This window comes from Flavilitoribacter nigricans DSM 23189 = NBRC 102662 (assembly GCF_002646595.1).
Taxonomy (GTDB): domain Bacteria; phylum Bacteroidota; class Bacteroidia; order Chitinophagales; family Saprospiraceae; genus Flavilitoribacter; species Flavilitoribacter nigricans.
The window spans coordinates 57,672-115,342 of the sequence record NZ_PDUD01000038.1 but is presented as its reverse complement, the minus strand read 5'-3'; the positions used below and the strand labels follow the sequence as shown (position 1 = coordinate 115,342).

The 57,671-nt window shown below is 52.5% G+C and carries 45 protein-coding genes (2 of these 45 cut by a window edge); 29 read left to right on the top strand and 16 right to left on the bottom strand.

The annotated features are described in order from the left end of the window. Positions 1 to 1,623, bottom strand: partial view of a S41 family peptidase gene (locus CRP01_RS31210; protein ID WP_099153998.1) — the 5' portion only. Its footprint begins 1,590 nt before the window's first position; 1,623 of the gene's 3,213 nt are visible here — the first part of the coding sequence; it begins with the start codon at positions 1,621 to 1,623; its stop codon lies off the left edge, out of view. 229 nt (positions 1,624 to 1,852) lie between these two features. Between CRP01_RS31210 and CRP01_RS31205 the strand changes: the two genes are divergently transcribed. Continuing rightward, complete coding sequence (locus tag CRP01_RS31205; RefSeq protein WP_099153997.1) at positions 1,853 to 2,425, top strand: bifunctional nuclease domain-containing protein; 573 nt, start codon at positions 1,853 to 1,855, stop codon at positions 2,423 to 2,425. A gap of 69 nt (positions 2,426 to 2,494) precedes the next feature. After that, positions 2,495 to 3,889: an aminopeptidase P family protein gene (locus CRP01_RS31200; RefSeq protein ID WP_099153996.1), complete on the top strand. Its 1,395-nt coding sequence runs from the start codon at positions 2,495 to 2,497 to the stop codon at positions 3,887 to 3,889. A 141-nt stretch (positions 3,890 to 4,030) separates the two neighbouring features. Here CRP01_RS31200 and CRP01_RS31195 read toward each other — a convergent pair whose 3' ends face one another. The 3 genes from CRP01_RS31195 to CRP01_RS31185 are packed head-to-tail and all read right to left on the bottom strand — an operon-like array spanning position 4,031 to position 6,631. Then, positions 4,031 to 4,393 carry a DUF1622 domain-containing protein gene (locus CRP01_RS31195; protein ID WP_099153995.1) on the bottom strand — a complete coding sequence of 121 codons (363 nt, stop codon included), beginning with the start codon at positions 4,391 to 4,393 and terminating at the stop codon, positions 4,031 to 4,033. 13 nt (positions 4,394 to 4,406) lie between these two features. Continuing rightward, complete coding sequence (locus CRP01_RS31190) at positions 4,407 to 4,961, bottom strand: DUF421 domain-containing protein (RefSeq protein ID WP_099153994.1); 555 nt, start codon at positions 4,959 to 4,961, stop codon at positions 4,407 to 4,409. 59 nt (positions 4,962 to 5,020) lie between these two features. Then, positions 5,021 to 6,631 carry a hypothetical protein gene (locus tag CRP01_RS31185; protein WP_222845848.1) on the bottom strand — a complete coding sequence of 537 codons (1,611 nt, stop codon included), beginning with the start codon at positions 6,629 to 6,631 and terminating at the stop codon, positions 5,021 to 5,023. A gap of 33 nt (positions 6,632 to 6,664) precedes the next feature. On the opposite strand from CRP01_RS31185, the gene CRP01_RS31180 reads away from it, so the two are divergent. The 3 genes from CRP01_RS31180 to CRP01_RS31170 all read left to right on the top strand — a co-directional run bounded on the left by CRP01_RS31180 (position 6,665) and on the right by CRP01_RS31170 (position 10,299). Beyond that, a complete protein-coding gene (locus tag CRP01_RS31180) occupies positions 6,665 to 8,062 on the top strand; it encodes a hypothetical protein (RefSeq protein ID WP_099153993.1) in 1,398 nt (465 codons plus the stop codon). A 112-nt stretch (positions 8,063 to 8,174) separates the two neighbouring features. Beyond that, positions 8,175 to 9,218 (top strand): acetamidase/formamidase family protein, encoded by a 1,044-nt coding sequence (locus tag CRP01_RS31175; RefSeq protein WP_222845847.1) that lies wholly within the window; start codon positions 8,175 to 8,177, stop codon positions 9,216 to 9,218. Between the two features lie 22 nt (positions 9,219 to 9,240). Next, positions 9,241 to 10,299, top strand: coding sequence for a saccharopine dehydrogenase family protein (locus CRP01_RS31170; protein ID WP_099153991.1), 1,059 nt, complete (start codon positions 9,241 to 9,243; stop codon positions 10,297 to 10,299). A gap of 91 nt (positions 10,300 to 10,390) precedes the next feature. Here the strand turns inward: CRP01_RS31170 and CRP01_RS31165 are convergent, their stop codons facing one another. Both CRP01_RS31165 and CRP01_RS31160 read right to left on the bottom strand, forming a co-directional pair. Then, the gene (locus tag CRP01_RS31165; protein WP_099153990.1) at positions 10,391 to 11,983 is read right to left on the bottom strand and encodes a polysaccharide deacetylase family protein; all 1,593 of its coding nucleotides are present in this window, start codon (positions 11,981 to 11,983) and stop codon (positions 10,391 to 10,393) included. Positions 11,984 to 12,102: 119 nt separating this feature from the next. Next, positions 12,103 to 14,463, bottom strand: coding sequence for an outer membrane beta-barrel family protein (locus CRP01_RS31160; protein ID WP_099153989.1), 2,361 nt, complete (start codon positions 14,461 to 14,463; stop codon positions 12,103 to 12,105). Positions 14,464 to 14,758: 295 nt separating this feature from the next. On the opposite strand from CRP01_RS31160, the gene CRP01_RS31155 reads away from it, so the two are divergent. Further along, positions 14,759 to 15,310 (top strand): DUF2911 domain-containing protein, encoded by a 552-nt coding sequence (locus CRP01_RS31155; protein WP_099153988.1) that lies wholly within the window; start codon positions 14,759 to 14,761, stop codon positions 15,308 to 15,310. A 70-nt stretch (positions 15,311 to 15,380) separates the two neighbouring features. Here the strand turns inward: CRP01_RS31155 and CRP01_RS31150 are convergent, their stop codons facing one another. Together CRP01_RS31150 and CRP01_RS31140 are read right to left on the bottom strand one after the other, a co-directional pair. After that, positions 15,381 to 16,436, bottom strand: coding sequence for an outer membrane beta-barrel protein (locus CRP01_RS31150; protein WP_099153987.1), 1,056 nt, complete (start codon positions 16,434 to 16,436; stop codon positions 15,381 to 15,383). Between the two features lie 391 nt (positions 16,437 to 16,827). After that, on the bottom strand, positions 16,828 to 17,757 hold the full coding sequence (locus CRP01_RS31140; protein ID WP_099153985.1) for an NAD-dependent epimerase/dehydratase family protein: 930 nt from the start codon (positions 17,755 to 17,757) through the stop codon (positions 16,828 to 16,830). A gap of 273 nt (positions 17,758 to 18,030) precedes the next feature. Here CRP01_RS31140 and CRP01_RS31135 point away from each other — a divergent pair, with 273 nt between their 5' ends. Together CRP01_RS31135 and CRP01_RS31130 are read left to right on the top strand one after the other, a co-directional pair. Beyond that, a complete protein-coding gene (locus tag CRP01_RS31135) occupies positions 18,031 to 18,213 on the top strand; it encodes a DUF6435 family protein (protein ID WP_099153984.1) in 183 nt (60 codons plus the stop codon). A 3-nt stretch (positions 18,214 to 18,216) separates the two neighbouring features. Further along, entirely contained in the window at positions 18,217 to 18,864 is a 648-nt protein-coding gene (locus CRP01_RS31130; RefSeq protein ID WP_099153983.1) for a flavin reductase family protein, read from the top strand. A gap of 6 nt (positions 18,865 to 18,870) precedes the next feature. Here CRP01_RS31130 and CRP01_RS31125 read toward each other — a convergent pair whose 3' ends face one another. Next, complete coding sequence (locus CRP01_RS31125; RefSeq protein ID WP_099153982.1) at positions 18,871 to 19,896, bottom strand: DUF4249 family protein; 1,026 nt, start codon at positions 19,894 to 19,896, stop codon at positions 18,871 to 18,873. Positions 19,897 to 20,173: 277 nt separating this feature from the next. Continuing rightward, positions 20,174 to 22,693, bottom strand: coding sequence for an Ig-like domain-containing protein (locus CRP01_RS31120; protein WP_099153981.1), 2,520 nt, complete (start codon positions 22,691 to 22,693; stop codon positions 20,174 to 20,176). 410 nt (positions 22,694 to 23,103) lie between these two features. Here CRP01_RS31120 and CRP01_RS31115 point away from each other — a divergent pair, with 410 nt between their 5' ends. Further along, positions 23,104 to 24,396: a hypothetical protein gene (locus tag CRP01_RS31115; RefSeq protein ID WP_143473605.1), complete on the top strand. Its 1,293-nt coding sequence runs from the start codon at positions 23,104 to 23,106 to the stop codon at positions 24,394 to 24,396. A 67-nt stretch (positions 24,397 to 24,463) separates the two neighbouring features. On the opposite strand, the gene CRP01_RS42010 is transcribed toward CRP01_RS31115, so the two are convergent. The 3 genes from CRP01_RS42010 to CRP01_RS31100 all read right to left on the bottom strand — a co-directional run bounded on the left by CRP01_RS42010 (position 24,464) and on the right by CRP01_RS31100 (position 27,003). Next, positions 24,464 to 24,601: a TIGR04149 family rSAM-modified RiPP gene (locus CRP01_RS42010; protein WP_143473604.1), complete on the bottom strand. Its 138-nt coding sequence runs from the start codon at positions 24,599 to 24,601 to the stop codon at positions 24,464 to 24,466. A 446-nt stretch (positions 24,602 to 25,047) separates the two neighbouring features. Next, positions 25,048 to 26,289, bottom strand: coding sequence for a GNAT family N-acetyltransferase (locus CRP01_RS31105; protein ID WP_099153978.1), 1,242 nt, complete (start codon positions 26,287 to 26,289; stop codon positions 25,048 to 25,050). A gap of 105 nt (positions 26,290 to 26,394) precedes the next feature. Beyond that, positions 26,395 to 27,003 (bottom strand): inorganic diphosphatase, encoded by a 609-nt coding sequence (locus CRP01_RS31100; protein WP_099153977.1) that lies wholly within the window; start codon positions 27,001 to 27,003, stop codon positions 26,395 to 26,397. 496 nt (positions 27,004 to 27,499) lie between these two features. Between CRP01_RS31100 and CRP01_RS31095 the strand changes: the two genes are divergently transcribed. The 5 genes from CRP01_RS31095 (at position 27,500) to CRP01_RS31075 (ending at position 32,908) form a co-directional block, all read left to right on the top strand. Further along, complete coding sequence (locus CRP01_RS31095) at positions 27,500 to 28,222, top strand: head GIN domain-containing protein (RefSeq protein ID WP_099153976.1); 723 nt, start codon at positions 27,500 to 27,502, stop codon at positions 28,220 to 28,222. 147 nt (positions 28,223 to 28,369) lie between these two features. Continuing rightward, a complete protein-coding gene (locus CRP01_RS31090; RefSeq protein ID WP_099153975.1) occupies positions 28,370 to 28,894 on the top strand; it encodes a hypothetical protein in 525 nt (174 codons plus the stop codon). A 418-nt stretch (positions 28,895 to 29,312) separates the two neighbouring features. After that, the gene (locus tag CRP01_RS42005) at positions 29,313 to 29,654 is read left to right on the top strand and encodes a hypothetical protein (protein WP_143473603.1); all 342 of its coding nucleotides are present in this window, start codon (positions 29,313 to 29,315) and stop codon (positions 29,652 to 29,654) included. A 277-nt stretch (positions 29,655 to 29,931) separates the two neighbouring features. Next, positions 29,932 to 32,280 carry a TonB-dependent receptor gene (locus CRP01_RS31080; protein ID WP_099153973.1) on the top strand — a complete coding sequence of 783 codons (2,349 nt, stop codon included), beginning with the start codon at positions 29,932 to 29,934 and terminating at the stop codon, positions 32,278 to 32,280. Positions 32,281 to 32,350: 70 nt separating this feature from the next. After that, positions 32,351 to 32,908: a type 1 periplasmic binding fold superfamily protein gene (locus CRP01_RS31075; RefSeq protein ID WP_099153972.1), complete on the top strand. Its 558-nt coding sequence runs from the start codon at positions 32,351 to 32,353 to the stop codon at positions 32,906 to 32,908. A gap of 122 nt (positions 32,909 to 33,030) precedes the next feature. On the opposite strand, the gene CRP01_RS31070 is transcribed toward CRP01_RS31075, so the two are convergent. Then, positions 33,031 to 35,130, bottom strand: coding sequence for a M28 family peptidase (locus CRP01_RS31070; RefSeq protein WP_099153971.1), 2,100 nt, complete (start codon positions 35,128 to 35,130; stop codon positions 33,031 to 33,033). A gap of 295 nt (positions 35,131 to 35,425) precedes the next feature. On the opposite strand from CRP01_RS31070, the gene CRP01_RS31065 reads away from it, so the two are divergent. Further along, complete coding sequence (locus CRP01_RS31065; protein ID WP_099153970.1) at positions 35,426 to 36,196, top strand: class I SAM-dependent methyltransferase; 771 nt, start codon at positions 35,426 to 35,428, stop codon at positions 36,194 to 36,196. A gap of 41 nt (positions 36,197 to 36,237) precedes the next feature. Here CRP01_RS31065 and CRP01_RS31060 read toward each other — a convergent pair whose 3' ends face one another. Next, positions 36,238 to 36,699 carry a hypothetical protein gene (locus CRP01_RS31060; RefSeq protein ID WP_099153969.1) on the bottom strand — a complete coding sequence of 154 codons (462 nt, stop codon included), beginning with the start codon at positions 36,697 to 36,699 and terminating at the stop codon, positions 36,238 to 36,240. 367 nt (positions 36,700 to 37,066) lie between these two features. On the opposite strand from CRP01_RS31060, the gene CRP01_RS31055 reads away from it, so the two are divergent. The 5 genes from CRP01_RS31055 to CRP01_RS31035 all read left to right on the top strand — a co-directional run bounded on the left by CRP01_RS31055 (position 37,067) and on the right by CRP01_RS31035 (position 43,207). Then, positions 37,067 to 37,573 carry an RNA polymerase sigma-70 factor gene (locus CRP01_RS31055; RefSeq protein ID WP_170110617.1) on the top strand — a complete coding sequence of 169 codons (507 nt, stop codon included), beginning with the start codon at positions 37,067 to 37,069 and terminating at the stop codon, positions 37,571 to 37,573. A 135-nt stretch (positions 37,574 to 37,708) separates the two neighbouring features. Further along, the gene (locus tag CRP01_RS31050) at positions 37,709 to 38,686 is read left to right on the top strand and encodes a FecR family protein (protein WP_170110616.1); all 978 of its coding nucleotides are present in this window, start codon (positions 37,709 to 37,711) and stop codon (positions 38,684 to 38,686) included. A 74-nt stretch (positions 38,687 to 38,760) separates the two neighbouring features. Further along, positions 38,761 to 41,358: a TonB-dependent receptor gene (locus tag CRP01_RS31045; RefSeq protein ID WP_099153966.1), complete on the top strand. Its 2,598-nt coding sequence runs from the start codon at positions 38,761 to 38,763 to the stop codon at positions 41,356 to 41,358. Positions 41,359 to 41,362: 4 nt separating this feature from the next. Further along, the gene (locus tag CRP01_RS31040) at positions 41,363 to 42,172 is read left to right on the top strand and encodes a DUF4249 family protein (protein ID WP_099153965.1); all 810 of its coding nucleotides are present in this window, start codon (positions 41,363 to 41,365) and stop codon (positions 42,170 to 42,172) included. 192 nt (positions 42,173 to 42,364) lie between these two features. Then, positions 42,365 to 43,207 (top strand): hypothetical protein, encoded by an 843-nt coding sequence (locus CRP01_RS31035; RefSeq protein ID WP_099153964.1) that lies wholly within the window; start codon positions 42,365 to 42,367, stop codon positions 43,205 to 43,207. 57 nt (positions 43,208 to 43,264) lie between these two features. Here CRP01_RS31035 and CRP01_RS31030 read toward each other — a convergent pair whose 3' ends face one another. After that, positions 43,265 to 44,185 carry a DUF4350 domain-containing protein gene (locus CRP01_RS31030; protein WP_099153963.1) on the bottom strand — a complete coding sequence of 307 codons (921 nt, stop codon included), beginning with the start codon at positions 44,183 to 44,185 and terminating at the stop codon, positions 43,265 to 43,267. 85 nt (positions 44,186 to 44,270) lie between these two features. Here CRP01_RS31030 and CRP01_RS31025 point away from each other — a divergent pair, with 85 nt between their 5' ends. The 9 genes from CRP01_RS31025 to CRP01_RS30985 all read left to right on the top strand — a co-directional run. Beyond that, on the top strand, positions 44,271 to 44,681 hold the full coding sequence (locus CRP01_RS31025; RefSeq protein WP_099153962.1) for a GNAT family N-acetyltransferase: 411 nt from the start codon (positions 44,271 to 44,273) through the stop codon (positions 44,679 to 44,681). 5 nt (positions 44,682 to 44,686) lie between these two features. Beyond that, a complete protein-coding gene (locus tag CRP01_RS31020) occupies positions 44,687 to 45,550 on the top strand; it encodes a TolB family protein (RefSeq protein WP_099153961.1) in 864 nt (287 codons plus the stop codon). Positions 45,551 to 45,672: 122 nt separating this feature from the next. Next, positions 45,673 to 47,199 carry a sulfatase family protein gene (locus tag CRP01_RS31015; protein WP_222845846.1) on the top strand — a complete coding sequence of 509 codons (1,527 nt, stop codon included), beginning with the start codon at positions 45,673 to 45,675 and terminating at the stop codon, positions 47,197 to 47,199. A gap of 108 nt (positions 47,200 to 47,307) precedes the next feature. Continuing rightward, the gene (locus CRP01_RS31010) at positions 47,308 to 49,098 is read left to right on the top strand and encodes a HEAT repeat domain-containing protein (protein WP_099153959.1); all 1,791 of its coding nucleotides are present in this window, start codon (positions 47,308 to 47,310) and stop codon (positions 49,096 to 49,098) included. A 120-nt stretch (positions 49,099 to 49,218) separates the two neighbouring features. Then, positions 49,219 to 51,198, top strand: coding sequence for a hypothetical protein (locus CRP01_RS31005; RefSeq protein ID WP_143473601.1), 1,980 nt, complete (start codon positions 49,219 to 49,221; stop codon positions 51,196 to 51,198). Between the two features lie 30 nt (positions 51,199 to 51,228). Next, positions 51,229 to 53,169: a HEAT repeat domain-containing protein gene (locus tag CRP01_RS31000; RefSeq protein WP_099153957.1), complete on the top strand. Its 1,941-nt coding sequence runs from the start codon at positions 51,229 to 51,231 to the stop codon at positions 53,167 to 53,169. A 226-nt stretch (positions 53,170 to 53,395) separates the two neighbouring features. After that, complete coding sequence (locus CRP01_RS30995; protein ID WP_170110615.1) at positions 53,396 to 55,090, top strand: HEAT repeat domain-containing protein; 1,695 nt, start codon at positions 53,396 to 53,398, stop codon at positions 55,088 to 55,090. A 144-nt stretch (positions 55,091 to 55,234) separates the two neighbouring features. Next, entirely contained in the window at positions 55,235 to 56,806 is a 1,572-nt protein-coding gene (locus tag CRP01_RS30990) for a HEAT repeat domain-containing protein (protein ID WP_099153955.1), read from the top strand. 44 nt (positions 56,807 to 56,850) lie between these two features. Further along, positions 56,851 to 57,671, top strand: partial view of a HEAT repeat domain-containing protein gene (locus CRP01_RS30985; protein WP_099153954.1) — the 5' portion only. Its footprint extends 550 nt past the window's final position; the window shows 821 of its 1,371 coding nt (coding positions 1–821); its start codon is at positions 56,851 to 56,853; the stop codon falls past the right edge of the window.

Below are 57,671 nucleotides of genomic sequence, written 5' to 3'. Positions count from 1 at the left end.
ATCTTCCCAGTCTCTGCGGGTTTTTTCCCAATCGGCTGCTTTCAGCCAGACAAACCAGACATCGGCGTCGCCGTTGTTGCGGTCGGAGAGGAAGGCCAGTTTGCTGCCGTCCTGACTCCAGACCGGATTGTAGTCGCGGCGCGGATGGAGACTTACATTCACCGGATCCTGGGACTGATCCACGGCGTGGATGTAGATCTCGCTGTTGAAATTGAGATCATCCATGGAGTAGGCGATCCATTTACTGTCCGGGCTCCAGCTTACTCCGCCGGGCGTGTCCCAGCCGTCGAGCAGGGTTCGTTGGTTGCTCAGGCCGCGGGTAGGGTCGATGTCGGCTACCAGCATTTTTCCCCGGCCCTGCATAAAGACGATCTGTTTCCGGTCCGGAGAGAGTATGAAATTGCCTTCTTCTTCCGTCCCTTTGGTCAGCGGTTGAATATCGAAACGGAAGGCGCGGTAGAGATCACTGGAATCTTCGGCCGCGGCCCTGGCCATAAAGAGATCGCGATTGCCGTTCCGGTCGGAAATGAAAACAAGGGTGGAGTCGTTCAGCCAGGCTACATCCTGCTCCCTTGCGGCGTGATCGGTAATGCGGTTGGCCCGCTTTTTATCCTTATCCTCCGGGTAGACAAAGATCTCTCCACGCAGGCTGAAAGCGATGTATTTGCCGTTCGGGCTCAGTGCGAATTCGCTGGCATCGCTGGTCAGGGTCTTTTTCTCTTCGGGATCGAAACGGTAATCTCCGGTGACCAATACCTTCAGGAGTTCACTGTTACTACCGTCCGGGTTCATGGTGAAAATATTCACCCCTCGTTCGATAACGAGTTTCTTACCGTTGGCGCTGAGGTCGAAATAGCGGATCCCTTCGCCCTTGAAGCTGGTGATGGCCTGTTGGTCAGAGCCGTCCAGCCCCATGGTGTAAAGGTTGTAGCGCCCGTCCCGGGCGCTGAGGAAATAGAGAGTATTGTCCGGTCCCCATTCGGGCATAATATCCTGGCCGTCATCGTCGGTCAATTGGGTGTATTCCTTGGTCTGGGTATCATAGAGCCAGATATCGCGATTGGCGGGGCCACGGTAGGCTTCGCGTTCGATCCGGCAGGAGCCCCGCTCGAAAGCGATGTAACGACCGTCCGGAGAGGGTGCCGGATTGTTGCCCAGCGCATCCAGCAGACGTTGGGGCGTACCGCCGGTAGCCGGTACCGAATAGATTTCACTGAGCCGTTCTACCGCTGCGAAAAACCGGCGGGTGCTGAACAGCAGTTTGCCGTCCGCCTGCCAGGCTGCCGATCCGTCACTTCCCGAATAGTAGGTCAGTCGTTCGGGGCGGCTTCCCTGTGCGCTCATGACGAACAGGTCTTCGTTGCCGAAGCGGTTGCCCTGGAAGACGATCTGTTGCCCGTCCGGGCTCCAGCGGGGATGGCTTTCGTAGCTTTCGTGGATGGTCAGCCGGCGGGCCGTACCTCCCACGGCGGGCACGGTCCAGATATCGCCCTGGTAAGAAAAAGCGACCTGGCTACCGTCCGGGTTCAAACCGGGGTGTCTCAGCAATAATAGATCTTCATTTTGTCCGTTGAGTATAGCGTATAAACATAAGAAGGTGATGAGTGCAAGTGATTTTTTCATAAAGTCAATTTACGGCAACCGGCAACCGTTACCGGGTACCTGTTTTCAGAAAATGGGAGTCCGGCCCTAGATCCAAAAAGCCGGGTACCCTTAAAATTCTAAGATAGGATTTTTGTTTAGCAGATTCGGGCAATAATTGATTTAATGGGGCTCTTTTGGGCTTTAATTACCGATTGAGAAAAAATATGTCGATATTGCGACAAAGATTTTACAAAGGCAATCGTCCTACATGCAGAAGATAGAAATGAACATTGCGGCCCTGGCCAATAGTGAGCCGCAATCGAATAATTTTATAGTTATTTTAAAAGAAAATGAGGGAGACCGTCGCTTACCGGTTGTAATAGGTGGATTCGAAGCCCAGGCTATTGCCATAGCTATAGAAAAGATTCGGCCCAGCCGTCCATTATCCCACGATCTGTTCAAAAATGTACTGGATCAACTGGGTGTGGAGCTGGAAGAAGTAGTGATATCCGATCTTCGTAACAACATCTTTTACGCAACGCTCGTCTGTAGAAAATGGGACGGCAGCCTGCTCAATATCGACTCCCGTACTTCGGATGCGATTGCGCTGGCGGTCCGTTTTTCCTGTCCGATCTTTGCCTACGATTTTATCCTGGATGAAGCCGGTGTAGTGGTGGAGAACGAATCTGCCAACGAAGGGGACATCCCCCGGGCGGAAGAAGGTAACATCAAGGGAAGAAGCGAGGAGGAACTCCGCGGCATGCTCGAAAAGGCACTGGAAAAGGAAGATTACGAAACGGCGGCCAAGATCCGGGACGAACTGAAAAGGCTGGAGGGGTAATAGCTCGATCCGAAACCTACGGTGCACTCCCCATTTATCCTTTAATATTCCTACCATAACCAAATACAGATGTTCCCTAAAGACACCTATGTAAATCGCCGGCAGCAGCTTATGGCGGATGTGAACGACGGCGGTCTGATCCTGCTGTTGGGCAACGAAGAAAGCAGCAAGAACTATAAAGATAATACCTACCGCTTCCGGCAGGACAGCAATTTCCTATACTTTCTGGGTTGGGATCAACCGCATCTGGCCGCAGTGATCGATCCGGAATCCGGAGAGACTACACTCTACGGCGACGATCTTTCGGTTGACCACATTGTCTGGATGGGCCCACAGCCGGGTATGCGGGAAATGGCCGATCGGGTAGGGGCTAAACAAACTGCGCCCTACAAAAGTCTGGCCGATACGCTGGCCAACGCGGCCGCAAGCGGGCGGAAGATCCACTACCTGCCTCCCTACCGGGCGGAAAATTTGCTGAAGATCAGTCGCTGGCTGGGGCAAACGCCGGATGCAGTCGAGAACGGACATTCCGTCCCCCTGGTTAAGGCGATCATCAAGCAGGCCTCCTACAAATCAGCGGAAGAGATCGCGGAGATCGAAAAGGCAGTTACCATCAGCGGACAAATGCACGTAGCGGCCATGCGTTCGGCGCGCGCGGGTATCCGGGAAGCGGAACTCACCGGCATCGTAGAAGGTATTGCCATCGGCGCCGGTGGCGATGTTGCCTATCCCGTCATTTTGACGATCAATGGGCAGACCCTGCACAATCATTACCACGGTAACGTCCTCCAATCCGGTCAGATGGTACTGGGAGATTTTGGAGCCGAAACGGCTACGCACTACGCCGGCGATATCACCCGGACGTTCCCGGTGGATACCAAATTTACCGCACGGCAGAAAGATATTTACGAACTGGTGCTTCAGGCGGAGCTGGAATCCATCAACGCCCTGAAACCGGGTATTCCCTACCGGGACATTCACCTGCAGGCGGCCCGCATCATGGCCGACGGACTGAAAGACCTCGGACTGATGAAGGGCGATATGGAAGCGGCTGTGGCCGAAGGGGCCCACGCCATGTTCTTTCCCCACGGGCTGGGCCACATGATGGGGCTGGATGTGCACGATATGGAGGATCTGGGCGAGGACTACGTAGGATATACCGATACCATCAGGCGGAGCCCGCAGTTCGGCCTGAGTGCCCTGCGCCTGGGCCGCGAACTGGAAGCGGGATTCGTACTGACGGTTGAACCCGGCCTGTATTTCATCCCCGAGCTGATCGACCAGTGGCAGGCAGCCGGTAAGTTCAAAGATTTTATCAATTACGATAAGGTGGCGGAATACCGGGATTTTAGCGGCGTACGCATTGAAGACAATGTATTGATCACCGAGGACGGGCACCGGGTTCTGGGAGCTCCGATCCCCAAGACCGTTGATGAGGTGGAAGCGGTGCGCAACGGCGGGTAGTAACTACACTGAAACAGAGATCTGCTTTTCCCAGCAAACCTGCTGTAACAATTTATACCCTTTAGGTCTTTTCAAATTATTTACTGCTGCTGGCGTGCCTCCGGCGGGGGTAGGATGCCTTATAGCCTGGCAGGCAGATATTCAGACTTCCTGTTCAGCGGAGCTGTCCTGCCAAGGCCACTTGCCTTCAATCTCGGCATTTAGCGTAAAGCTGAGAAAAGTACGGATCAGCACGATAATCGCCAGCACACCTACCGACTCGAAAGTCAGTTCGACCGCTACGGTGAGAATAATATCGGCTGCGACCAGTAGTTCCAGTCCCAACAAAATGCCTTTACCGATCTGTTGCCGGCATTTGGCATAGACTTCCTTTGGGGATCTCCTAAACAATCCCCAAATGGCATAGATAGTGGCGTAAACGATGGAAGACGCAATGATCAATATGCCGAAGATCTCGATCATCGATGCGATCCATTCGGCCAAATGCATGGATTGTTCTTTCATCCGTATAGAATTTTCAGGGTGTTTTTGTCAGATTCTCTTCGCCCGGTTTCCCGCTCACTCCTTTCAGTAAATAGTCATCCAGAACGCGGTCCTGATCCGAAGCGTGCAGAACGGATATGTCGCCGGTCGTTTCGATGATCACCGCCCGTACTTCCGATAAATTGAGAACGTTGGCTTCCCGCAACTTGGAGATCAGCGTACTTTCCGAGAGACTTACCTTTTGCATATTTTCTTCCAGCATTCTGCCGTCCAGCATCAGGAGGAGGGGGGTGTTAGATACCAGGTGATCAAAGGGTTTCCACCACCGGCGAATTATGGAAATGATGTGTTGCAGCGTGATCAATACCCCGAGGGCGACCATGCCCTGCATGAGCGATACATTTCCACTGAGAATGACGCTAGCCAGGATCGAACCGATCGCAATGGTGATCGCGAAATCAAAACTACTGAGCTTCCCAAAAGTCCGTAAACCGGAGATGCGGGTATAGATGATGATAATGAGGTAAATAAGCAGCGCTTTCAGCGCAGTGGTGCCTAATGTATCAAGTGACGAAAAGATCCAGTCCATAGGTTGCAGGTGTTATTGCCCTTGAAACCCGATGGATGAACGGGGTGTTCATTTTCGTCTCACTCCGGCGTTCCGTGGTACAGATACAGCGCTCCGTAAGTCCAGTGCGGCCCCTTTTGCCCGGGAAAATTGTAGCGATCCATCATCAGTGCGATGTATTTGGTCGGATACCCGGCGGGCAGTTCCACCACATTGGGCCAGATGCGGGTGCCGGACTTATCGTCCCAGGGAGGCAGGTCCATGTGCAGCGTGCCGGCCTCCTGCAAGTCCGGATAGGTATAAACGAAAACCTCCCGGGCGCTGCTGCCGGAAAAACAGTAGCGTTTCCCGTCGATCATTTCGATGGAGGTGCCGGTGGAGTTATTGGCCACGGGACCGGCGATCCGCCGGTAACCGCGATCCCAGGTATCGGATTCCATGATCACGGCCTTGTACCCGTCGAGGTTCTCGCAGGTCAGCAGTCTCCATTTGCCGGCTTCCTCATCGAAAAGAATATGGGAGTCTTCAATATCCCCGACTATACCGGTAGGCCGGGCCTGCATGATGGAAAATCCAAAACGGGGATCTTTTTTACTCTCGATGGCCAGTATTTGCTTTTGTTCGTCCGGATTGGCGTAGGCGCTGAATCCGGTTGTCAGTCCCATCCACCGATCTGCTTCCTCATCGTAAAAAAGGTGCGTGGAGATCTCATTGCGCAGGATGCCGTCGTTTTGATCGAACACAATAACGCCTTCCAGTCGCAGGTCAAATACCGATGGATCCAGGCTGAACACGCCCTGAATGTGGTGGGGCAGGGCCCGCCCACGGATGGAAAGGGTATACCAGAGCCGGCCCTCGTCAAGCAGGGGGTGTCCGTCCTTATAGGTGATCACCCGGATGTCTGCCTGCCCGAGCCCCGTGCTCAGTTCGGAACGGGCGCCGTTTATTCGCACTTCAGCATCCGACAGGTCAAAATACAGTCCCGACTGAAAAGTACTCAGGCAGCGCTTTTGCCGGAGATCCAGGTGCTGACTAAAATCTACCTGACCGATCGCCACCGGCAGGCCTTCGTTCTGAAAGAACAGGTTCAGCCCGCTGCCCAGCATTTGCAGCCTGATCCGGGCGGGCAGGGTAGCGCCCCGGGCACTTTCGAGTAAAATGGAGGAATCGGTTATCGTCCGGCCGTCGAGGATCACCTGCAGGCGTGCGTCCTGCAATTGCGATCCATCGAAGCGGATACTGACGATGAAGCGCTCTTTTTTATCCTTGTCCGCAAATTCAAATCCCAGAGCACCCCGGCCAGAGCAGGCCTCCAGGTCCAGCGTGTAGGTGGCAAATGGATTGAAACCACCCAGCCAGATGCTACTTTCGCTGTGCGCCTCGGAGCTTATCCGCAATTGATCGCCGCTAAGCTGATAGGTGGCGGGATCGGAAGTATATTGGTGCACTGGGTGCATACTGGCGATACCGATAATGTTGCCGGGATCCAGGCTAGCCAATGGGATCGCCTGTTCGGGATCGAAGATCAGCCGTTTGACTCCCTGACGCACGAACTTAATATCGGCCGGTTCGATGCCGGATTGTCCGCTCATCCCGTACACGGGCAGGAGAAAAAGGAGGATCAGGAAAGGGCTTATCCGGTACTTGAGCGTCTGCATATTGATTGCTTTAATGCTTATATTGTTGATCATAGGCATATTTTCCTGGCAAAATCCTTTCCCGATATGAAAAGACGAACTTTCCTCAAGCACTCCACTTACTCAACTGCGGCGCTGCTGGGTGCCGCCAATACCGCTGCACTGGCCCAGGAGATGGTTCCGGCCGAACGGACCGGCCGCGAAAATACGCCAACGGTGAACAAGACGAAAAATACGGTCGAGGTCCTTAATCCCGCTCACCGCGTTCCGGTCAGTTTTATCATTGATGACAGTACGGCCCTGGTGAATATGGCACATTACGGTATTCCCCAGTTTGCGGAAGTTTTCCCCGACAACTACAAGCAGGACTGGCGTAAACTGCCCCGGGAAATACCCGACGATTTTGTTCGGGAATTTCTGGACTGGTGCGATAGCCACGGTGTGAAAGGTAAATACAGCATGGTGCCCTATCCGGCCTGTACGGGCTGGCTGAACCGTTTTATTCCGGGCTGGTCGAAATCGGACCTTCAGGCCAGTATCCGGCTGGTGCGGGAGCGGGCCCAACCGAACTGGGATATCCATCCGGAAATGATCAGTCACACCCGGGTGATCGATATCCGGACCGGGCTACCATTCCCCGATGCCACTCCGGAATTTATGGAAAACTGGGAATGGAGTCAGAATAAAAGTGCCGAAGAACTGGGCGAATACATTCAGTACGCCCTAAATGTGTTGAAAGGAGCCGATCTGTACTGCGAAGGGGTAACCACTCCGGGAGGATTTGCCCATCGGAATATCCCCAATCTGGCCCGCGGTACCCAATGGGCCATGCAGGAGGTGTACGGGGTTGACGTCGCTCACTTTTTCCGGGATGTGATCACCGATCCGGGGAAAAGCGTGCAGCCGCAGATCTTCCACGCCCAGGACCTGGATACGGATCACGCCAGTTGTTCGGTTCACATTATTGCCTGCACCGGCGACTGGTTTGGCGGCTGGGACGGACTCACCCCCGGCGATGCCGATCGCTTTATCACTGCGGACCTTGCGCAGGGCCGAATGGTAGAAGTGATCGAGCAGGAAGAACCGGCCATCTTTATCTGCCACTGGCCGGGGATCTACTACAATGGGGACAAACTGGGTTTCGATATCTTTAAGACGGTGGTCACCCGCCTGCACCAGAAGTACGATAACCTGATCTGGATGAAGCTGAGCGAGATCTCGCGCTACTGGGCCGCCAAGGAATTTACCAGCATCGTCCGGGACGGAAAACGCCTCCATATCGAAGCGCCTTTCGCAACGGACCTCTTCACCTTTAAGGTCGGTCAGAAATTATCGGATCCGGAATTCCGGCGGGGGAATGAGCAAATAGCCTTAACACGGGTGGATAGTGAAAAGGAACTGCGCCGCAATACCTGGTGCCGTACCGGCCGGGACACGATCGTCTGTATCGATCTGCCTAAAGGCAGCAGTGAGCTGATGGGTTGATGTATCGCTCACCAGGGGATAACTATGATCTTTTGCAGTCAGCAGAGCGGACAATCCACCTAAAATCCACTACCTTGGTGATTGTACTATTTACGCTCAATTACACTAGTTTATGAAAAAAATACTCTTTTTACTCTGCCTTTCGTCGGGAATGGCATTTTTCGCCTGCTCGGAATCGCCGGCCGGGGAAACAACCGCTACGGAAACGCCGGCGGCGGAAACTACCCCTGAAGATCGCGCAGTCCCCGAGGTCCAGTATACACTGACCAAGGACCAGACCCACAATAAATTCAGCAGCGCCATACCGCCGATCCTGCGGGTGGCTTCCGGAGCGGTAATCGAGGCATTTACCGAAGATGCCAGCGATGAACAGTTCGACCTGGATTCGGGACTGGAAGACCTGGACGCGCTCGATTTCGGCCCCATTCACCCGATCACCGGACCGGTGTACGTCGAAGGAGCTATGCCGGGAGATGTCCTGAAGGTAACCCTGCACGAAGTGGAAGTAGGCGACTGGGGCTGGAATGCCATTGTACCCGGATTCGGGTTCCTGGCGGATACCTTACCCGGCAAATATATTCGCATCTACGAACTGGGAGCGAATAAGGAATACGTGCAATTCAACGAAAACATCCGCATACCGCTCCGGCCGTTTCCCGGCGTGATGGGCGTAGCGCCGCCTACGGAAGAAATGCTTTCGACCATTCCGCCGCGAGCCAACGGAGGAAATATGGATGATCCCAATCTTACGGAGGGCACCACGGTTTACTTTCCGGTATTTGTTGAGGGCGGCCTTTTTTCGATCGGTGACGGCCATGCCACCCAGGGGCTGGGCGAAGTATGCGGTACGGCTATCGAAGCACCGCTCCGCATCGTTTATCAGATCGAACTGGTCAAGAACCGCTCCATTCAGGAACCGCAATACGAAACGGACGATTATTACGCCACTACCGGCTTTGCGCCCACCATCGACGAAGCGGCCAAAAAGGCAACCCTGTACATGATCGAATACCTCAGGGAAGCCCACGGGCTAAGCACGGAAGAGGCCTATGCGCTCTGCTCCCTGGCGGGAGATTTGAAGATCGCCGAAGTGGTAGATATGCCCAATATGCTGGTGACGATGCATTTGTCCAAGGAAACCCTGGGGGTGAATTAATCGCCCCATAAACCCAAACAATATGTCATTTCTACTTTACGGAGCTTACGGTTATACCGGTCAGTTGATCATCAAGGAATGCAGAGCTAAAGGTTTGCAGCCCGTACTGGCCGGACGCAACCGGGAAAAGATCGAGGCCCTGGCGACCGAATACGGTCTGCCGTCCGCGGTATTCGATCTGGATGATCCCGCGGCCATCCGGGAACACCTACAGGATCAATTGCTTTGCGTTAATGCGGCCGGACCGTTTACCCGGACGGCGCGCCCGCTGGTAGATGCCTGTCTGGCTACCAAAACCCACTATCTGGATATTACCGGAGAGATTGAAGTATTTGAAGAACTGAAAGGGCTGGATAGCGAAGCGAAGCAGGCGGGTATCGTGATCCTGCCCGGCGTTGGGTTCGACGTGGTCCCTTCGGATTGTATGGCCAATTACCTCAAGGAAAAAATGCCGGATGCGGACTGGCTGGAACTAACCATCGCCATGCGCGGTGGCGGGATATCCCACGGCACCCTCAGCACCATGGTCGAGAATCTGGGTGATCCCGGAGCCGTCAGAAGCAACGGACAGATCAAGCGGGTAAAAACGGCGCACAAACAGAAAAAAGTGGATTTCGGGGATTTTTCCCGAACGGTGGCGACCATCCCCTGGGGAGATATCTCCACGGCCTACACTTCTACCGGTATCCCTAATATCGAAGTGTTCTCGGCCATGACGAAACAGGCGATCCGGATAATGAAATACCAGCGGTGGTTCAATCCGCTGCTGCGCAACAGCCTGGTGAAAAAGCTAATGCAATTTTGGGTTGATAAGAAGGTGACCGGGCCAACGGCGTCCCAAAATCGGGATGGCGCGGCCTACGTGCACGGTAGCGTACAAAACGGTACCGGCCGGCAGTGTGCGATCCTCTCGGCGCCGGAGGCCTACTGGCTGACGGCACTTTGTACGGTATTGATCGCCGGGAAGGTACTGGCCCGGGATTTTACACCGGGCTACCAGACGCCGGCGGGTGCGTATGGGTGGCAGTTGATCCTGGAAATTCCGGGGACGGAGATCAGGGATGTGCCGTGTGGGGGGTAGGCAATAAAAAGGCTTTTTGCTCTTTTATAAGACTTTCTAAGTTTCGCAAACTTAGAAAGTCTGGCCTTAGGAAAGTCTGGCCTTAGCAATTCTACTTCCCCAAAAGCGCAGGCAAACCCTCCGCCAACTGATAAAGCCACTTTACCTCCTCAGTGGAAAGCGCCCGATCAAACAGCGCGACTTCATCGATCAGTCCCACGAAGTTCAGGCCCAGAAAGATCTTGGCTTCCTCTATTTTCCAGGTAAAAGATTCGGTGATCTTGCGTTCGCCCTGTGGCCGACCGTTGATGTAAAAGCGGGCCATACCCGCCTTATCGTTCAGCTGATCGAAACTGATCACCACGTGGGTCCAGCGGCCCCGCTGGAAGGGACGATCTTCCGCCGGTAACAGCCGTTGATTAAAGGCCGGGTTTTTATCCGGTCCGATGCCCTGCGGATTCCATTGATCGACATCACCGTAAACGCCCATCCGGAAACTGCGGGGATTTTTATCCGAAAAGTCCACCCAAAGTGCGGCGTCATCGTAGCCGCTATCCGTGATCTGGATGGGGTCGGTATAGCCGGGCTCCAGGTCCGTCTCCGGATCCAGGCTCAGCCAGAGGGAAATTGTGCCGCCCCAGTCTTTGGTGGCGTAGGGAAGGTTCCCATCCACCTGGTAAAAAACGACGGGCTGGCCCTTGCGTTTGAATTCCAGTGCGTGGCCGAAATGGCCCTGGTTTTCGGCGAGCGTGATTTCCTGCGGCAGGAGATTGGGGGTGGCGGTTTCCAACTGCTCGTAGGAGGCCGCGCTGTACAGCCGGGCGTCGCCGCGTGCGAAATCAGCGGTAACTCCCTGGTCAAAAGTCGTGGCGAAAACCAGCGCATCGCGGAGTTGATCCGACTGCCGTTGCCGCTGCTCTTTGACGTAGGCGGCAACGGTACCCACCGGAGCCAGCCAGATCCCGCTTTCCGGTCGTTGGACGTAGGCCACCAGCTTTTCCAGCATGGCGGTACGGGTGGTCTGTCGGCCGTCCGGTCCGATATCGTGTCCGGCGAGCAGTAGCCAGCTGCCGTCTTCCAGCGCCGCGTCGACCAGCGGTTTAATATCCGTCTCAAAATCCTTACCGTCCATTTCAATGCCCTGCAAAAGGGCCATATCCGCGAAAGCGGGATCATTGGAGGCTTCGTTGAGCCAGCCCCGGCCGGATTCGAATAGTTCGGCGATCAGGGGGACGTAGCTTTGGGTATTCCGGCCGCGACCGACAAAAGTGTTGCCGCAGGTATAGGCAAAGGATTCGGGGAGCACACCGAGCAATTCCTTGATCTGTTGATTGGCTGCCGTCAATTCGCGGCGCATCGTGCTGAGGGTATAATTTTCCAGCGCTTTATCCCGGGACCATTGGAAATTGCCGGTACAGGGATGGTAAACTGTGTGATTTCCGATCTCATGCCCATCGGCCAGGAGTTGCTTCCACCCGTCGATCCGGTCCTGCATATTACCGGGTACGACGTAAAAGGTAGCTTTGGCGTCCAGTTTTTTGAAGAGGTCCCGGCCTACATCGACCTGCGAGTTGCGGCCATCGTCAAAACTGAGGCTGAGGGCCGCTTTTTTACCATCGGGCCAGGGAAAGCTCGTTTCCTGCCCCGGCAGGGAAATAACGAACCACAAACAGGCAAAGACGAAGCGATATTTCAGGTGCAACATATACGGTTAGGTTTAAAGGCGTCAGTGAGCAATGCACGCTTAAAATAAGGAATTGTAAGTTGCGGATCATTAGCAGAAACACAAAATCAATTCTAACGCACCCACTTCCTCATGTTTGCTTACTGATTCAACCGATAGTTCAGGACCAGGTTGATCTGCCGGCGTATCCGCTGGGCATTGGCGAAGGTATAAAATGTTTCTCCCTCCGAAACCGAGCGATATTTCCGCGAATTCAGGATATCCGATACGTTCAGCGTAAGCGTGCCTTTGTCCTTGAAAATATCCTTATTGATGGCCAGATCGAAGAAATAAAGAGATTTCCGGCTTCCCTGGGGCGTATTCATCGGCGCTTCGTAGTTCGCGCGGAACTGCAGGTCCGTAGTGGGACTGAGCGTAAAACGCGAAGTCTGCCGGGTAAACCAGGTATAAGTATCGCTGGAAAAGTCACTATCTACATTCGTGCCGTCGATGATGGACCGGAAGAAGTTGAAATTGAAATCCAGCTTCCACCATTTGGTAGCGGTATAACCGGCCGTAAATTCCGCACCGTAGGCATCCTCGGTTGCCAGGTTTTCCGGTAGGGTAGTGGAGAACCCGCGGCTGTCCACGCTGCGGATGCGAATGATCTTATCGTTCACCTTACGGTAATAAACGGAAGAGGAGATCGACCCTTTATCAAAATATTTGACGTGGCCCAGTTCGAATACGTCGCTGAATTCCGGGTTCAGGTCCGGATTACCACTGAAGTAGTTCCGGTTGTCCGAAAAGGTAACGAACGGGCTCAGATCATTGTACGTGGGGCGCTGTACCCGGCGGCTGTAACTCAGTTGAACCGCGTGGCCGGCCGGCAGGTCGTAGGTGAAGTGGGCGCTGGGGAAGAGATTGGTATAGTTGCGCGGATTGGATTCCTGGGTTTTTTCCAGGATGGTCTCAATATCCGTCCACTCCGCCCGCAGGCCGAATTGGTAGGAAAACCGTTTGGATTTGTTGCCGATGATCCCGTACAGACCGTGGATGTTTTCCTGGTAGATAAAGTTGTTATCCAGCCCGGGGAGCACTTCCAGTACGCCGCTTTCATTTCTCTCCTTGACGATATAATCGTTTTCCATGTCGCGGAAGCTACTGCGCAAACCGATCTCCAGTTTACCTTCGGTAGCAAAGGGCTGGACATAATCCACCTGAAGCAGCAGTTGTTCCTCCGTTTCGTCATTGAGGGAAGTCTGGTAGAGATCCCGGCTGGAGTCGCGACTGCCGTCCGGGAAATAGGAAGACTGCTCGTAGATCTGATCCGAGGTTTCCCAGTGATCCATGTACCGGATACTCGCGTTCAGTTCGTGTCCTTCCCGTTTGAACAGGCTTTTGTAGCTCAGCACGTATTCGGAAATGGGCTCCGTTTCGGTCTCATCCTGGGTACGCAGGGTGTAACTGTCCAGATTGCTGGTGCTACCGATGTAGTCGTCGTAGCGCAGGTCCGTCAGCCGTTTGCCGTCACTGCGACTGAGCATGTAGGAGGCCGTCAGGATATTTCTCTCATTAAAAAAGAAATCGAGTCCACCGCGGATGTTGTTGTCGAAACCGTCTTTCACGCCGTCGTATATTTGCTCGGATATGAAGGTGCTATCGTTGGCGTATACTTCCTGGTAAATGGTGGTATAGCTGGGCGTCTTCCGGTAGTTCAGGCCGTAATTGATGAAGAAATTGATATTCTTGCGCCGGTAATTCAGGTTAGCGGCAGCCCCTACGTTTAGGGGATAGCCGGCCGTTACATCAAAAGATCCGTTCAGTCCCTGCCGGCGGTCTTTTTTCAGTACGATGTTGATGATCCCGGCCATACCTTCCGCTTCGTAGCGGGCGGAGGGATTGGTAATGATCTCTACTTTTTCGATCAGGTTGGCCTGCAATTGCTGCAGACCGCTGCCGCCTTTGAAGCTGACCAGTCCGGAAGGTTTGCCATCAATGAGTATCCGAACGTTGCTGCTGCCGCGCAGGCGTACACCGCCTTCCACATCCACGGTGACCGAGGGAATATTATTCAGGATCTCGATGGCAGAACCACCGGCATTACCCAGGTCCTTACCGACATTGAAGATGCGTTTATCGAGGGCGAGTTCCATGGTGCTTTTTTCCGCCTGCACTACCACCTCATCCAGGGTACTGGTGCGGGAGGCCAGTTTGATCAAGCCAAAGTCATAGGCCTTTTTCCCTACGGTGAAGGCATCGGTCTTCATTTGCTGGTAGCCCATAAAATCCAGGAGCAGGTAGTATTCTCCGGCTTCCGCTTCCATGGAGAATTTACCGTCGTCGTCGGAAAGCCCCCCACCCGCCAGAGCGTCATCGGCTGCTTTCATCAATTGAATCGTCGCGTACCCCAGCGGGGCGTCCGTTTGCTCATCCACCACCTTTCCGGTGATCTTGACCTGAGCGTAGGCGATCGGACTAATGAGTATAAGGGCAAAGATGAAGAATAATGTCTTTTTCATTGGAGTGTAATGCTATTTGACCAGTAGACGAGAATGAAGACCGGACTACTTAATCGATCCTGAATAGTTTTTACACAAAACTAAGTGAAAATGGCGTGCAGACTTTGAGGGAAATCTGATTTTTGGGTAAATAAGGGTGTGGAAAAGGCCGGCAGATCATCCATCCGGGAAAGGATACAGGTGCCGGAAATGTGGGGCCGCTTTTTCGGAAGATAGTAAAGCTATTCCTACGATTATCAACTTAAATATCTATCTTCGGAAGACTTATTAACCGTTAAAATTAAAACGCAAGACAATGAAAAGAATTGGTTTTCAATTGATTGTCGGTCTGCTGGCCATGGCTTGTACACTTCAGTTAAATGCACAAGATAAGCCGGCTCCCAGCCCGCTGGGCAAAGTTTATCAGCGTGTGGGGGTTACGGATGTGGAAGTTACCTATTCCCGTCCCGGAGTGAAAGGACGGAGCATTTTCGCGGCTGAAGGCCTGGTGCCTTACGGCAAATTGTGGCGTACCGGTGCCAATGGTGCAACCAAAATTTCATTCAGCACGGACGTGATGATCGGTGATAAAACGGTCCCGGCGGGTAGCTATGCTATTTTCAGCATTCCCGCAGCCGATAAATGGACGATCATCTTCAATTCCAACACCGAACAGGGAGGAACCGGAAATTACGAAGATTCCAAGGATGTGGTCCGGGTAACTGCGGAAACACAGGAACTGCCCTTCTCCGTGGAGACTTTCACCATGGGCTTCAACAACGTAAAACCTACCTCTGCCGAACTGCTGATCTACTGGGACACGGCTTTGGTCAGTGTGCCGATCAAGGTGAAAAAAACCTGGGAATAAGTTAATTACGGGTTCCCAAGAACCGATAGGGGAGGGCCTTGCAGAAGATATCTGCAAGGCCCTTTGCGTTTTATTTCCGCCGGTTCAGAAAAAATTTCAGCCCGGTCTGGAATCCGAACTGGGGCTGTCCGTCGCGCACGCCCAGATTGAGTCCCAGTTCCAGGGCCGTATTCCGGTTGATGAAGATATTCACGCCGCCACCCAGACCGGCCGAAAAGCTCCGGGATATTTGCAGCGGATCGGCATTGCCGGTTTCCGTATGTATTTGCTGATAATTCAGTCCGGCCCGTAGTTCGAGATACGGCTGGATCTTGTTGTCGGGCCTGGCGGTGTAGTACCGCAGGAATGGATTGACACTGAGTCCGAAAGTGCGGGAGTGGATATTGGTTTCGGCGATCGTGAAATCCGTTTTCAGATAGTTGTAGGTCAACGAAAGGTCCATACCGGCCACCAGTCGATCCGTCAGGAAATAACCTGCCGAGGGAGCAATGCCGATCGAAAAGTTTTCAATGGCACTAAAATTCGCGTATTCAGCATTGATGAGCTGGCCCCCCAGCAGCCAGCTGCCGCGGCCCAGCCGGGGCCCGGATGCCTCGTCGCTATCTGAATTGGATCGGGCCAGGTGTACGAAACCGAGCTCAAATTTCATACGGGGTTTTTCGAAGAATGAGTTGGAACCGAAATGCCGGAAATTGAACGATAGGTTACTTTCCAGCGCCAATCCGCCGTTCAGTGGCGTAATGCTGCCCAGACCGGGCTGGAGCTGAAATTCCGGCTTTGAAACCAAGGAGCCGTTCTCATAAATTTCCAGGGGACTACTCAGCGAAAGAAACCAGTTGGTGCCTTTTGCTTCCGGATTGAGGTAGTAACGCATCTCCGGGGCCAGCAGGATGTTTTCGAGACCGTTCCGCGTACTGCCGTTCAGGCCCAATTGCCCGCCGATGGAAAAGCGGGGACTCAAAAAGTGCTGAACGGATGGATTGGCCTGGAAAGTGGTGCGCGAATCCATGTGGAAGAGACTGAGCCCACCGTTCCAGAGTTGATCATTGGTGGAAAGCTGGGCGGAAACCGTGTGACTGGCCATTAATAATGCAGCAGCCAGAAAGAGCGAGTTGAGTGATTTCATGGTACTATTTTTCAGTTAGAGAAAGCAGGATACACCGCTACCGGTTGCTGCCGGACGCCAAGCGCCCCGCCAGCAGAAAGATCGGTTGCCGATAAGCTCCGAACGCCTTCCCGTAAATCAAGGACGGAACCGGTTTTCGGTGCGGTCTAACCGGCGTCGGTGTATTGATGTTGTTTATCCCAAAGAGAGGGCTCCGGGAGAAATGGTTGGTTCCTTACCGGGGTTTTTCTGTCGACCCTGACCATTTGGAGGGGGGAGTTGAGTCCGAATTTTACCCGGCAGCGCTCGTTGCAAACAGCCAAGATCATTTCGACCGTATCCGTTGTGATCACCTGCCGAACGAATGGGCGAAGCGCCAATATTTATGGGACCTTACGTACGCTTATAACGACTAGCGATAATCCGTTTCGACAATGATTCTGATCCCTTCCGCATAGGGCGTAGGGGAGAAGTTGAAATGACTTTCAAATTTAGAGCTGTCAAAAATGTAATCGCGATCGTACTGGTACATCATTTCCACCATTTCCTTCATGATCGGATTGAACAGGCCGAGGATCCGGACGAGCCATTTGGGAGCCACCCGGGATTTGGAAGGCACACCCAGGGCTCCGGCGATCGCATCTATCCATTCCCGCCCGGTCGGTGGCTGGGATGCGGTAGGCAGGTGCCAGACCTGTCCGAACGCATCGGAGGAATTTCCGAGCAGAGCGGTAGCTTTGCCGGCATCGGGGGTGTAGGTAAAGGAGTGCTGGAAGTTTAGACTGCCCATCCAGTCGGCCGGTTTCCCGGCGGCCAGATTGTTGAAGACCGTTTCGGTCAGTACGCTGGTGTTTTTGACGGACGGGCCGTAAAAATCCGCCGAACGGGCAATCAGGGCTTCCAGTTCCCCGGCTTTAACGGCATCCATCAGACGGGAGGAGATACTCGCCCGGACCTTCCCTTTTTTACTCACGGGGCGAATCGGGGTATTTTCATCCATCGGGGCCAGGTGATCCGGATCGTACATGTAGATATTGTCGAAAAAAACGAGCCGGCAAGCGTGCTTTTTACAGGCGGCTATGGTGTGGTCCATGATGAGGGGCCATTTCGTGGTCCAGATCTCAGTGTTGTAGGGAAGCCCAACGGTGAGATAAACGATATCCGAGCCGGCTACGGCTGCATCTACGGCTTCCGCCTGGAGGAGGTCCGCCGGGTGCAATTCATCAGTGGGATTGACTTTTTCGGGATTGCGGCTGACCAGCCGGATACGATCGGTAAAGTCGGGCAGGGCTTTGGCCAGTTCGAGGCCAATGGCACCACCGGAGCCTAGGATGGTTTGCATAAGACGATGTTTAAATTTCAGAACCTTTTGCGAAAATCGCTGTTGACTTCGTGATATCTGATTTCCGGGAATCAGAACCTGTTTAAAGTTCGTTTTTGGATGGCGAAAATGACCAGATAATGGTTCTCACGAAAGCATTTTTGAGCTTCATAGCAGCGCTACGGGGCGAAAAAAAGGTAAAGTGAGGTTCATTAGATGGTTATTTCCCCGGCACGGGCCCGTATGGGCAGACCAAAGGATGAAGTTTAAATAGGTTCTTACAACAAAATACCAATGTTCGGACTATTTAAAAAAGACCCCGTTAAAAAACTGGAAAAAGAATACTACGAAACGCTGGAAAAAGCGCGGGATATTCAACGTGCGGGAGACATCAAGGCCTATTCCGCCATGATGGCCAAATCAGAGGAGATCTGGGCGCGGATCGAAGCATTACGTAATCCGAAAAAAGAGCAATAATCCATGCAGCGTTTTCAGTCGAAAGATATTGCGGATCTGGATAAGAGATACCGGACCAACCTGGTAAACTCCCTGAGCGGCTTTAAAAGCGTCAACCTGATCGGTACGGTCGATGCGGAGGGCACCACCAATGTCTCGGTGTTCAGTTCGGTAATCCACCTGGGAGCCAACCCGGCACTGATGGGCTTCATCATGCGGCCTGTGAGCGTTACGCGGGATACCTACAATAACATCATGGCCACCGGCCATTATACCTTCAATCATATCACGGCCGATTTTTTTGGAAAAGCTCACCAGAGTTCGGCCCGTTATCCGGCCAATATCTCCGAATTTGCCGCCGTTGATCTGACCGCTCAGTACAAGGATGATTTCCCCGCACCCTACGTGGCCGAGAGCCCGATCCAGATCGGATTGGAATTTCGGGAGCAAATGGAGATCCAGCTGAACGGGACCATCCTGATGATCGGAGCGGTGAAAGAACTGTACGTGCCGGAAGACTGCCTCCAGGCGGATGGTTATCTGGATATCGAAAAAGCCGGTACTATTACCGTATCCGGTCTGGATGCCTATCACACTACCCGCAAGCTGGCCCGTTTGTCCTACGCCAAAGCAGACCGGGCCTTACGGGCGCTGGAAGGTAAGCTGAAATAGCAGGTTCTAAAAACCGAGATCTTTGGTATAGATCCCGTTCTGGAGAGAATCCAACGACACGGCTGTGATCTGGATGCCCGTTCTGAGGTCTCCGGTACGCGAGGAGAAAATGCCCCGGCCTTCCGGGATATTGGTATAGACCGGGATGTCATCGGACCCGCTGGTAATCCCGACATTCGCCTGGGCGATGGTGATCAGCTCGGAAAACTCGGGTCCGCCACCCGTAACCCGGATTTCGAGATCCACAAACTGCCGGCGCCCTTCCGCGAGCGGCTCCAGACTACCTCCGATAAACTGATAAAATTCCTCCACCTGAAAGGTATAATTGACCTGAATACTGTTGTCCTCCCGCCGGAAGGCCGGGCTCAGCACCCATTCCAGGGTCTTGTCTTCCATTACAGATGGATTTCCGGGAACGGATTCCCGGTAGTTGATCAGCATACGCACATCAAAGATCTCGGCTTCCTCCGAATCGGTCCGCCAGGCAATCCGCCGGGAGGAGAGATAGTTGCCGAGGGAAAATGGATCCGCCGGTAAATTGTCTACGAGTTCGATGGGGGAGAGCACGGTAGTCTCGGCACTGACCAGCGGTAGCTCACCGCCCCGGTCAATGATCAGGCGGAGTTGTTCGCCTCCCTGCAGATTGAGGGAGGCCGCGTCGATCTTATAAAGGATATTGGGTGCAGTAACGAAAGGACCGGATTGCCGGGGGTAACCCTCCTGATCTCCGTCGACACGCTCCAGCGGATAAACGATTCCGTTGTTTACCTTTTCGAGTTGTACGCTTACCGAGGCGTCGTAATACAAGGAATCGATCCGCTGGGCAACGGAGGCCGCATCGCTGTCCCCGCTTAGAAATGCTCTTTCTATCCGCAGGTAATGAGCCGTATCCCGGATATCGATAAAGCCATAAACGACGGGTATGTCCCTACCTCCGGCTTCGATCTCAAAGTCGGTCGTACAGTGCGGCAGTAAACTGATCAGCGTCAGTAGTATCAGGCCAAAACGGAAGCGGGGGGCATATTGGATCATGTATTCGGAATAATTTAGATGGATACGGTAGCAAAGGTTTCCCGTATTGCTTCAGGAGGCAAAGGTGATCATTTCACCAATAAAAGGGAGAGACAAAACCATTTAATGCGGAATAACGACAAAAAAAAAGTCGCACATTTCTGTGCGACTCACTAGCAATGATTATAATTCCACGAATATAAAAAAGCAATGAATTCTCTTGTTGTCGTTTACAAATCCTTTAAAGAACGCAAGATATAGTGTTTTTATTACATGCAAGGAATCATTCCCGAAAAAATCACGGATGGAGCACCTCGATTTTTCTCTGAATGGTCCCTCTTTCGGTAAACACTTTTACGAGATAAAAGCCGTTGGCCCACTGACTTACGTCAATGTTGGTCCGGTCATTTTTTACGCGTCCGGAATTGTAAACTTCCTGTCCCATTAAATTATAAACAACTACTCTGTCAAAGTCGGTGCTGCCGTTCAGATGCAGACGCAACTGGTTGTTGGCCGGGTTGGGCGCAACCTTCAGCTGACGGGCATCAATTGGCTGAGCCAGGTCCGCTTCGCTTTCCTCGGGTAGCTGTATCTTCAGGTCAAATTCTTCAATTCTGATCCCCATGCTACGGCCGGCGCTGTTGATGGCCTTGGAAATGCCACCACCGATCCGGATCGTCTGGGAAACTCTCTCTTCGTCCTGAATGTCGCCGGAAGGTTTAAAGCCGACAATGTCCTCAACGATTACAAAGCTAACCGTACCGATCTTACCGAAACCGGAAGCTGAAACGCCGCTGGTGCGGGTGAAACCGCTCTCCAATACGCCGCTTTCCTTATCGTTGCGACTCATATGCAGGATCGGCGAGTTGTAACTTAGCCAGCTACTGGTCTCAAAATTCACCTTTACGCTTTCCGGAACAAAGAAGTCCTTATTGTAAGCAAACGGGAACGTGAAACCATATACATCCTCCGCCGGCAGATCTTCCGTACCTACGTACAGATCCAGTTCTACCAGATCACCCGGTTGGGCAAATATATCGCCATCCAGCCGGATCACAAAATCGTAGAAAGGAACGCGGCTCGGGGTCAGGGAGTGGGTACGTCCGTAAAACTGACTGATGGCAATGGTATCCAGCGCCGTAATTACGCTGTCACCGTCCGCATCGATGTGCTTGGAGTTGATCGGATTCGTACTGAACAATTCACTCCAGTCCGGCGCGTACTGACCGTACCACTCGTCGGTAGTGGGATCGAGACGGGGTTTGCCCACCTCACCCATTTCCAGACCCAGCGGTAACAGGTCTTCCATATTGACGATACCGTCGAAGTTGGTATCACCGGGCCATACACAGTCCCCGAAACACATGGGGCCGTCCTCCTGGCTGACGTCGAGGATCTCCATTTCCACCTTTACCGATTTGGTGAAGGTACAATCCTGATCGCCCTCATTGATGCAGTAGGCAACCTCGAATTCATCGACGCCGGAAACGATCTCCTCGTTCGGAATATAGACCATCAGGTTGTAACCGGTGATCTCGGTATCGTAGATCTTTTTGTTGACGTTACCCGGAAAGAACATCACCGTACCCAGTTCACCCTGTTCGGTGATCTTGAACTTGAAACCTTTGATGGGTACGTTGTAACCGATGATCAGCGGGGTACGCTTGGGCGTCAGCATTTTGAACTTGGTATAAGCCGGTTCGAAATTACTGACGTATACGAAAGCGGTGGCGGTTTCGGTCTGGCCACCGGGAGAATTGCTGGTATAGGTAAACTGGTCGACACCTTCGAAACCCGGATTAGGGGTATAGGCTACCTCTCCTTCGGAAAGGACCTCCAGGCTCCCGTAGCGGGGCTGGCCGATATAAACGCTGTTGGCCGCCTGGCCGTAAGCGTCATTCTTGAGTACGTTATATTCTACAGTGCTTCCAGAAGTAGTGTAAATTTCATCGTCAAAGGCAAAGGTGTTTTGTTTGATATTTAATACTTGAACATCTACGATGATCTCGTGGCCATCGTAAGCAAAGGTAAGTTGGTCGGTGCCAACGAAATCAGGATCGGGATAATACTGCGGAACGGTGCCGCTGTTATCGAAGGTACCGTGCTCCGGGCTGGATACCAGCTCAAAGAGGTAGGGCACCAGCACATCCTGAGGAATGTTTTTCTTGGTGAAGATCTTGATCCGCTCGTTGGTGGGCATTTCTTCCGAAAGTACGCTCACACTCACCGTCCCGTTGGTGCAAACGCCTTCGCCGTTGCAGAGGGAGTAGTTGAAGTGAGCGAGGCCGGTATAACCACCTGCTGGTACGAAGCGGACCGTCTGGTCATCCAGGACGGTAACCTGTCCGTTGTTGGTCATCGGGGCCGCAGCCACCTTTAATATACCGTTACTGCTGTAATCGTTGATCGTTACCGGGATGTCAACCGCTTCGTTCATCATCGTCGTTACGTAATCGTGCCGGGCGTTGATGGCCGCGGGTTCGACAAATACTGTAAACTCAACAATCTCCAGGTAACTAAAAGAACCGAACGTCACCCAACGCTTGAGGGTGAAGTGGTCCATTCCGAGGTAATCTTCCTCCGGTGTGTAGGTCAGGACATAATCAAAATTGTTTGCTGTGGAAATGTTCTTAGATACATCCAGCTCGCCGTGGCTGGGTAACTTTACCGTGTTAGGCTCGTTGGGCATCGAGACAAACTCCCATTCCACCTCCTGGTTTAAGAAGGTGTGCAGGGTATCTCTGACGGCCCAGACGGGTGCTGAGAATAGCACCAACATCAGTACTAGGACGTAAGCTCTTCGTAGAGATACATTCATGGATCGTGGATTTAACTCATTGCTCGTGGACTACGTTCAAAGATACAATTTAAATTTGAACTTAGAAAAAGTAGTATTAGAAAAAAACAATTATTGTGAATTGGTAAGATGGAAGTTTGTTGGGCAACTAATTAGGTATAAATTATTTGCATCAGATTGTTGTGAAAGAAAAATTGAATAAATTTGCCAGGGAACTCCCTAGGCCTTTGAAATTAGAGGTCTTTTATGACTCCCTGCATTACCAAAGTATAGAATTTTCCAATTAATGCACTAAGATGCTAAACAGCAAATTGATAGGTATACTCAGGCATTTTGATAAATACGAACAGAATAAATGTAAAAAATTTGTTGAATCCCCGTATTTCAACCGAAATGAAGAGCTGATCAAACTCTACAACTTTCTGATTACAATGATCAATAAGGATCGCCTGGAGGAGGTTAAGAAAGAAGAGATATGGAAAGAAGTCGTTCCCGGCAAAGAGTACGATGATACCCGATTTCGAAAATACACCTCTGATCTTTCCAAATTAGTGGAGTCCTTTCTTGCCCAACAATGTTTTGACGATGATAAGATTGGCAAGTCCATTTATCTGATGGAAAGTATTGATAAGAAGAAAATCGACAAATTGTACAACAGTTCTATCCGAGTGGCAAAGAAGCTGTCCGAGAGTTACCCTCACCGTTCTTCCGAACATTATTACCATAAGTACGAAATTGAGAAAAATTACTACAAACTCACCGACTACGATATCAAGCGAAGCAAAGTGAGTAATGTTGAAGAGATTGCGGCCAATCTCGACAAATTTTATATCTCGGAAAAGTTGAAATACTACTGCTCAGTCTTGAGTAGCCAGAGTACGGTAGCTCATAAATACGAGATCCGTTTTATTGACGAGATTATTGAACATCTGCAGGAGAACGACTACGAGGATACGCCTCCAATTGCCATCTACCTTCAGATCTATTTGGCTCTGAAAGATTTTGATAATGAAGAGCACTATTTCAAACTAAAAAGTTTGCTGGAACACTACGGTTTGCTTTTCCCGCTCAACGAAGCATCCAATATTTATAAATATGCGCTTAACTATTGTACCCGAAAAATTAACCGTGGTAACCAGAAGTTTCTACACGAATATTTTGATCTATACGTCGAAACTTTGAACAAGGAAATTATTTTTGATAAGGGAGAGATAAGTCCCTGGCATTTTAAAAACATTGTTACCACGGCTTTACGCTTGGGTAAATTTGAATGGACCGAAAAATTTATTTTCAAATATAAGGACAGGATACCGGAAGAACTACGGAATAATGCCATAACGTTCAACCTCGCGCAGCTATACTTCTATCAAAAAAAATACAATAAAGTGATCGAGCAGCTGCAGTTTGTGGAATACGACGACCTGAGCTACAACATCAATTCCAAAACCATGCTCATTGCTACTTACTATGAGTTGGACGAGATAGAACCACTGTATTCTTTGTTGGAAAGTTTTCGGGTTTACCTAAACCGGCATAAGGATATTGCCGAACAGATCAGAAACTTGTGTTTGAACCTCATTAAATTCACTAAAAAATTGGTAAAGGTTTTACCCGGAGATCAGGAAAGTATTCAGAAGCTGAAAAATGAAGTTGAAGCGACAAAAAATATCGCCAGCATTCGTTGGCTGCGGGAGAAGATAGCCGAGCTGGAAGGAAATTATTAAGATTATCAAAGTCTCGGGTTACCTTTTAGAAGTAACCCGAGACCTAAACCATTTTCAGGCTATAGATTTAGAATCCAGTAATATCATCAACTACGATTCCATCCCCATCATCATCACCGTCACCACCTTTAATGGTTTTCAAATCCTGATCAGAGAGTACGATGGGCTTTAGCTCTTTCAAGCTCTTCAGAGATAGCTTTTTCATAATAAAACTGTTTAAGGGTTAAGTAATTAATATTCAGAGCGGTAATAATATTAATAATAATAATGCCAGACAAGGGGATCCAGGAGTTTAACACAAGGATGAAGTTTTCAAAAAATAAAAAACGGCTATGCCATCGTAGGATGGAGTAGCCGTCAGGGAAAAAACTAGATCTTGGAAAAGGCCTAAGGACCGATGATATCAACAATGATCGTGGACCCGCCTTTTACTTTTTTCTGTTCCTCAGAGTCGAGCACTTTAGGTTTCAGTTCTCTGATGGAGTTTAAGTTTAACTGTTTCATGCAAAATGTGTTTAGGATAGTTCGGATGTTAAAAAAGGCTTTATGTGACCTAAACACTTTGACCAAATACATTTATTCGGTTTGCTCAGTTAAACTGGTTTTAACCATATCGGTTTCAAGTTTTAACATATTTTTTTGAAAAAATATTTAGTCAATGCCCAGCGCTTCCGGTGTGCGGAAAGGATGGCGCGGCTGCCACGCATCTTTGGGTTCCAACAGTCCCACCAGACAGGGGATCAGGTGGTTCAGCAGACTACTGGTGTGGTGAAGCAGGAATACCGTAGTCGGTACGGCCACGGCCCCTACGGAGCTTTTGATCTCCATGGCCGTCCGGGAAAATACCAGCTGACCGACCCGTTCCTGGATGGCTACTTCGATCAGGTGATACAACATATTGAGATAAAGTTGATACGGCTGCTGCTCTTCCCCGAATCCGAGAAAATGAGCTTCGAGTTCGTCCCCATTCCGGATAGCCGTGCAAAATCCGATCAGTTCACCGGACTGGAAATAAGCCCACAGCCGAAAATCGCGGGGGGCTGCGGCCTTGAGCTCTGAGAAATAATCCGGAGCCAGGTAGCCGACGCAGAAGCCGGAACTTTCCGCCACTTTGCGGTACAGGGGATAGAGCTCCGGTTCGTAGGTGCGGATCTGCTCTTCGTTCAGTTCCAGGCACTGGACCCGCTGGAGTTTTTTCCTGGCCCGCCGGTACCGCACCCGGTACTTGGAACTAAGGTCTTCCAGATAATCATCCATACTGTGCCAGTGCGGCCGGATCGGCAGCACCATATTCGGTTGAAATTTGAGCGAATGGTATTCGGACGCATTCCAGTTCTCGATCAGGTTGGCCTGCTCTTCGTCCAGGTCTTTTACCAGGATACTGTTGACGGTCACTCCCCGGGAGCGCCACAGATCGGCCGTTTTCCTTAAAGCCTCCCGCAGCGGTGCGTGGGCCAGGGCAGCGTGTTCCGGCTCAAAATAAAAACCGTGCTGACCGGTCAGCAGCATATTGCCACAGATGAGCACCTTCAGTTGCACGCGGGCGGCGACGAGTTGGCGCAAACGGCTCGCGTCTGCATCTTGTTGACGAATGTGTTCCTCCGCCCGAAATTCGAGTAACTGGCCGTAAGCAATACCCACCGGCTTGCCCCGGTGAAAGAATAAAAGGTAGCTAAAACGGAGATTTCCCGGAGGCGAGTCCTCCAGTAACTGTAAATAATCCCGCTGTAAAAAATAATCCCCACTTCGCTGCGCCAGTTCCCAGTAAGTTTCCGGTACGCTGTCGATTGACGTGAACAGAGAAAAGGAACAGTCCGAACCGGACAAGGGAACCGATTCTCCCTTTCGAAGGGATCTGCTGGAAAAACAGGGATGCGCGGCGCATAACTTCATAAACGTTGGAATTGGATATTTTACAGTTTGGTCTCAGGTAAGCTCTATAAGAAACAGTCTGGCGCTTATTTAGTTGATCTTTTAACATTTACCCTTATCGGACCATCAGTCTACCTGCCACTTCTGGATCTCCCGCCAGGCGTATTGTTCATCTTCCCAGCCGATCAGTTCCGTTACCCCGTAACCCTTATAGTAGAGGAACCATTCTTCGATGATGCGGCGGGCGGGATCGTATTCGAGCAACAGATCCTGAAAATTGGCCGCCGGGAACACGCGCAGACTGGAATCCAGCGGCACGGCAATGATCTTGGTATCGATCTCGCCGCGATCCGATAATTTCAGGGTGCCGATCGGCAGAGCTTCCACCACACTTCCGGTAGGCAGGCTTTCACATACAAGCAGTACGTCGAGCGGATCTCCGTCGCCGCCCCGGCTGGCCTCCATCAGGGTAGAAGGTATAAAACCGTAATTGCCCGGGTAGGGGAGGAAGTGGATCATACGCTCTTTCCCATCGATCAATTCGGCCCGGAATTCCTTATCGTCTTTCTGGAATTCCAGTTTTTTATTGGTACCGGCCGGGATCTCTACCACTACCTGGAATCCTTCGCCGGTGAGGGCCGGCAACTGGTGTACCTTTTCCTGGGTGCCCACGGCATCACAGGCACTCAATACACAACCCAGGGTGAACAACAGAACAGGGATCAGATTTTTCATGTATCAGTTTTTAGCTTTCGCGGTTTGACGGCGACAAATATAGGTATACTGACGTCAAATTGGCTTGGGAAATCCCAACCAATTTGAGTACCGCCGATACGGACCGAAGCGGTTTGGGTAATCCTGACGGTTACAAGCACGTCAGGGCTAAACCACTTCGCATCGTGTATATTTATGCCTGACGGCCGGCTTCGGTTTTTCCAGGGCTCCTCGTCTAAGCAATCCCTTTCTTCGTCTTACTTTTTCCGGCTGCACTTTTTTCAACTGTAACTTAGGGGGATTACTCCTCGTCTTACATCTTAGAGACGGTTTGAAAACTTCTGCTGCCGGGGAAAAACCCGGATTTTGGCGTCAATTGAAAGCTATTTTTCACTGCATAGCCCAGCTACGGAGTTAAAAATAGGTGCAAAGTGGCGGCAAAAGCCGCGTTTTGCAACCCAGTGAGAGGTTTTCAAACAGTCTCTTAAAGACAAATCCAATTATCAAAACTGTTATTATGAAAAATCTAATGCTTGTTCTTGGCCTGGTTGCCTTATTCACTTTTGAAGCCCAATCGCAGAATTGGTGGAACGGTGGGATCAGCGGTGAAGGCCCGGTCGTGAAACGCACGCTCGATCTGAGTTCTTTTGATAAAGTAGTCCTGACCAATAACGCCAAAGTTTACCTGCGTCAGGGAAGCAGACAATCCGTAGAAGTAGAAGCCCAGCAAAATATCATTGACAATCTGGTTACGGAAGTTTCCGGTGATACCTGGAAGATCCGTTTCGATAAATCCGTTCGTCGGTACGAGGGAATGAAGGTTTACATCACCATCCCAACCCTGGAAGGGGCCCGCGTGAGCGGATCCGGGAGCATCATCGGTGAAAATACCTTCACCGGCCTGGACGAACTGGGTGTAAGTATTTCCGGCTCCGGCAATATCAGCCTCGATGTGGAAGCCAATATGATCGACTCGCACATCAGCGGCTCCGGTGATATCCGTCTGGCGGGTACTACTGACAAACACGGTATCTCCATTTCCGGTAGCGGGGAAGTAGAAGCTTACGATCTGATCAGTGACTCCTGTAAGGTACGCATTTCCGGCTCCGGGGACTGCGAAGTAGAAGTAAAGGAGGATCTGGAAGTACGGATCTCCGGTTCGGGTGATGTCAATTACAAAGGCCGCCCGCGCGTGAGCTCCCGGATCTCCGGCTCCGGCGATATCCGCGGCCGTTCCTGATCTGATCTCCGATCGGACAGCCAACCAATTCGTCCGTCCTCTTCGGGGGGCGGGCGAATTGTCGTTTCCGGCCACTTCTGAAAAATGACCCTATGACGATATTGATCTGAATACTATCTTTGCGCTTCTATACAAAATCTTGGTAAAATGAATCGCAATTTCAATATACGTTTCTGTACGATCCTGTTTTCGGTACTGCTGCTCACCGCCTGTCAGAATGCACCGGATAATGTGGACGAGGATACAGCCTCCGACACCCAGTCTTCGCTGGCCGGCATCCTGCCCGGTACCTGGGAAAATGTTTCCCTGAAAGTGAATGTCTACAGCGCCGACAATGTGCCCGATTCCAGCTATGTCTTCCGCATCAACGATGGCGACTGGGAAAGTCTGTTTACCGTACTACCTCCCCGCACTTACTTTGAATCGAATAATAAATACCGCATCGAATACCGGGATCGGCGCGATTCGATCATCAGTGTTTCCCGCGGCATCTGGAACGTCATGGGCGATACCCTCATGATGATCGAAGAGGACCAGACCATCCAGGGAAAGATCAAATACGACAAAGGCCTGCTGTATTACATCGGCCTGCGCGATTGGGATGAGGATGGCCAGGAAGATGATGCTTACCAGGAGGTGAAACGACGGGTGAGTATCGGAACGGAGAAGTAATTTGTGTTAAGGTGTTGATGTGGAAATGTGCTAAAGTGTGAATGTATGAATGTATGAATGTGTGAATGTGTTGTTTTTACGATTTTTGTTGCAGATGAGCAGCTGACGTCTTTTCTGATAAGGTTGTTTTAATTAGTTGGTTTACAGTTCGTTAGGGTGTTTTTCAATAAAAGGGGTTATAGAAGCGCTCAAAATAACGGGCCAACCAGGATAGGCGCGCGAAGTCCAGAAAACCATATCCAATGAAAATTCAAAAAATGACAATCAATTGAATTCCAGTAAATTGAACCGAACTCCAACACCCCAGCACTTCAACACTTCAACACATTTCCACCTTAACACATTTCCACATTACCACATTCCAACTAAACATTCTTTCCTATATTTGTGTTACTCCAATTAAGCAATCGTCTGATATTTGAGAAAACTGTCTATATACAGGTTATTGGCCGCTTACGGCCTGCTGGTGGTCCTGGCCCTTCCGCTGGGTATCCAGGGGGTACATCCCTGGATAGACGAGCACCAGGAGCAGGCGCACTGTGACCCCGACCTCGGACAGGTACACATTCACGACCATTCCTACGCCTTCGACCATTGCTTCGTTTGTACTTTCCATTTTTCCCACTATACCGAACCATCCTCGAGTTTTATTTCACACCATCCGGGTTGGATACTGAAGGATCTGATGATCGAGGGACATCAGATGCCGGTAAAAGCATCGCTATCCACTCGTTCTTCCCGGGCGCCGCCCACTGCTTAAATTTTCCGAACTGCCCTGCGCTTCGGAAATTTCCCGCCGGATAGATCACCGTCATTTTGAGCGGATTGAGCCGATCCGGACCAATATACACCAGGCGCATATGGAAGCCCTTCCAACGAACAGGCTTCGGATATGCACTTAGTTTTTCCGTTTTAAAGGACCACTGCCGACTGTTTATCATCCGAGCTCCGGGTGCGTTATCTGGTTTTAATGAGCCGGATGGCACGCTTTGGAACAGGGTGTAGCGGTCGTGATCCTCTATCCAATCTATAGCAGTATGGGATATCTATCACTACAATCCGGGTTCGGCCTCCTGTTGTCGCTGATCATCGGTAGCTTCCATTTTACCCATAGCCTTTCGGCCCAGAGTTGCAACCTAACCATCAAAGGGCGGGTCATCAACGCGGAGACCGGGGAGCCCATTCCCTACGCCAATATCATTATCAGAAGTGAGAATATCGGCACCGTTTCGGACGATCAGGGCAATTATGTGCTGACCGACCTCTGTGCCGGCGATTATACGGTGGTCTGCAGCCGGATCGATTGCGATCACGCCGAACACCACCTCAGCGTGGAGAACGGAGCGGTCCTGGTCCAGGATTTTCGCCTGCAGCCCAATTCGATCGAACTGGGTACGGTGGAGGTCACCGGAGAGGCGGTCCACCTCCATTCCATCAGCGGAGAGGATCAACTCAATCAGGCGGAAATGGCCGGTACCCAGGGCATCAACCTGGGGGAGAGCCTCGAAAAATTGCCCGGTGTCAATACCCTGAAGACGGGGTCGTCCATCGCCAAACCGGTCGTGCAGGGCATGTCCGGTCAGCGGATACTGATCATGAACAACGGGGTGCGACTGGAAGGCCAGCAATGGGGACTGGAGCACGCGCCGGAGATCGATCCCTTCGTCGCCGAAAAACTGACGGTGATTAAAGGGGCCGGTGGCTTGCGCTACGGTGCCGATGCGCTGGGCGGGGTTATTCTGGTAGAACCGAAAGCGCTGCCGACAGCAGGTGGACTGCACGGCGTAGTCAATCTGGCCGGGTTTAGTCAGGGCCGTACCGGTCTGGCCTCGGGCATTCTGGAGACCAGTGTCGGTAAAAAACTACCGATCAGCGCCCGGATCCAGGGAACGGTCAAACGGGGCGGCAATATGCGTACACCGGACTATTTTCTGGAAAATACCGGTCTGGAGGAATACAACTATTCCTGGGCCCTGGGCACGAAAAAAGAGACCTGGTCGGCGGAGCTGTACTACAGCAGTTTCTTTTCCAAGCTGGGGATCTTCTCGGGCGCACATATCGGAAATCTTACGGATCTGCAAAATGCGATCGAACGTGAAGAGCCACTACAAACGGGAGATTTCACCTACGAGCTCGGGCGTCCTTTGCAGCGCATTGCCCACGAATTATTCAAAGCAAAATTCGGGCTGAAAACGGGCAATATCGGTACGCTGAGTTTGCAGTACGCCCGCCAGTTCAACCGCCGGCAGGAATTCGATGCGCACAGCGGTTACGGTACGCCGCCGGAAAGCCTGGATGATCCGGAGATCGAATTCGAGGTGACTACTCACAGCAGCGAGATCGACTGGGAACACAAACCGATCGGTAACCTGCGGGGCCATATCGGAGCGCAACTGATCAGCCAGGTCAATACTACGGACCGGGGAGCGCTCATCCCGAATTACGAAAACCTCACGGCCGGAGTATACTGGATCGAACGCTGGCGTCATTATCCTTCTCCGTTCGAACTGGAAGGTGGACTGCGCTACGATATCCGGCAAATGGATGTCGGCATGCAGGGCCGGGATTCGATCGGCCAGTCGCTGGACTTTGCCAACTTCTCCGGCGCGCTCGGTCTGATCTTCAAACAACCCGCCTGGCGTGCAAGACTCAGCGTAGGTACGGCCTGGCGTGCGCCCCACGTAAACGAACTCTACAGCGACGGTGTCCACCACGGCTCGGCCTCCTTTGAATCGGGTAATGCCTCGCTGACCCAGGAACGGGCTCTGAATACGAGTCTGGGGTTTGATTGGCAACCGGAAAACCGTCCGTTTCGCGCGGGCCTGAACCTGTATTATAATCAGATCAGCAATTATATTTTTCTGGAACCAAGTGCCGAACCGGTGCTGACCATCCGCGGTGCCTTCCCGGCTTTTGAATACCAGCAGGCGGATGCGCGGATCATGGGACTGGATGCCCGGGCGAGCTGGGACCTGAACGGGCAATTGCAATGGTCCGCTCAGACCTCCCTGTTGCGGGGATGGAACCGGGATCTGGAAGATCACCTGGTCTTCATGCCGGCCGATCGCGTTTCGACGGCCCTGCGGTACCAGTTTGGAACGAAAGAAGCGGCATCGAATGCTCCCTTTATTCGTCTTAATGCAAGTCAGGTATTTCGCCAGAGCCGTACGCCGGCCAAAGGAGACTACGCGCCGGCGCCTCCGGCCTACCTGTTACTGGACCTGGAAGCCGGTACCACGCTTAATTTAGGGCGGCAGCCGGTTGAACTGGGATTGTCCGTGTTTAACCTGATGAATACCCGTTACCGGGAATACCTCAACCGCTTTCGCTACTTCGCCGATGAGATCGGCCGGAACGTATCGCTGCGGATTAAAGTACCCTTTTAAAGAAGAATAAGCGGAATAGTGGGAACCGTGGAAAGGTACTTTGTTAACACTTTAAACTTTTAAATCAATCATGAATCAGATACTGAAATTTTTCACTTTAGGATTTATTGCATTTAGCCTGATCGGCATTACAGCCTGTCAAAAGGATGACGACGATATGACCGATCCGGGCAACGAACAGGAGGTGATCACCACCGTCCAACTTGAATTCACCCCGGAACTCGGCGGCGATGTGCTTACTTTCGTATTCTCGGATCCCGATGGCCCCGGCGGACAGGCCCCGGCTGTCGATAATATCGAACTGGCTGCGAATACCACCTACGAAGTAACGGTGGAATTCATTGACAATTCCGGTTCCACCCCGGTTTTCATCACGGATGAAGTGCAGGAAGAAGCGGAAGAGCACCTCGTATGCTATGAAGTTACCGGAGATCTGTCTCCCCTGACCATCAAGGACCAGGATATGAACGGTGATGCCCTTGGGCTGATCGCCACCATGATGACCGGAGATGCCGGCAGCGGTGACCTCACAGTGAGCCTGAAGCACGAGCCTGTAAAAGATTCCGCTACTCCCTGTAGCACGGGGGAAACGGATGTGGAAGCGACCTTTCAGGTTACGGTAAATTAATTCCACTCAGAAAGAATAACAGCGGGTTGTAAGCTCCTGCTGTAAAAAGGTACGGGACGAAAAGCAGCTATTCATCTGCTCTTCGTCCCGTTTTTTATTGCTACTCGAAAAATTCTCTTTCCCTAATCCAACATCTTAATCAGAGACTCAATATCCGCCCGTAGCCGGTCAAAAGCTGCAATGTAGCGTTTTTCCAGGCTGGGAAGATTGCTGGTAGATTCGATGGACGCTTCGTACAGCAAACCCGGCAACATCCAGGATGCATAACCGCTATAGGGATCGGAAGAAGCGTAGAGCGAGCGGAACCACTTGCCGTAGGCCATCCCTTCATCGTCGATAAAGGCGCGATCCAGTTTAAGCAGGGTGTTGTTGACCTGTTCCAGTTTCTTATTTTTCAATTTGCCCTTCGCGGCACTGGCTTCCATCACTTCCACGTACTTTTCGGTGGCTTTGGCTAGTTGATCCACAGAGGCCAGCAATTTGGTCGTTTTGTAATCCGGCGCGTAGGCCTGGATGGCTTTTTCCGCCGTGCGGATATGCGTGCGCAGGTCCGAGCCGTAGCGGCCCACATCCAGCGGGAGTATATCCGCGTTGGCCAGGCGCAGCCCCATGATGCCGAATACCTTGGCTACGGTTGGTCCGCTCTGGAATTCCGGATCGGCGTAGGTAGCATACCAGTGGAAATCGTCGTAGGCGGAGTGGTAGAGCGTCGGCCCGCGCATGCCGGCACCCATACTCGGAATGCCCAGGTGTGCGTAAAAGCCCAGGTGGTCGGAACCGCCACCCAGGTTGCCGATGCGTGGCCCCTGACTTTTATCTTCCAGCCGGGCTGTCCAGTGTTCGTAAACGCTGATATCCTGATCGGTGTAGGGAACGACCTTGGTCGATTCCACCAGTAATCCCTTGAGCGAAGGTGCGGAGGAAGCCCCGAAGCTCAGTCCGGAACAGGCACCGTCCGCATTGAAATAGGCAATAGCCTTAGCGTCCAGTTCATCTTTGAACTGCTCCACCCATTCGGTAGAGGCGATAATGCCGTGTTCTTCGGCATCCCAGTGCGCGATCTTGATGGTGCGCTTTGGCTGGTATCCCTGCTTCGCGAGTTCTCCCAGGGCTTCGGCCAGGCACAGAAGCATCGCCGTGCCGCTGTTCGGATCGCTGGCGCCGTGTACCCAGGCATCGTAGTGCGAACCCATGATGATCCACTCGTCCGGATAGGTGCTGCCTTCGAGCGTACCCACGACATTCTGCACGCGGACAAAATCCTTTTCCTGCTGTACGTTCAGCCGTACTTTCAGCTCGGGGCCGCCGGTGAGCCGGTAGGTAAAGGGCAGACCACCCTGCCAGGCACCGGGCACCACATCACCCTGCATCCGGCTGAGGATCTCTTTGGCGGAGCCGTAGGGGAGGGGTGTCACCGGAATGGTGTGGAAGGGAACATCCGCGGGATCGAGCCGTTCGACTTTGGTTGGTCCGTCCATCGGCAGGGCCGGTTCGAAGGGAGTAAGCGGATCACCGGAGTAGTCCAGCGTCAGCACCGAACCCCGCTGAATGGTACTCTCGCTAAAGTAGGTGCCGTCCGGATAGCCCAGTCCACGCATATAACCCGAATCCTCGGGGTCGGTATAAATGATCAGTCCGGCCGCGCCGGCAGCTTCGGCGAACTTGGCTTTGTATCCCCGGAAATTACCTCCGTAACGGGCCATGACGATCTTGCCTTTTACGGAGACGCCCAGATCGGCCAGGCGTTCAAAATCTTCCTTGGTCCCGTAGTTGGCGTAGACTACCTCGGCGGTGACGTCACCGGATCCGGAGTAGGAGTTCCAGCCCGGGCCGACATCCTGCTGGGAGAACGGATCTGCTTCGAGTATATATTCCTGATTGTTCAGCGGCATGCGAATGGGCGTGACGAGTTCGATCTCGATCTCTCCGGGCCCGGTCGGCAGGTAAATATCGTAGGGAAACTGTTCGCTTTGCAGTCCGGCGTCCGCCATCACTTTTTGCATGTAATCGGCAACGGCCTTGTTTTCCGGGGTGCCGGCGCGGTGCGGTACTTTGGTCAGTTCGCGCAGGTGTTCTTTAAAGCGTTCGGACTTCGGCAGTTCCAGGAAAAGCTGCTCGATGGTTTGTTGTTCGTCCTGGCCATCGGGAAAAAAACCGGACAATTGTGCTTGTAGCTGCATCCCCACCAAAAGCAGGAATACGGGTAAGATTGTTTTTTTCATACTAGTTTTTGACTTTCGCGGGAAGTTACAAGCTTTCTCGAACTTCGGGGAACTATTGGCGGAGGAATTGGATTTGCATAAGGTCGGGTGATTATTCTGGTTGGTGGTCGACGGTTGATGGTTGACGGTTGACGGTTGATGGTTGACGGTCGATGGTTATGGTAACAATTAAAAAGTCAGAACACTTCAAAACATTTCCACCTTAGCACATTCACACGATTGTGCGGTTGTCTGTTTCCGATCATCACCAATTACCCAATAGATCCTTCAAGTATTTTCTAAAACCTTCGAAAAAATGAACCCATTTCACCGCGCTAACCAAAAAAGATGGGAAGCTACTGCCCGCAACTGGAAAGCCATGCACGACCGGCGGGGAACCTGGAAACTATGTGCCCAATCTCCGGAACTGGTCTTCGTACCCGAAGAAATGAAACACCTGCAGGGCTTGTCGGGTAAACGTGCCGCCGTACTTGGCAGCGGCGATAATCTTGCTGCATTTGCTCTGGCGGGTCTGGGGGCCCGGGTCACGTCCGTCGATATTTCGCGGAATCAACTGGAAATTGCCCGGGAACGCGCCGGGGAGCTACAACTGGACATGGAATTCCTGCAGGCCGATGTAACCGACCTCAGTGCGCTGGCCGATGCCACTTTTGATCTCGTCTATACGGGCGGGCACGTGGCGGTCTGGGTATCGGATCTGGACCGGTATTACCGCGAAGCCGGCCGGATATTAAAACCGGGAGGTCTTTTCCTCGTCAATGAGTACCATCCGTTTCGCCGGATCTGGAAAATGGAAGTCGATCATCTGGAAGTGGCCTACGATTATTACGATCGCGGGCCCTTTGTGTTTAAACACGATGAGGACGTACTGGACCGGAAGCGGGGGGATTACACCCAATACGAATTCCACTGGCGGGTAACCGATCTGATCAACGCCATGCTGAGCGCCGGTTGCAACCTGATCGATTCGGCCGAATTCGGAGAGCACGTCGGCGATTGGGAAGGGGCACCGCTGGAGGGACTCCCGGAATATCTGCTATTGGTCGGCCGGAAGCGGAACGGATAAGCCCTGCATACTATTCGTACCATGACCTTCCGGCAATTAGCTCAAAAGGATTCCGTTATCGTATAATCTTCTTCGTAAAGCGATTGGTAACGGATGCTAATGGTAATGCCCAGCGCGAGCGTGTCACCGGGTGTCCAGGTCAGCAGGCTATAGGTCTCTTCGGGTTTGATGATCGATGCTTCGGCAAAGTAGTACATGGCGGAATATTTACCCCGCAGGTTTCGCGCATCGATGACCGGCCGCCACGGATTTCCGCTTTCTGCATCCAGTTGTTTTCCGTCCAGGCCGATCTGGAAAGATTCGATCACGGCCGGACCGAGTCCGCTGTTCATCAGCTTAATACTCCGGGTATCATTGTGGGAGATCGTTTCAAAACCGAGCAATGGCCGCACGGAGAGGCGGTTGTGCCGTCGTTGCTCGCATCCCTGCCAGACGGAGATCATCAGCGCGATCGTGGCAATAAAGATCGCGATCGTGGATTGCAGTCGTTCGTTTTTGCTCATAACCTTGGGTGATTCGCGGTGGAAGCTATGAAAATAAGGAAAATATTTGAGGCGTGTGGTGGGGGAGGGTTGGAGAAAGGGTGAGGGGGAGACGGGGTGAGGGGGAGATTGGGTGATGGATTCTGGAAAAAATGTCCGCCAACATAGATTAGAACTGAAAGCTTCGGCAACTTCCTTATTTTGTGCAGATCAAAAAAAATTAAAATTTTGCGGTTTTAGACTAAGGGTAGATCAATCGGCTGGGGTATTACCCATGAATATGATGTTCCCAAAAGCACTAAAACCGGGTAAAATAAGCGGATCCGTTTCCAGGAATATGCCAGGCACGAGCCCACAACAGACTATGGACAAAACGCATTTTGAACATTTGTTCAGAACGCACTTCGAGCGACTGTGCAGTTTTGCCCGCCAGTATGTGTCGGACCTGGATACCGCCCAGGATATTTGCCAGAAGGTCTTTATCCGGCTTTGGGAAAAACGGGAAGAGATGGATACCGGGCGCTCTATTGCGAGCTACCTGTTCACTTCCGTCCGGAATCGCTGCCTGAACCATATCCGGGATCACAAAAAGTACCGGAGTCATCTGCTGGATGTGGAATGCGGCGAATTCGAGATCGGTACGGCCATTACCGAGGATCATTTTGCGGTGGAAGAGCTGCAGCAGCGCATTGACGCTGCACTGGCTACCCTGCCGCCGAAATGTCGGCAGGTGTTCGAGATGAGCCGCTACGATCAGAAAAAATACCGGGAGATTGCCGATGAACTGGATATTTCCCAAAAGACGGTGGAAGCCCATATGAGTAAAGCGATCAAAAGTCTGCGAGACCATCTGGGCGATTACCTGACAGTGCTGATCCTGCTGCAGATGTTGTAGGATTTAATGAAGATTTTACAGAGCGTGCGAACCGAAACGGTCCGCACCGAAAATTTAACTTATAAAGTTTCCGTCGGTCTGTGACCGGCACCAATTATGTCCGACCAGGAGTTACATACAGACTATCCCGCTCTCATGTCGAAGTACCTGAGTGGGAATGCTACGGATGCTGAAGTGCAGCAGCTGGAGGATTGGGTGTCGTCCGATGTAGCGCACCGCCGGCAGTTCATCGCCTACCGGAAAGCCTGGGTACTGGGAGGCATGCGCGAACGGTCTGCCGAAGTAGACGTGGACGCGCAGTGGCAGCAAACGGCAAAGGCGCTGTTCCCGGAAACGAAAGTAGTTCCGCTGCGTTCGCGGACTTACCGCTGGTTGGCAATCGCAGCGGCAATAACCCTGGTCGGAGCGATCTCCGTCTGGGCTTTCTTGCAATGGGGCGGGGAACGGGAACTGTACGTCACAACGACGGACCAAGTCCGGATCGTTGACCTGCCCGATGGCAGTACCGTAACCCTGAACCGCTTTTCCAGCCTGCGCTATGTGCCGGTGGAAGCCGACCCGGGCAATAGCCAATCGGCCCGTCGGCAGCTGACGCTCGCGGGGGATGCTTTTTTCGATGTCGAACGGGAGGTCGATCGTCCCTTTATCATCCGGGCGGCGGAACTGGAGGTAGAGGTACTCGGAACGTCCTTCTACATAGATGCCCGGGAGCCGCAGCCCCAGACTCAGGTAATTGTTGCATCCGGTTCGGTGGCGGTACGTTCCGCCAATGCGGATACGATCACACTGGCAGCGGGGCAGCAGGGGATCTACGAAAAGGCGGTGGATAGTTTATACCTGCAGGCCAACGAGGATCCCAATTTCCAGTCGATCAAGACCGGAACGATCAGCTTTTCGGTGGCTACGATCCAGGAGATCGCTTTCGCCCTCAGCCGGCATTACGGTATAGCGGTCGTTTACGAGGATATCGGGGATACCAGCAATTGCGTATTGAACGGCGACTATCCCGATTATACGTTGGAGGAGATCCTGGCGTATCTGCGGACTACCTGGGGCATTGAAGCCACCCGTGACGGTGATCGCGTCCTGCTATCGGGTACGGCCTGTGAATAAAATTGCCACTTGCTGCTGCGACCTTATACCAAAAACTACATTGAGTATCGAAAACCCCGCAAGCAATAAAAACCATGTGGAAACCAGGGATCATCCTCTTACTCTTGCTGAGTTTTACCGTTGTCGTCCGGGCCCAGATCGCAGACGTTTATCCCCCCATTTCCATCGCGTCGGAAAGTATCCGGGTGGCGGAGGTGCTGGATCAGATCACCCGGCAGACCGGGGTGAAATTCACCTATAATCCGCGGAGTATTGACCCCGAACAGCAGATCGCCTTTACCGTAAACCGGGCTAGTCTGGAAACTACTCTCCGCACCCTGAGCGAAGCGATCCCGATCCGCTACCAGTTGATCAAGGATCAGATCGTACTGACGCCAGACGAGCGGGAACCGGAATTGCTGACCCTCAGTGGATTCATCGAGGACCAAAACTCCGGAGAAAGCCTGATTGGGGCTACGGCCAGCATCCCGGGAACTTCCCGCGGAACGGTGACGAATGCATTCGGCTACTACGCACTACCGTTGGAGCGAGGCGAGCGGCGACTGAACTATTCCTACATCGGATACCAGCAAAAGGAAATGGACCTGACCCTCCGGAATGACCAGCGGCAGAATATTGCCCTGCAGCCGCGGGCGCTGGACCTACCCAGTGTGATCGTCGAACTGCCGAAGCTCGGGATGCTCGACAAAAGAGATCTGGGAAAAGTAGCAATGGACCCCGCACGACTGAATAATATGCCCGAATTCGGCGGCGAGTCCGGCCTGGTGAAGGGCCTGCAAAGTTTGCCCGGTATCAAGATGCACAGTGACGGCTCGGCCTTCTTTTACACCCGGGGCGGAGAGCGGGATCAGAACCTGATCATCGTGGACGATGCGCCCATCTACAATCCATCCCACCTCTTCGGCTTTTACTCCATCATCATTCCGGATTTCGCCAAAAGCATCGAGGTGTACAAAAGCGATTTTCCGGCTAATCTGGGCGATCGTCTCTCCTCCATTATCAACATCCGGACCCGGGACGGCAATCTGAATAAACTGGAATTCAGCGGAGCGCTCAATCCCCTGATCAATCGCTTTGCGTTGGAAGCGCCGATCGTAAAACAACGCAGTTCAATCTTCGTCTCCTGGCGGCGCTCTAATTTCGAATGGTTGTACCAACGAGCGGCCCCCAATGCAGACCTGGGCTTCGGGGATTTCAGCCTGAAATGGAACCACAAGCTCAATCCCAATAATCGATTGTACCTGACGGCCATTACGAGCCTGGATAATTTCACCAACAGTGCTTCCGGCACCAACGCCGGTATTCGCTGGGGAAACCTGGCCGCCACCCTGCGCTGGAACCATATTTTCAACCCGCGTCTGTTCGCCAATACGACCCTTTACACCGGGAACTATGCCTATCGCCTGTTTCAGGAACCCAACTACTGGCAGTCGGCACTGGGCACCCTGAGCCTGAAGACGGATTTTACCAAATACAACAGTCCCCGCGTGACTTCCCGCTTTGGTCTGGAATTGCAGGCCTATTTTATTGATCCGGGCAGTGCATCCGTCGATTCTTCCATTGCAATTCTTCCGGAGATCCGGCCCAATTATTCCCGCAAAACAGTAGCATACTATCAGGGAGAGTTCGAGCTGTCGGAACGTGTACAACTCAGTGCCGGAGCCCGACTGATCAGCTGGGCCAATTCCGGGCCGGCCACCTATTACGAGTTCGGGGAAGATTATGCGGTGACGGATACCATTCGGGCGGCAGAGGAGATCTACAACCGCTACGTCAATCTGGATCCCCGGCTGAGCCTGCGGTACCGCATCGACAGTAGCGCCCAGGTGAAACTGAGTGTGGGGCGTTACCACCAGTATCTGCAGTTGATTTCCAATGCGACCTCGCCTTTCAATTCTTTTGAAGTGTGGTTGCCGGCCAGTCCCAATATCCGGCCCCAGGCGGCCTGGCAGTTTGCACTCAACTACTCCAAATACCTTCGGCCTTCCCAGCTGGAGTTCAGCGCTGCCCTGTATTACAAAAAGCTGGATAACCAAATTGATTACCAACCGCATGCGACCACTTTGCTCAATCCGCTGGTGGAGGGAGAGCTGCGTTTCGGTAGCATGGAAGCCTATGGTCTGGAGCTTATGCTGGAAAAAAAACTGGGCCGGCTGAGCGGCTGGCTGGCTTATACCTATTCGCGCAGTTTGCGGAAAACACCGGACCTCAACGGGGGGCGGATCTATCCGGCTTTCCAGGACCGCCCGCACGATCTTTCCTTACTGCTGAACTATCAGCTTGCTCCCCGGGCGCTATTTTCTTTTTACTACACGGCTTATAGTGGGTCGACCTTTTCGTCGCCAACGGGCTTTTACACCTACAACGATCAGACGGTGCCGGTGTATGCGGAGAAAAACAACGACCGGCTTCCGGCTTACCGCCGAATGGATATCGCTTTTAAATTCCGCCTGAATAAGGATGAGACCCGCCGGTTCCGACATTATCTGACCTTTTCGATCTACAATGCCAGTGCCCATAAAAATATCGTTGCCGTCAATTTCAATAAATTCTCGCGGGAAGAGGGCCGCCCTCTGGTGAAGAGTGATCTGTTATCGGAGGTGCCGCTGAGCCCCAGCCAGATCGATCTGATCCGGTTTTTTCCGTCTTTGACCTACCAGTTTAAATTGTGATCCTATGAAGATTATGAAGAATGTACTGTATTGCTGTATCCCACTGCTGTTTCTGGCCTGTGAGGAAGCGACCGACTGGCAACTGGAAGCGGGGGATAACGGCCAACTGGTTGTGGAAGCCACCTTGACAAACGAATCCAGGGTACAGGAGATCCGTTTATCGCAGAGTTATTCGGAGCTGAACGGTGCCGCATTGCCCGTAACGGATGCAACGGTGACGGTAGTGGCCAACGGCCAGATGGTCGCTTTTTTGCCGGATATTCAGGATGCCGGTTTGTATCGCAGCGAAAGGTCGTTTAGGGTCATTGATGATCTCGAATACACCTTGCTGATCGATTGGCAGGGGCGGGAATATACCGCGCGCACCGAACTGGCCGCCGTGGCCCCCTTACCGCCGATCACTTTTCAGCACTACGGGAAAGCGGACAGTCTGGCCTTCGCCGATTTCGCCCCGATCTACCATCCCGATCAACAGGCGATGTATCGGATGCAGGTCGACTGGTCGCACCTGAGCAATCGACCGTCGGACCGGGCGCTGCTCTATTATTATACCTTCAGTTCGGTGGATGTCGGCGGCCTGGTCCGGCCATTACGGGATACCGTTTTTTTCCCGCCGGGTAGTGTGATCGTGGCCCGTAAGTTTGGGCTCAACGATGCCTATGCGGATTATCTGCGGGCTCTGGTGATCGAAACCGAATGGCGGGGCGGAGCCTTCTACAGTGCCGCAGCCAGCCTCAGCGGCAATATTTCCAACGGTGCGCTGGGTTTCTTCAGCGCCTGTGCGGTGGATGCCGACACTTTGGTGGCCGAGTAAAATCTTATAAATAAAAGATATCTATCCACATGCCGTTCAACCTTTCCATCCGTCCTTCTCCGGCGGCTCTCGCCGGTCTGTAAAGTTTTTTCAAAAAAATAATATCCGACTAAGGGTATCCGGTAAGCACCGGGTATTACCACCGAAAAGCAGTGAGAACTGCACCATTTGAAAACATCAAAAATCACGAAAATGAAACATTACGCTTTTTGGTTGGTCCTTTTGATCGGAATTACCCTGCTAACTGCCTGCGAAAAGGAAGCGCTCGCTCCGGGCGGAGAAGAAGTGCCGCCCCAACTGCCGCCGCAGGAATCCTTTATCATGCCCTTCACCGGTTTTGAAGATGCGGATACGACCGGTTTTAAGACCAATAATTCACCGGAAGATAAATCCGGACCCACTACTTACGGCAACTGGTTTCTGGCGGCCAGCAGCGTCGCCATCTGGAATTCGGTAGTCGGTCTGTCTACCGCCGTTCCCGTGGCTTCCTTCCGCGAATCTTTTAACCACCAGGCTACTTACGCCGGAGCGGGTGTGTTCGTGTGGAGCTACGATTTCAAAGTAGCCGGCAAGACCTACATCGCCGCCTTGAGTGGGCAATTCATCAACAACAATCAGGAGATCAAGTGGGAGATGAAGGTTTCGCAGATCGGCGGGTTTACGGACGTGGTCTGGTACACCGGCATCGTTTCCGAAGATCTGACCCGGGCCAGCTGGACGCTGAACCACCAGCCCGAAAATCCCCAGCCGTTTATTCAGATCGACTACGATTTGAACCAGTCGGCCAACGGATTTACCCTGCGCTACACCAACATCATTCCGGGCCACGCCGATAAGGGAGCCTACATCGAATACCGCACCCGGCCGGGCGAAGCATTCAACCGGGCCTACGACGTCCGGCAGATCAAAGACAACAATTTCCTGGAGATTCAGTGGGATGTTCCTTCCTTCGAAGGGCGGGTGAAAAACCCGAACTGGTTTAAGGACGAAGACTGGCACTGCTGGAATGCCGACCAGATGGATACGGACTGCTAATGGATTGTGGGATTTTGGGATCGGCTACCAGGTTGGATCCCAAAATCCCCCAACGGCCTAACGTCCATTTTCTTTCGTGTCCAACCAGTGGATCGTATTCAGCACCAACTGCGCATTCTGATCCGCCTGCGGATGGTTAAATCCTACCTTAAAACGCTCCTGCACGACCTGAGCGGTCAGCATTGCGGCCTCTCCGTAAACAACGATCCGGCCTTTTCCGTATTCCAGATAAGCTCCCTGTTGCCAGCCCGCCAACGGTACGCTGGGCGTATCCGGCTGAAACCGCCAGGCTGTATCCGGCTCCAGCGAATGATGATCGCTTCCGAAGGTCAGAATGGGCACGGCTCCTTTGGGTATCCGAAAGGCCGAACCGGTAAAGGAGGCAATATGGTCGATGCGTTCCGCCGTTCCTGCACCGTTGGTGATCGTATTCTCCCGCAGCGTACCGCTGGCCCGATCGAAACGCGAGGGCGGGAACTCCTGTTTTTCGGCCATGGCAAAACCATTGCTGAAACGAAATCCGAAGGCTTCGGCCAGATTGGAAGCGGCCCCGGGGAAAGGCATGTGATCCGCGATCAGAAGTAAACTACCGCCGGACTTCACCCACCGGCGTACCGCCTTCACTTCGGCCCGGCTAAAGGCCGGAGGGTTGGGTTTGATCCAGCCGCCGAGATCATCATCGCTTACCGGATTGGCAATCACCAGTAGATCGCACTGGTCCAGCAGTGCCGGAGTGAAAGCTTTTTCGCTCCCCTGTACCCGGTAGCCGTCTCGTTCCAGCAATTGGGCAAATGGACGGAATCCTCCCGCGTAAGTATGGAAATTGTTGTGCGCCCCGTCGATGAAGACAACGGGCCCCGAACCTTCCGGGTATTGGGGACTGGTAATGAGTGGCTGGTAATCCAGATCGGGTGCCTGTTGGGCGTACAGCAGGGCGAAGGCCGGCAGAAAAACTGCGGCAAGTAGGAATTTTTTCATATCGGGTGTGGTTTATCGACGAAAACTAACTGGGATAGATGCACCTTTTGTTTAATTTGGTGCCTGTCCACCAGAAGGAGTTTCCATGCAGAATATTCAGATTAAGGAGACCAGATCCATTCCCGGCGAAGCCATTTTAGCACTTTACCGGGCCAATCACTGGTCTTCGGCGGATAAGCCCGAACAATTATTGCCGGCATTGGCCAATTCCCATCGCCTGATTTCGGCCTGGGACGGTGATCAGTTAGTCGGTCTGGGCAACGCCATTTCCGACGGCCATCTCGTAGTTTATTTCCCCCACCTGGTGGTTCTGCCCGATTATCAGGGACGCGGTATCGGCCGGATGATCATGGACCGGATGGCCGTTCATTACGGAGACTTTCACCAGCAACAACTGGTAGCAGACGGCGGCTCGGTAACCTTTTACGAAAAGTGCGGCTTCCGTCGCTCGGGCGATACCGTACCGATGTGGATCTACGGGGGTAACGAACATTAAGCACCATGCGATCTTTTTTATCCATTCCAGCGGTAGGGCTTCTGCTCAGTGCGCTGTTCTTTTCCTGCTCCGGGCCGGCGCCTTCCGCCGAAGCGGTCATCGAGGCCATCAACCGCGATTCCATTCCCACGCAGAACGGTATTGCGCTTACGCCCGACTATCGCTACCTCTACGTATCCCTGCCGACGGATGAGACCAATAGCGGCGGACGACCCCTTACCCGCATTTACGTCCGGGCCTGGGGCGGTACCGGCTACGGCGAAGCGCAGGAGGTGAGTTTCAACAGTCGCTACATGGATTACCACCCGGTATTGACCCCGGATGGGAAGCGGCTTTATTTCAATACCAACCGCCCGAAACCGGGCAGTCCGGTCGTAGAAGGAACGATGGATATCTGGTACGTGGAGAAAAAGGGGCGCGGCTGGTCCGAACCGGAATATCTGTACGCCATTAATACCCCGATGCAGGAAAGTTATCCGTCGGTGGATCAGCGGGGCATCCTCTACTTTAATTCGGACCGGAGCGGCGGTTTCGGTTCGATGGATATCTGGCGTTATGATCCCGGCATAGAGGATTTTATCCGGCCGCACTGGGTGCACCACATTAATTCCGCTGCGAGTGAAAATGATCTCACCGTCAGCCCGGACGGAGAGCACCTGATCTTCAACCGCTACCAGTTCGAGGACGGATCGATCGATCTTTACCATAGCACCTGGAACGGGGAAAACTGGTCCGAACCGGCGCTGCTGGACCAGGTGAACGAACCCGATATCTGGGAACTAACGCCGACCATCGGTCCGCAGGGAAAGCTTTTCCTCTACGAAAGGGAGGGGATCATCAGGGCAATGCGACTGGCGGACGTCTTTTAAAGTGAAGACTGCGCTTCGCGCAACATTACTACCTCCGAGTATAGCTAAAAAATCTTCTATTTTGTGACCGCATCCGTCAATCGGATGCCACCCAATTTCGCTAATCCAGTAAGATGATCCATATGCACCTAAGCCAATACCACATGCAAAAACTGTCCATTCTGTTCGTATTGTTTTCCAGTCTGCTTTTGATGAGCTGCGAGAACGAACCGGCCGCGGAAAATGATCCGCCCAACATCATCTACATCCTGGCCGATGACCTGGGCTACGGGGACATTTCCGCCCTCAACGAAAACTCCAAACTGCAAACGCCCCATATCGATGCGATGGCGACCAACGGCATGGCCTTTACGGATGCGCACAGCAATTCGGCGGTGTGTACACCCACCCGTTACGGTATTCTGACCGGAAGATACGCCTGGCGCAGCTCGCTGAAAAACGGGGTGAGCTGGAGCTGGAGCGAACCCCTGATCCAGCCGGAGCGGCCCACGGTGGCCAGCTACCTGCAGGCGCGAGATTACCAAACGGCCTGCATCGGTAAATGGCATCTCGGCCTGGGCTGGGCCAAGGACACCAGCGGCATGGCGGACATCACCCAGCCCATCAAGGGCGGACCGGTGCACTTAGGATTCGACTATTTCTACGGCATCACCGCCTCCCTGGATATTCCGCCCTACGTCTACATCGAGAATGATCGCATTACCGCTACTTCCATCGATACGGTGGAGGCGGAAACCGGTAAACGTTTCTGGCGGCGCGGACCGGTAGGTAATGACTTCAAACACGAAGAAGTATTGCCCAAACTGACAGAAAAAGCCGTCGAGTATATCTCCGGACACGCCCAGGATGATCAACCCTTTTTTCTGTATTTTCCGTTGCCGGCGCCGCATACGCCCATTCTGCCTACATCGGCCTTTCAGGGGAAAAGTAAAACAAATGCCTACGGCGATTTTGTGCTGATGGTAGACGATGTGGTGGGGCAGGTGCGCCGGGCGCTGGAGGCCAACGGGATCGCCGAAAATACCCTCGTCATTTTTACCAGCGACAACGGTTGCTCACCGATGGCGGATTTCGAAGAACTGGCTACTTTCGACCACAATCCCAGCTACGTCTTTCGCGGACACAAAGCAGATATTTTTGAAGGAGGTCACCGGGTACCTTTTCTGGTACAATGGCCCCGCACCATTCCGCAGGGAAGCGTTTCCGATGAGACCGTCTGCCTGACGGATCTCATGGCCACGGCGGCCGCTATACTACAGGATTCCCTCTCCGCCGGGGAAGGGGAGGACAGCTATAATCTGCTGCCGCTATTGGAAGGCCAAACCCTCTCCGCGCCCGTGCGGGAAGCGACCGTCCACCATTCCATCAACGGCAGTTTTTCCATTCGTCAGGGCAAATGGAAGCTGGCCTTCTGTCCGGGATCGGGTGGCTGGAGTGCACCCCGGCCGCAGGAGGCCGAAAAAATGGAATTGCCGCCCGTACAGCTCTTCGATATGGAATCGGACCTGGCGGAAGCAAACAACCTGTCGGAACAACATCCGGAAATCGTCAGTCGCCTGACGGCCCTGATGGAGCGATACATCGCCGAGGGTAGAAGTACGCCGGGAGCGGCCCAGAAAAACGATACGGAAACTTTGTTGTACCGCTAGCCCGGATTTTTCGGTCAAATGGCTAAATTAGGGGCGATTTGTTTAACCGGCGCTCGCTCCTGATGATCCCCTCCTGTACGTTTCGGGCAGTGCTCCAAGGTATTAGGTATGTCTCTGACTCCGGCCGCATGGCTGCAGACTGAAAGTTTCGTCGCGAACGTGGACGGTCAGGATTTTGTGTTTACGCTGACCGTCAATCCCTACGGGGAGGTGCTGGAGATACGCAACAATTTCCTGGATCTGCCCCCGGCTGCCCAATCCCTGCTGGTTGGATCAAAGACTGCAGCCATTCGCCGCAAATTGAAGCAGATCCAGTCCATTATTCCCTTTTACGTTCCGTTGGCCACTTTGGGTTATTCTTCCGGTGAGGAATGGGCCGGTATCGGTGAAAAAATTCGTCTGCATCAACAGGAGATCCCGCCGGAGGAGCTTCCTCCTTTTGAAGACTTGCTCCGGGATGACTGGGTAAAGCAATTGTACCGGCTGCACGAAAAAGGAGAAAAAAAATTACTGGAAAATCTGTCGCTATTAATTGATCATAAAAAGGACAATCGCTGGGTATTTTTCCGGATGTTCAACGAAAGCCCCTGTCCTCTCGCCGAACCAGTATTGCATTGCCTTTATCCGATGGAAAGCGATAGGGAGGTAAGGGTGGAGATTATCGATGGGATCTCCATTTTAAAAAACGAGCGTTCCCGTCGCTTTTTGTGTAAAGAACTGAGTCGGAAGAAAAATGCTTCGCTCTACCGACCTCTCCTGCATGGACTGGCAGGATACAAACACGATAAGATCCGGCTACAATTACTGAAACTCTACCAAGAGGACCGGGAGACAATTGTGAACGATTATCATGACTATTTTATTCGGGCCCTGCTGCCGTATTCCGGCCCCGAGGTGGAGCTTATCATGAAGGAAGCGTTGAATGGACCGCATGCTTATTCGGGGCTATACGCTTTTAATTTTTTTCGCGAAAGAGGAGCCGACCCCGATGTTATGGCCGGAAAACTTCACGAACAACTGCGACGTAAGGAAAGTGCCCAGCATGTCCTGAGCGCCTTACACGTGCTGAAATCACTGGATAACGAAGCTTATCTGCCGACATCGGAAGAACTGGTAAACTTGTTTCTCTGGAATAGCAGTGCGGAAGGATCCAACCAACTTCAGTGGCAGCTGAAAGAAGTGCTGCGGAATTGCGTAGAGGAGATCCATTTTACCCAACTGGAACCGATGCTCGGAGATCCCGATCCGGAGATCCGGATAGCGGCCCTGGATTTTTTTGAAATGGGACAGGGTAAAGAATTTATGCAGATCGTGAAACTGCTGGAAGATCCGGACGATCGGGTGAAAAAGCGGGCGCTCCGTAACATTCAGGAAATGTCTCATCGTTTTCGGGCACCCCAGGCCCTGGATCCGTTGGTGCGAATGTGGGAGCAGGTAGGCCCGGAATTTCAGGAAGATATCATGTCTACGCTTGCCTCTATTCTGGAAAACGCTCCGCGGAAACGGACCTTACCGTTCCTGATGGAACACCTCCGGCATCCAAAACCGGCGGTCAGGCGGTCGATCGCCCGGGCACTGGCTCACTTCCAGAGTCCGGAGATCTACCCGGCCATCCAGCAACTGCTGCGGGATAATGACCAGTACGTACAAGAGTACGCCCAGAAAGCCATGATCAGTTTTCAGGCCCCGGAGCGGGGTAAAGAGATCCTGGAGGACCTGAAAGCGCTGCCGAAGGACCAGGTGTTGAATGAATTCGTAAAATTGAATTTTGCGGACGAGCTCACCAAAAAGGCGGTGTGGGAATGCTTTGATTATGTGGTGGACTTGCTGGAGGCGGATTATATGGATCTGGCAGCTACCGTTCTGGCCCGCATCATGAAGCAGGATTATGTAAAGTAAAAATTTTAGTCTTCGGCTGAATTGCCGGTAAAAAACCGTACAACCGGAATTTTAGGTCCGGCCCTGGTGTTGGTAAGATCGAACACTGGAATTAAATAATGATAAAAAAACGCCGCTTTCATGTCAATGCTCCCGCCCGAATGGACGACCGATATTATCCAGTCCGTGGAACACGCCGGCCAGGCGTTTACGCTGGGCTTTCGGGTGAACCTGTTCGGTGAGGTGATCCGGGTGGATAATCATTTCGCCCAACTGCCTCCGGCTGCCAGAGTGCTTATGCTGGGGGATATCGATTTTCGGCCGATTGAGAGGGAACTGGAACGGGCCATCGCTTATCACCGGCTGGCTTTTCCGATGGCGGCCCTCGGGTACCTGTCCGGGCCGGAATGGGCGCTCTTCCAGCAGTGGCTGCAAAATACCTGGCAGACCTTTGGTCCGCATTCCATTCCTGATCATGCTACTTATCTGACCGATCCGCTGACGCATGGAATATACCTGTTGGAAGATGAGTCCGGAACGAAAGTACTGGACCTGATCCGGGAGATCCTTACCGCCGGAACGGCCTGGGAGGAAAAAATCGAAAAGACTTTTGTGGTGCCCGATCCCGCCTGGGAGCTGGTATGGATCAATTTTCTGCCGGTTATGCAAAAGGATTACCTCAAAGAAAGAATGTTCAAGCAGTTTGGGCTTTTTCGGACGGAGCGCGCCTGGCGGTTTTTGCTGGCAGCCCTCAAGAGACCGGATTATCAACAAATGCAAAATTCGATCCTGGAAGGACTGCAGGCGTTCCGTCATCCCGAAATTTTGCAGGAATTAAAAACTTTCCTCGAGCAACAAATGGTTGGAAATGACAAGATGGGATTTTTTACATCCTACCAGTTAATGGAACATTTTGCCGCTTACGGAACGAGTGATCTACAACCTCTGCTCTACCGGGCACTGAGCACGGATACAGTGAACGCTGCGGGTAAAATCCTGGAAACATTAAGCATTACCGGAGCTACCGAGACAGCCATATTCGATTGCTTATCCCAACAACTGAACGAGACAAAAGCGCCTGGTAAGATAAGGGCCTGCCTAAGTGGGATATCGGAATTGGAAGATCCGGCACTATACCTGCCGATGGCAACAACAATACCATTTCTCCGCTGGGCCTATGATCAGCCGGAAGACGATATGCTACCGGTATATCTGGGGCGGATCCTGAAGCGTATACCGGAGGAGGAGGTCATCCCGAAGATGAAGATACTCTGGGAAGATGATCACTCCCGGGCCCGGGAGCTGCTGCTGGAGGTGATCTACGAATCAGGCCGGACGGACCTTTTATTCCTCGTATTATCCGTATTGGATTCCGGACCGGATGATCTGCAAATGAAGGCCATGTCTATCGTGGAATCGCTGGGCAAAAAAATGGAATTACCGGAAGTTGTCCCCAAGCTGATTGAACTGAGTGCGTCGGAAAACGAAGAAGTACAGGCGAAAGCACTTTCGACCCTGTGTGCGGTGCTGAAGCTGACCCATGATGCCGTTGCGCTGAAGTGGCTGGCGGACCGGGCCCGGCAGATGGAGGATACCTACCTGCAGGAAGAGATTGCCGAAGTACAGGATGCCTGGGGACTACCGGAAGGCGAGGCCATTTTGGAAGAACTCTGTGCGAATGATAATAGCGGATGGCACTATGGTGCCCAAAAGTCCTTACAGAAGATTCGGGTTCGCAAAATATCCCAAAGGATCCGGCAAACACTGGACAGCAAAACCGACGATGAGGTACTCGCCGCTTTCTTAGCGTTCAGTCAATCGGCGGATGAATTGGAGAGAAAGGGATGCTGGGCTACCCTGGATTATTTATTGGAGCGATTAGGACCGGTATCCTACGATTTTCGGAGATTGGCGGAATGGAAATGTTACGGCTGGGCCAGTGAAATGGAAATGCGGCGGCCCTTGCTGGGACGGCCGGGAGGATTTGTGCTGATTGCCAGTATGGGGCAGATGGGAGGTATGGAACTCTACGATTACATCCAATTTCCCCAAAGGACCCGGGATTTTCCCGATTGGATTCGCTACGAGACTTTAATTGAAATGGGCTACGCATCCTGGTGAGTACATACCAAAACTGTTCAAACGCAAGATATGCACGACATGCCTTCCAACTGGGTAGCAACTTTTTTTCATGATCTCGGTCCGCCCGATCGGGGGGTAGCACTCAGTTACCAGGTCAATTTATTCGGAGAGATCCTGGAGGTGAAGAATCATTTTTTTGAGTTGCCGGAATCCGCCCGCCTGTTGATAATGGGAAAAAGACAGGAAGAATCCATTCAAACCCGGGAAGCATTTGAGATCATACGTTTAAAATATATGCTCCCCATGATCGCCCTGGGGTATTATCCGGTGGATGCATCGCAGCTCGATTACCGAAAATGGATCAGTTCCGTTTGGCGTACTTTGCTCGAAACGCGGAGTTTTCCCGATCACTCCGATTACGTGAGCTGTCCGGTAGCTTTGGGATTGTACCGGTTGGAGGAAGAAGACCCCGCCCATCCGGTATTCCAGTTGCTGGAACAATTGTTGTTCGGTACTGGAGACCTGTCCCATGTGCTCAACCGACTGATCCATTACCCTTTTTCTTTTTTGGAACCCTTATTCTTTGGACTGCTAAAGCGTGATAATGATCACGGGGAGCCTGCCATCATTATCGAACTCCTGGCTAATTTAGGTACGACTACGGCCCGGGATTATCTGATGGATCAGCTAGCGTTACCCAAAGAAAGTAGATTACACGAGCTGATCCTGGAAAAGATCCAACAGCTGGACCTGCAGGGCCGAACCGATGACCTGGTTGCGTATTACCATGCCTATAAAGGAGTGATGTCTCCGATGAAGTGTAAAAAGTTGTTGATCAACATGATCAATAACCCATCCGCTGCTGTGAAGCCGATCTTATACCGGGAACTCCAACAAAGCAATAGTGAGATTCACTATGTCGCTTTCTGGGGGTTGAGACTGCTCGGTGAGCCGCACCTGCAGATAGCAAAAACGCTGGAAAATATAATTCGCTCGGAAGGGGATCCGGACTTGCTAAAGCAGACATTAAGCGCCTACAGCAGCTTTGAAGCATTGGAGAGTCAATTGACCGTAGCGGAATGTTTGGGTTTGTTCCGCCGCCTGGAAGCTACCGGTCCGGATCAGGCGTGGCAAAAGGATCTGGGAAAAATAATGAGACGTTTGCCACCGGGATTGGTACTGACCCAATTAAAAGAGGAATGGAAAACGCTATCGCCCGTCAATAAAGCACCTTACCTGGACCTGATCCGGGCCATCAACATAAAAGCGCTGGTACCACTGGTGCTGGATGCGCTGGAAAGTTTGGATCCTTTTCTGAAGATCGAGGCGCTGGAAACCATCGCTGATTTGGCTGATGATCATGCCATTCCGGAGGTAATACCCAGGCTGTTGACCTTCCGGACTTCAAATAGCAGCGGTCTGCGGGAAGTTGCCCTGCTGACCCTTTGCCGGGTTTTGCAGCGTACTCCGGAAGAGCGGGCGCTCGACTGGCTGGTGCGGGAACTGCCCCAGGGAAAGCCGATCACCCAACGCGCCATTATCAGTGTTTTACCGGCTTATCAGGATGAGCGTTTCATTCCGCTGATGCGGGAATTGTACGACAATCTCGAACTGGATCCTCTGGTACGATCCAAAGCGGGAGACGGGGTGCTGGAATTGGAGGTGATCAAGAGAGCCAGCGAGATCCGACAACGTTTGGAGCAGCTTCCAAATGATTTGCTTTTGGAAGCCGCTATGGAAGATTACCAGCCCGAGAATTATCTGGAAATGCGGGCATTCTGGAAAAATTTTGATTACCTGCTGGAGCGCCTGCCGGACAAACGATATGAGTTATTACAAATGGCGGAAATTAAACATTCGAGATCCTGGATCGGCTTAAATGTTTACGAAACATTCCGCTACAAACCCGGCGGGATGGTTATCCTGGGATTGATCCAGCGAAAGGAGGCCATCCGCTTTGCCTGGCATAATCGGGATTTCGGTGGGGAAAGTTTTATGCTCATCGATTAGGATGAACGGACGGTCTGTTGAGGTAAACGTGAGTTATGCGAATCAGGAGTTCAGTTGGAGGAAATGTGCCGTTAGGCATAAAGAGTAGGTAGCAAAATGACGTAGGATCAAACCAAATTATGTCAAGTATAGAATTCACAAACGCAAACAAACTGCATTAGCCGGGGAATTATTCGGGTGATCGTTGAATTAATATAAACGGCCCTTTCGGGCAATGCTGAATCTGATGTCACAAAAAAACGCCATAGCGACCTTTATCCCCGATCGATTCATCGATTCGGCGACGTACCGGGAAGACCTGGCCGGGCATACCTTCGAATTTGCGGTGCAGTTTACCGTTTTCGGAGAGGTACTGGACGTCAAATGTACGTTTCTGGACCTGCCGCCGGTGGCGCAGCAACTGATGCTGGGAGATCGGTACCAACGGATCTCGGAAAAGGTCCGGGGAGTGGTTGATCGTTTTCGCTTTCTGGTGCCGCTGGTGGGATACGGTACGGTCGGCGGTGATGCCTGGGGGGAGATTAGTGAAAAGCTCGGGGCTATGAAAAAACTGGATGGCTACCGCAAACTATCCTACCGCAAGCACATCGCTGACGAATGGGTACGCCTCTCCTGGCTGGAATATAAGAATCGAACGGATAAACTCTTACTACTCCGCACGCTGTATTTTGGAAGAAATGAGGTCCGGTTAAGAACTGTGGAAAAGATATATCCCCGCCATGCAACTCTGTTGGAGCCGGTACTCTACAACCTCCTGCTTCTCGAGGATTACGCGATATACCGCCGGCTGATCTTCACCGTACTGGGTAAACTGGGCAGCGAGACGGCCCGGCAGTTCCTGCTAAAACAATTAACCGATGAGCAGGACATCGATAAGCAGAAAGGTGCACTGGCCGGTCTGGCATATTCCCGCAACGAAGCCGTGGGGCAGGCGCTGGTCGACTATTACCACGCGCAACCGAACCTGGATTCGGAAAGGCTGGAATACCTGCTGATCGGATTGCGGTTCTATACCAATCCTGCGGTGCGGCAGATCTGTCTGCGGGAGGCAGTCGGTAAATTCCACGGCAACAGCGAACGTCTGTTCAAGCGACTTCAGCAAAATGGAGTGGGCGAGCAGGAGTTACATGAAAAACTATCGCGGGTATTGCGGGATCGTCCTTCGGTAGACCAGGTGGTCATGGCACTGAAATTATATACCAAGTTTAAAAGAAATGACCTGTTACCCGATGGAGATATGCTTTTGGGTACACTGGTGTGGTCCGAAAAAATCAACAACCGCCACCAAATACGCCTGTTGTTGGCCGGCTTGTTCGACCGTCGTTCCGTAAGAGCAGCAGTGCTGGACCGATTGACCAGTCAGGTGACGGACCCGAACGCATATACGCGATATCTGACGGCGGTTCAACTGGGATATGCCGGTCGGGCCTCCCATTTCAAAGTGCTATTCCCGCTCATTCAGGATCCGGATACCGGTGTGAGCAATCAGGCATTCCTTTCCCTGGAAAATCTGATGCGTAAGTATCCTAAGCAGGACCATGTATTTCGATTGATCCGGGAACTCCGGAATGAGATCGTTCCCCCGCGACAGGAAAAACTGGTCAGGATCCTGACTCCCGTACTGGCCCGCCACCGGGGATCAGTGGATACCAATCTTTTCTTAGACCTGCTGAAAAGTGAGATCCCTTCGGTGCGGTCGGAGGCTGTCCGTGCATTAGGCGAGATCGCTACGCCGCGAGCGTTGGAAGGGGTTCGGCGCGGTCTGCGGGATAGTCACGCCATGGTTCAGCACACGGCCCGTCAGGCCATCCATCGTAAAGAAAAAGCGACGAAGTCGGCGGAAGGAGCGGATACCTGGGAGTTGTACCGGATATTTGGGATTATCCTTTTTGTGGTCGTCCTCCTGTTCAGGAATTGTTAATCGTATCCTCCAAATTATTAGAATGGTTTTGGGGGGAATTGGCTATTAAAAACAAGCGGGCAATTATGGCTCAGCCAGGCATAAAAAACGAATTAAGGCTGGATTGGTGAGATTTGGCAAACCAGTTCAGTTCCAAAAATAGCAATGGAGAATCAAATTCCGGAAAATCTGATCACTCAGGCCCGCCTGCAACGAAAAGTTGCCGGCTACAGCCTTTATTTTGACCTGACCTGCACGGCCTACGGAGAACTTGTGGACCTGCAGGCCGATATCCTGCGTTGGCCCGAAGGCGCCCGCCGACTGACTTTCGGTGACGACTGGGAAACGATAGAACGGGAACTCCGGCGTAGTGAACCTTATTTCCGCCTCGGCGTTGCGCTGGCCGGACAGGGCGTTTTAACGATAGGGGAGTGGGAAACGCTCACCGCAAACATACAGACACTGCGGGAGCTGCCGGAATTTCGGGACCGACCGGGAACGGGCTGGATCGCCGACCCCTGGCTGCATTGGGTCTGGCACGATACACCGGAGGGCACCTCTGCTTTGGACCTGGAAATGGTAGCGGATCTGTTCCTGAATAAACACCGGAGCCGGGTATTGCGGGAAATGCCGGACCAACCCGCTGCCTTTATGGAACCCGTACTCCTCAATTTGCTGGAGTGGATACCGGAATATCATTTCCGGGAAGTGTACGTCGCCCTGGGCCGGCTCAATACCGAAAACGGGCAACAAGTACTCCTGCGGGTACTGGAAGACCGCAGTCTGGAAGAGCAGCACGAAGGAGCCATTTGCGGTCTGTGTTTACATCCTTCTCCCCAGGTCCGGGAGGGTCTGCGGGTATACTACCGCCGGCATCCGAAAATGCCGGATAACAGCAAAGTGCATATATTCTCTACGCTTGCTTCGGACCGGGATCCGGCGCTTAAAAAATGGGCACTGCGGGAATTCCCCCACGAGTATATCCGATTGAGCGAGGTGCTGCTGGATATTCTCCGGTCCGCAGAAATGCCGGAGACCGAAATTGCCGGCATCCTGCTCAAAAAGATCAGGGGCCGTGCCCCGATCAAAGTGATCTATAGCGCTTTGCAGCATTTCGTAGCTATGGAGGCAACGGACTTACTGCCTCCCGTTGAAGATTTGAAAAAATTGATCGAATGGGCGGCCGCTCAGGACGAGGGGTATACCCTTCGTCCGTCGATAGCCGCTTTGTTGCAACGCCGGCCGGCGCCCGAAATGGGAGATTTTCTGCAGGGCATGACCCGGCAGGAGAACGAAAAAGTGGTGGCTGCGGGCCTGTATTATCTAGGTATGCTGGGAGCGCCGGCCCACATTAAAGCGGTTTTTGCCAAAGTACATGATGAACGCTATTCGGTAGCTTCCCAGGCGCTGACGGCCTGCAAGCAACTGTTGGAAAAATACCACGATCCGGAGCTCCTGGCTTTTTTCGTTGCCGGGATCAATAACGAGGATAAAATGGAAAAATTGAAATTTCTCCAACTGGTCACACCGCAGATGTGGAGCGACGGAACGGATGATTTTCTGAATATCCTGATCGGGCAGTTGAACCATTCGAGTCCCAGTGTCCGGATAGCCGCACTGGAAGCACTCCGCCGCTTCGGCCTGGACCCGGCATCCCCCTGTTTGTCGGATATCCGCGAGGACCGCCATCCCAGTGTGCGAAAACGCGTGAACCAATTGTTCTTTCCGGAGAATTAATTTGCGGTAAGGAACTAAAAAACTACTGATTCGATTTTGTAAACATGCAGATCCACCCCATACCGGAAAAATTTCAAACCGCGTTCAGGTTCACCCGGGAGGTGAATGGGACCGCTTTTGATTTTACGGGGCGGTGTACGGTGTTTGGCAAGGTACTGGAGGTGAACTGTCATTTCCTGCAGTTGCCGGAGGTCGCCCAGCGGCTGATCACTCTGCATCCGATCCAGGAAGAAATGGAACGGATCCGACGCATGATCCCTTTACAGATCCCACTTTTGGCCGCAAATTTTCACTGGTCGGAAGATGGGCAGGGATTATTGGAACAATTGACCTCGCTTCAGCAGGATCCGGCCTTCCCTACGCTGGATCCGGAAGTCCATATTCTGGAGCCCTGGGTGCGCAACTGCTGGCTGCGCGCCCATTACCGTACGATCAATGGCTATCACCTGGCCCAAAAGCTGGTCTTCCGCGAGAAAGAGATATTAACTGCTCTGCGGGAGATCTCGGGCCGGGAAGCGGAGGTTATGGTCCCGGTGTTGATCCGGCTGGTGGAAGAAGGGCTACCCCAGGAATTGCTGGAGGCAGCCTACCGGGCGCTGGGCCGGTGCCGAACCGACGAAAGCCTGGATTTTTTATGCAGCAGATTGTTCGATCCGTCCCGGCTAAAAGAACATCCCCAGATCATTGACGGACTAAAAAGGTACCGCTTACCCAACCAGAAGCGGCGGATCTTTCGCCATTTTTTGACGCGGTGGGAGGTCGACGATGAACGGATCTTTCCGGAGCTATCCAAGTTACTGCGGACTATCGCTCCGGCCCGGTGGATCCGTAAACTGGCATCAGGTCTGGATCATCCGGAAGAAGC

Bases quoted from the DNA above. Each gene is read 5' to 3' on its own strand.
- CRP01_RS31205 (WP_099153997.1), top strand. From the start codon at position 1,853: ATGCAGAAGATAGAAATGAACATTGCGGCCCTGGCCAATAGTGAGCCG.
- CRP01_RS31200 (WP_099153996.1), top strand. From the start codon at position 2,495: ATGTTCCCTAAAGACACCTATGTAAATCGCCGGCAGCAGCTTATGGCG.
- CRP01_RS31195 (WP_099153995.1), bottom strand. From the start codon at position 4,393: ATGAAAGAACAATCCATGCATTTGGCCGAATGGATCGCATCGATGATC.
- CRP01_RS31190 (WP_099153994.1), bottom strand. From the start codon at position 4,961: ATGGACTGGATCTTTTCGTCACTTGATACATTAGGCACCACTGCGCTG.
- CRP01_RS31185 (WP_222845848.1), bottom strand. From the start codon at position 6,631: ATGATCAACAATATAAGCATTAAAGCAATCAATATGCAGACGCTCAAG.
- CRP01_RS31180 (WP_099153993.1), top strand. From the start codon at position 6,665: ATGAAAAGACGAACTTTCCTCAAGCACTCCACTTACTCAACTGCGGCG.
- CRP01_RS31175 (WP_222845847.1), top strand. From the start codon at position 8,175: ATGAAAAAAATACTCTTTTTACTCTGCCTTTCGTCGGGAATGGCATTT.
- CRP01_RS31170 (WP_099153991.1), top strand. From the start codon at position 9,241: ATGTCATTTCTACTTTACGGAGCTTACGGTTATACCGGTCAGTTGATC.
- CRP01_RS31165 (WP_099153990.1), bottom strand. From the start codon at position 11,983: ATGTTGCACCTGAAATATCGCTTCGTCTTTGCCTGTTTGTGGTTCGTT.
- CRP01_RS31160 (WP_099153989.1), bottom strand. From the start codon at position 14,463: ATGAAAAAGACATTATTCTTCATCTTTGCCCTTATACTCATTAGTCCG.
- CRP01_RS31155 (WP_099153988.1), top strand. From the start codon at position 14,759: ATGAAAAGAATTGGTTTTCAATTGATTGTCGGTCTGCTGGCCATGGCT.
- CRP01_RS31150 (WP_099153987.1), bottom strand. From the start codon at position 16,436: ATGAAATCACTCAACTCGCTCTTTCTGGCTGCTGCATTATTAATGGCC.
- CRP01_RS31140 (WP_099153985.1), bottom strand. From the start codon at position 17,757: ATGCAAACCATCCTAGGCTCCGGTGGTGCCATTGGCCTCGAACTGGCC.
- CRP01_RS31135 (WP_099153984.1), top strand. From the start codon at position 18,031: ATGTTCGGACTATTTAAAAAAGACCCCGTTAAAAAACTGGAAAAAGAA.
- CRP01_RS31130 (WP_099153983.1), top strand. From the start codon at position 18,217: ATGCAGCGTTTTCAGTCGAAAGATATTGCGGATCTGGATAAGAGATAC.
- CRP01_RS31125 (WP_099153982.1), bottom strand. From the start codon at position 19,896: ATGATCCAATATGCCCCCCGCTTCCGTTTTGGCCTGATACTACTGACG.
- CRP01_RS31120 (WP_099153981.1), bottom strand. From the start codon at position 22,693: ATGAATGTATCTCTACGAAGAGCTTACGTCCTAGTACTGATGTTGGTG.
- CRP01_RS31115 (WP_143473605.1), top strand. From the start codon at position 23,104: ATGATCAATAAGGATCGCCTGGAGGAGGTTAAGAAAGAAGAGATATGG.
- CRP01_RS42010 (WP_143473604.1), bottom strand. From the start codon at position 24,601: ATGAAAAAGCTATCTCTGAAGAGCTTGAAAGAGCTAAAGCCCATCGTA.
- CRP01_RS31105 (WP_099153978.1), bottom strand. From the start codon at position 26,289: ATGAAGTTATGCGCCGCGCATCCCTGTTTTTCCAGCAGATCCCTTCGA.
- CRP01_RS31100 (WP_099153977.1), bottom strand. From the start codon at position 27,003: ATGAAAAATCTGATCCCTGTTCTGTTGTTCACCCTGGGTTGTGTATTG.
- CRP01_RS31095 (WP_099153976.1), top strand. From the start codon at position 27,500: ATGAAAAATCTAATGCTTGTTCTTGGCCTGGTTGCCTTATTCACTTTT.
- CRP01_RS31090 (WP_099153975.1), top strand. From the start codon at position 28,370: ATGAATCGCAATTTCAATATACGTTTCTGTACGATCCTGTTTTCGGTA.
- CRP01_RS31080 (WP_099153973.1), top strand. From the start codon at position 29,932: ATGGGATATCTATCACTACAATCCGGGTTCGGCCTCCTGTTGTCGCTG.
- CRP01_RS31075 (WP_099153972.1), top strand. From the start codon at position 32,351: ATGAATCAGATACTGAAATTTTTCACTTTAGGATTTATTGCATTTAGC.
- CRP01_RS31070 (WP_099153971.1), bottom strand. From the start codon at position 35,130: ATGAAAAAAACAATCTTACCCGTATTCCTGCTTTTGGTGGGGATGCAG.
- CRP01_RS31065 (WP_099153970.1), top strand. From the start codon at position 35,426: ATGAACCCATTTCACCGCGCTAACCAAAAAAGATGGGAAGCTACTGCC.
- CRP01_RS31060 (WP_099153969.1), bottom strand. From the start codon at position 36,699: ATGAGCAAAAACGAACGACTGCAATCCACGATCGCGATCTTTATTGCC.
- CRP01_RS31050 (WP_170110616.1), top strand. From the start codon at position 37,709: ATGTCGAAGTACCTGAGTGGGAATGCTACGGATGCTGAAGTGCAGCAG.
- CRP01_RS31045 (WP_099153966.1), top strand. From the start codon at position 38,761: ATGTGGAAACCAGGGATCATCCTCTTACTCTTGCTGAGTTTTACCGTT.
- CRP01_RS31040 (WP_099153965.1), top strand. From the start codon at position 41,363: ATGAAGATTATGAAGAATGTACTGTATTGCTGTATCCCACTGCTGTTT.
- CRP01_RS31035 (WP_099153964.1), top strand. From the start codon at position 42,365: ATGAAACATTACGCTTTTTGGTTGGTCCTTTTGATCGGAATTACCCTG.
- CRP01_RS31030 (WP_099153963.1), bottom strand. From the start codon at position 44,185: ATGAAAAAATTCCTACTTGCCGCAGTTTTTCTGCCGGCCTTCGCCCTG.
- CRP01_RS31025 (WP_099153962.1), top strand. From the start codon at position 44,271: ATGCAGAATATTCAGATTAAGGAGACCAGATCCATTCCCGGCGAAGCC.
- CRP01_RS31020 (WP_099153961.1), top strand. From the start codon at position 44,687: ATGCGATCTTTTTTATCCATTCCAGCGGTAGGGCTTCTGCTCAGTGCG.
- CRP01_RS31015 (WP_222845846.1), top strand. From the start codon at position 45,673: ATGCACCTAAGCCAATACCACATGCAAAAACTGTCCATTCTGTTCGTA.
- CRP01_RS31010 (WP_099153959.1), top strand. From the start codon at position 47,308: ATGTCTCTGACTCCGGCCGCATGGCTGCAGACTGAAAGTTTCGTCGCG.
- CRP01_RS31005 (WP_143473601.1), top strand. From the start codon at position 49,219: ATGTCAATGCTCCCGCCCGAATGGACGACCGATATTATCCAGTCCGTG.
- CRP01_RS31000 (WP_099153957.1), top strand. From the start codon at position 51,229: ATGCACGACATGCCTTCCAACTGGGTAGCAACTTTTTTTCATGATCTC.
- CRP01_RS30995 (WP_170110615.1), top strand. From the start codon at position 53,396: ATGTCACAAAAAAACGCCATAGCGACCTTTATCCCCGATCGATTCATC.
- CRP01_RS30990 (WP_099153955.1), top strand. From the start codon at position 55,235: ATGGAGAATCAAATTCCGGAAAATCTGATCACTCAGGCCCGCCTGCAA.